Below are 57,538 nucleotides of genomic sequence, written 5' to 3'. Positions count from 1 at the left end.
CACTGCAATCAGTCGAATCAGTTATGACAGGCATGTTATACATCTTGATGTTTGGTATCGGTTCAATCATTGGTATGGCTGCACTTTCCTTCATTATTGCCATCCCATTAAGGCAGTCAGCAAAAGGAATTGCATGGCTAAACATTAGTTTACAAACCATCATTGGCCTAGTGACAATAGTTCTAGGCACAACATTAATTTATGATATTGGTGGACAGATAGTTTAATTTTCCACAACAAAAATATTTCCTGAATTCATGTCATGAGCGCATAATCCTGCATCGTTCATACACTCTCCAGAGTAAGTTTGCACATTTCTCCTTGCATGCTAACACTAAAAACTCGTACACTTGCTTATATCTGCCTAAGCAAATATAATTGTCTTATGAATACAGATATCCTAGCTAACCTTTTCAAAGCACTCTCCGAGCCTATCCGTTTACGCATCTTGGCTTTATTGCTAAAAAAAGGGGAGCTTTGTGTTTGTGATTTAGTTGATACTTTAAATTTATCTCAAAGTGTCACCTCGCGCCACTTAGCATATCTACGCAATAACAAGATTGTCACGGCTAGACGTGAAGGCGTTTGGATGTACTATCAACTAACTGGTTACGCTCAATCAGAGTTGAAACCACTCTTTAATTTTATTCACGACAATATTGCCAATAGTAAAGAAATACAATCTGACCTTGCTAATGTAGGCAAGACAAAGAACTGCTAAGGTAACGCGTTATAAATAACCAGTAAAAACCGCCTAGATACATCTGTTTATCCGTATATACGTTAAGAGAGAATTATGACTATTAAAATAGCAATCAACGGCTTTGGCCGCATGGGTAGACTGGCATTCCGTGCCGCATGGGATTGGCCGGAGTTTGAAATTGTACATATCAATGAAAATGCAGGTGATGCTGCAACTGCCGCTCATTTGCTTAATTTTGATTCTGTGCATGGCCGCTGGGAACATGTTGCTGACAGTGAAAACAACAAACTTATAATCAACGGTCAGTCAATCAGCTATAGCCAAAATACGATACTTGAAGATACTCCGTGGCATGAACTTGGCGTTGATATTGTGGTCGAATGTACCGGTAAATTTAAATCCAAAGAAGCGCTCGCCCCTTACCTTAATCAAGGCATTAAAAAAGTTGTCGTTTCCGCGCCAATTAAAGATGGCACTTTAAATATTGTGATGGGCGTTAATGATCACCTTTATGACCCTAAAGTACACCAAATTGTCACTGCAGCTTCTTGTACCACCAATTGCATTGCGCCCATCGTTAAAGTTATTCATGAGAGTTTTGGTATTAAACACGGCTCAATTACTACTATTCATGATATGACCAACACACAAAGTATTCTTGATGAATATCATAAAGATTTACGTCGCGCCAGAGCTAGTGGCTTATCGTTAATTCCGACTAGCACAGGCTCTGCCACAGCGATCACTGAGATTTTCCCTGAATTAAAAGGTAAATTAAATGGTATTGCGGTGCGAGTTCCTTTAGCAAATGCCTCTTTAACCGATTGTGTATTTGAAGTTGAACAGCCCGTTACCGTCAAAGTTGTTAATGCCGCGTTAGAGGCTGCCGCAACGGGCAAGCTAAAAGGCATTTTAGGCTATGAAAAAAAACCATTGGTATCTGCTGATTACACCAATGACACTCACTCCAGTACAGTAGATGCTTTATCAACAATGATCATTAATGGTACGCAAGTCAAAATATTAACTTGGTATGACAATGAAATTGGTTATGTGCAGCGCATGATGGAGTTAACTAAAAAGCTGGCGCAATCACTCTAAGGACCAGTTCATGAATACGCCTATACGACAATACATGGTAGTCACTGCAAGCTACTGGGTCTTTACGCTGACCGATGGCGCTCTCAGAATGCTGGTGATTTTGTATTTCCACCAGTTAGGTTACAGCCCATTTGAAGTCGCTAGTTTGTTTTTGTTATATGAGTTCTGCGGCGTTATCACTAACTTAATTGGTGGGTGGCTTGCTGCACATATAGGCCTAAATACCTCCCTTCACTTTGGCCTAGCGCTACAAATTGTTGCTTTATGCATGCTTCTAGTTGAACCTTCTCTGCTCAGTGTTGTCTATGTAATGGTCGCTCAAGCCATATCAGGCATTGCTAAAGACCTGAATAAAATGAGTGCAAAAAGCAGCATTAAACTTTTAGCGCCTAATAATGCACAAGGCAAACTATATCAATGGGTGGCTCTACTCACCGGTTCAAAAAATACCTTAAAAGGTATTGGTTTTTTTCTCGGAGCAACACTTTTAACATTGCTAGGCTTTAGAGCTGCAATTGCCATTTTGGCATTCTGCTTAATAATCGCTTTAATGGTAAGCTTTTTATTACTACAAAAAGATTTAGGAAAAACTAAGTATAAACCTAAATTTACAGATATTTTTTCTAAAAGCTCTGCTGTTAACCAGTTATCAGCCGCACGATTTTTTTTATTTGGTGCTCGTGATATTTGGTTTGTGATTGCCTTACCGGTATACCTCCAAGAGCATTTATATTGGGATTATACTGAAGTGGGCACGTTATTAGCCGCCTGGGTTATCGGTTATGGCTTTGTTCAATCCGCTTCTCCTTTAATAACCGGTATACGCCGAGGAAAAATACCTGATGGTAGGACAGCCATGCTTTGGGCAACGTTACTAGCAATAATGCCACTCGCTATAGCCGGTTTTCTACAGCAAGGCTGGCAAGCAGACAGTGTGTTAATTATTGGTTTATTAGCCTTTGGTGCAATATTCGCTGTTAATTCTGCTGTGCATTCCTATCTTATCATCGCTTACGCGAAAGAAGATGGAGTGTCTCTGGATGTAGGATTTTATTATATGGCTAATGCCTTAGGCCGCTTAGTTGGTACTCTCTTATCAGGCTGGGTTTACCAATCATATGGCCTAATTTCCTGCCTTATTGTTTCTGCTATATTTATTATGATTACCAGTCTACTTTCCATTGCATTGCCACGGCATCATGCAATTTAGAGCGGACTAAAGTTCGCCCTACCGGCATTACACAAGCTTTCATATAAGTAACTTGCTCAGAAAAAAACAACGTCGCACGCCTAGTTGTTTTATATCGATTTTCAGTTATAGTTATCACTCACGTACTGAATAAAACAGCTTAAGGGAATTAATTATGCTAATTAAGGAAAAATCAACTATTTTAAGCAGCGAAATCACCGACAAAGCTATTTTTCTAAACCGCCGGAAAATCATTAAAGCCGCTGCAGGGCTATCTATTACCTCGCTACTGCCTAACACTGCTACCGCAGAAAAAGCTAAAAAATATGCACAAGTACCTAGCGGGCCTTATTCTGCCAATCTACAAGTAACCAGCATTGAAGATGCCACTAATTACACTAATTATTACGAATTCAGCACCAACAAAAAAGACTCTACCATTTTAGCCCGGCCATTAAAAACGAGTCCTTGGACGATTACGATTGAAGGTGAAGCGGAAAAAACAGGGGAATTTAATTTAGAAGACATACTCAAAAACAACCCACTTGAAGAGCGCATTTACCGATTTCGCTGTGTCGAAGCGTGGTCTATGGTAGTTCCGTGGATAGGATTCCCTCTCGGTGCGATGCTGCAACAATTCAAACCTACAGCAAAAGCAAAATTTGCCGAATTTACTACACTATATAACCCAGAAGTCATGATCGGACAGCGCGGTAAATCTCTCGACTGGCCTTATGTTGAGGCTTTAAGAATCGATGAAGCCATGCACCCCTTAGCCTTTATAGCAACAGGCATGTATGACGAAGACCTACCCAAACAAAATGGCGCGCCATTGCGCTTAGTTGTACCATGGAAATACGGGTTTAAAAGTATTAAAGCCATTGTCAAAATTCGTTTCAGTGAAACCATGCCAGCCACTGCGTGGAATAAAATGGCAGCAGGTGAATATGGCTTTTATGCTAACGTAAATCCGCACGTACCACATCCACGCTGGAGTCAAAGCAGAGAACGCATATTAGGTGCTAGTATTTTCACACCAAAACGCAAAACCGAATTATTTAATGGCTACGGCGAACAAGTTGCCTCACTTTATACGGGTATGGATCTTAAAAAGCATTTCTAATGCATTTATCCAGAACCCATTGGGTTGTTATAAAAATTAGCATTTTCTTACTCAGCCTGACACCTTTCCTGCTCTTAGTTAACGACACACTGCGCGATCAATTAGGTGCGAATCCTGTTGAAACTTTACATTTTACATTAGGTGATTGGGCTTTACGTTTTCTCTGTATCACTCTTGCCTTAACGCCACTAAGAAAACTACTACAACAAAGCTGGCCGATACGCTTTCGGCGCATGATGGGGCTGTTTGCCTATTTTTATGCCAGCTTACATTTTTTGGTTTATATCCTTTTGGACTTATCCCTTTCTTGGACACATTTTATTGATGAAGTCCCGCAAAGCCCTTATATTCTAGTCGGACTGCTGACTTTTCTACTGCTCACGCCTCTAGCACTAAGCTCAAGCAAAACGATACAAAAACGCTTAGGTAAACATTGGCTGCAATTACATAAATTAGTCTATATAGCCGGTATCAGCGCTATCACCCATTATTTATGGTTAGTAAAATCAGATATAAGTGAGCCACTTTTTTATTCGGCCGTGATGTCGATATTATTAGGAACTCGATTAATTCTGTACTTCAAAAAAACAACGTAGGATGGAAAACGCTCGCGCTATTCCATCCTACGCCTATCTAGATTAATTATTAGGGCCTTCATTTAATGAAGATTTTTCAGCCACAAGTACGACGATCAATCCTAGCAGCATCATTATATCAGGAATAACCGAACCATCTGCCTGCACACTGGCCACCATTCCAAGAATAATAATGAGCATCCCCATAATGGCTACATAGCCCCTTACGCCTTTTGAACTCTCGCTTTCAATATTTAAACCCATTATTCTCTCCGATTTAGATTATGTCTTTACCTATTTTATACGCCAGAAAGCTTATTTAACAAGAGATAAAAGAGCAAGCATAGGGCAGAGTAAGATTTTTCAGCAGAAAGGAAGGCAATAGGTAAGTCACAGCCTTGTGAAAATTGAGGCACTAGCTGAACTCTTCATAAACAAATTGTAAATAAAATATCGACCAGATTTTAATATGATGGCTCCAAGCTAAGCTTTTGCTTGTCTTCCATACAAGGTATCTTGCATCGTAAAGTTAATCACTTGAAGTTAAGCGCTATGACCTAATACCGCCGCCTTAACCTTATCATCAGGAATATGCCTAACATCCAAGCCTTGTACGGCATAAATCACATAATCACAAACATTACCAGCATGATCACTAATTCTTTCTAGGGAGCGAATCGCGTTCATAATATTTAGTGTACGCTTAATATTACGGCTATCCTCCATCATAGATAAAGTAAGCTGACGAAAAATACTAATATACTCTTCATCAACGTCTTTATCTCGTAAAACTACGTCAACTGCGCTCTCTACATCTAATCGTGCAAAAGAATCTAGTGCGCCATTTAATATGGACCTGACTAGCTCTAACAAATGCTTTAGCTCATGAAAATCCGTATATCCTTTATTAAATTCTTCTAGTTTAATTGCCATATCAGCAATACGCTTAGCTTGATCACCAACACGTTCTAGCTCAGTAATCGCTTTAGAAATAGCAATTAATAAACGTAAATCAAAAGCAGCTGGCTGCCTTTTAGCAATAATTAACAAACAAGACTCATCAATATCATGTTCTAAATTATTAACATCAGTATCACTTTGGATCACTTTTTCAGCTAATTCAAGATTGCCTGTCACTAAGGCTTCCACAGCATCCGCTAACTGTTGCTCAACAAGACCGCCCATGATTAAAAATTGATTACGGATATCTTCTATTTCTTCATTAAATTTATGAGAAATATGCTTACCTATTTGCTGCTTTTCCATTTTTTTACTCACTCAATATCGTTTTTAGCCGTAACGACCGGTAATATAATCTTCAGTCTGCTTTTTCTCAGGATTAGTGAAGATAGTATTGGTATCTCCAAACTCAATTAAATCGCCCATATACATAAAGGCAGTGTAATCAGAAACTCGCGCTGCTTGTTGCATATTATGAGTAACGATAACAATGGTATAGGTTTCTTTCAACTCATTAATTAATTCTTCAATTTTTAATGATGAAATAGGATCCAGCGCTGACGATGGCTCATCTAGCAATAAAATTGTCGGCTCAATAGCAATTGCACGCGCAATAACCAAACGCTGCTGCTGCCCACCAGATATGCCTAGCGCATTATCTTGCAAACGATCTTTTACTTCATCCCAAATCGCTGCACCACGTAATGACTTTTCTACTACTTCATCTAAAATTCGACGATCATTAATACCTTGAATACGCAAACCATAGGCAACATTTTCATAAATAGACTTAGGAAAAGGGTTCGGTTTTTGAAAGACCATACCGACATGACGACGCAATTCAGCAACATCAACACCCGGCTGATAAATATCTTTACCTTCGATACTTATCTTACCTTCGATTCTAGCAATATCAACCAAATCATTCATACGATTAATACAACGCAATAAAGTCGATTTACCACAACCACTTGGGCCGATATAAGCCGTCACTTGCTTCTTCGGTATCTCCATATTAATTCCATGCAGAGCCTGTTTCTCTCCATAAAACAAGTTTAAGTCTTGTATTTGTATACTCGTTTCATTCTTACCTTTATTGGATTGATTTTTTTGTGCAATAGCACTCATATCAATGGCATGTGTACGTACAGGTTCTGAACTCATAAGATCACTCAGTTTATTTTTGAAATAATATTCGATATTAACGGTGTAGCCGCCATTAATTTTCTAAGGCTTTATACTTCTCGCGTAAATGGTTTCTGATATTAACCGCAAATAAATTTAAGCTAATAATCACCATGACCAATAATAATGAGGTTGCATAAACTAGTGGTCTAGCCGCTTCAACATTCGGGCTTTGAAAGCCCACATCATAAATATGAAAGCCTAGATGCATAAACTTTCTGTCCAAATGCATAAAAGGGAAATTACCATCTAAAGGTAGCGTCGGTGCTAATTTTACCACGCCGACCAACATTAAAGGGGCCACCTCCCCTGCCGCTCGTGCAACAGCCAAAATCAAGCCCGTCATCATTGCCGGGCTTGCCATAGGCAATACGGTCAACCATAACGTTTCAGCTTTTGTCGCACCTAATGCCAAACTCCCTTCACGAATTGATTTAGGGACACGCGATAAGCCTTCTTCGGTGGACACAATAACAACGGGCAAGGTCAATAGAGCTAGCGTCAATGAAGCCCAAAACATGCCAGGCGTACCATAAGTTGGTGCTGGCAACGCCTCAGGAAAAAACAAACTATCTATATTTCCCCCCAAAATATAAACGAAAAAACCCAAACCAAATACACCATAAACAATCGAAGGTACACCGGCTAAATTATTCACAGCAATTCGTATAATACGGGTCAAAATGCCTTGCTTAGCGTATTCACGCATATAAATAGCAGCAATCACACCAAATGGCGTAACAATCACCGCCATAATCATCACCATCATAATGGTTCCAAAAATAGCAGGAAAAACACCCCCTTCGGTATTTGCCTCACGTGGCTCTTCGCTTACAAATTCCCAAGCCTTCGCGCCATAATGCCCAATCTTCTGCAAAAAACTCATTGCATTAGGTTGATAGTAAAGTACAATTTTTTCTAAAGGGATTTCAACTTTCCGTCCACTCGCGACTGTTGCAGTTAAACTATCGCGCCTAATTTCCTGATTAAGATCAGCTAAATTTGCTTGTAACCCCTGATATTTTTTTTCAAATTCCAGTTTCTCAGCAGCAATTTCCTGCTTAGCCCTGGTGTTTAATTTTCCCTCTAACTCTAATTTCCGCTCTTTTAAACGCAGTCGCTCTAGTTGGTAATTAATCGCACCAATCTCCCCTTTTTCAATATCTTTAATTTGCTCAAAGATATCTAAGGTACGCACCATTCGTTCCTCTAATACTGTCCACGCCTGTTCCCCCTGGGCAACCACTTTTCCATTTTCTTTTATAGTGTCTAAATAACCATAAAAGTTACCCCATTCACGGCGCTCAAGTACCATTAAGTTTTCAGGGTAATCGGTTTTCTTAATATCTTTTCCGAGTAACCAACGAAAATCCAAACCACTAATATCTCTATTACCTGTTTTAACCAAGTACTGTGTTAAGCCTGCTGCTGCTTGTTCCGGCGTATAACCTGCTGCTTTGGCAAGCTCAGGCTTTAATACTTGCTGGTCAACTATTTCACCTGCGAGGGTGATAGGCTGCTCATTCGCTTTTTCCACATAACGAATAGAAGCAACATCGGCGGGCCAAAAATGCCCCAGCCCCCGTATTGCTATTAAAGCTAATAAGCCAAACACCATAATGAGACTTAAACTGACTGCCGCTGCATTTAGCCACACCCAAGGTGCACCCGTTTTGAACCATTCACGCATCATACCGGCACCTTTAAATCTGAAATTGTATAATTAAGTATTATCATAATGAACTATATTTTTCACGGAGACGTTGACGAATAATTTCAGCCAAGGTATTAAAAACAAAGGTAAAGGCAAACAACACTAAAGCAGCAAGAAATAATACACGGTAATGCGTACTATCAACTTCAGCCTCAGGCATTTCCACAGCAATATTCGCCGATAAGGTACGCATTCCCTGAAAGATACTTAAATCCATAACCGGCGTGTTACCCGTTGCCATTAATACAATCATTGTCTCACCTACCGCACGCCCTAAACCAATCATAACAGCGGAAAAAATACCAGGACTGGCAGTTAATAGCACAACTTTGGTCATCGTTTGCCAAGGCGTTGCGCCTAAAGCCAAAGAACCAACCGTTAAATGCTTAGGGACACTAAAAATAGCATCTTCCGTAATAGAGAAAACCGTCGGAATAACGGCAAATCCCATTGCTATACCAACCACTAAGGAGTTGCGTTGATCATAGCCTATTCCCCACTCATTGTTAAACCAAGAAATCAAGCTTCCACCAAACATCATATTTTCTATAGGGCTACTGATGCTAATCGCAAAATACGTTGCCAAAATAATAACAGGGACTAATATAAGCACTTCAGTCCCCTCCCCTATGCGTAATCGTATATTTTTAGGGATATATTGCCACATATAAGCGAACAACAGCACTGCAACAGGGAGCGCACATAAAATACTAAACACCGCCATCAAGTTCTCTTCCACAAAAGGAGCTAACCAAAGGCCAGCCAAGAAGCCTAAAATGACGGTCGGTAAAGCTTCCATAATTTCAATACTTGGCTTCACCACTCTACGCAAACTAGAGGTCATAAAATATGCAGTATAAATAGCCCCCATAATGGCTAGTGGTACAGCAAGCATCATTGCGTAAAATGCCGCCTTCAAAGTCCCAAAAACTAAGGGCGTTAAGCTATATTTAGGTTCAAAATCATTACTTGAAGAAGAAGATTGCCAAATATAATCAGGCTTAGGGTAGCTTTCATACCAAACTTCTTGCCAAATAGATTTGATTGAAACTTCTGGATGTTCATTCTCAACACCCCAGATATAAATCATACCCTGCTTATCTTGAAGCAGGAAAACATTAGCCCTCGGTGACATAGCCAACAATTCCGGTTGCGCTGAAGTAATTTTCTCTCTCAACAACTCCCTTTCAGCAGTTGAGTGATAAACCCCAACAACACCTTTAGCATCGACCACAATAAAACCTTTTCTGCGTTGCTCACCATCAATATCGGTAATCGCATAATCTGAAACTTTAAAGGCACGTAACTTTTGTAGTGATATATGGTTACTCATATCACGCACTGCGCTCCACTGCGAAACCAAGCCTGTACTGTCACCCGCCAACAAAGAAAGCTCGCCCGTCAAAAACACTAAGCTTGTTAACTTACTTCCTACATGTAATAGCTCAGTGTGCTGAATAAGCCGAGGACTTTCTTTATCACTAATATTAAACATACTTAAGCGCCCCGTACGGCTCGCTAAATATAAATTGCGCTGCTCTTTATCGAGCAAAATATATTCAAGGTCCTTAGAATCAACATCGATTTCTACATCAACACGCTCAAAACTTTCATCATCAGAAAAAAGTGACTCTTCTTTAAAAAAGTTAGTTAATAGTACTCGGTTATCTAACGTTCTTACGACTAAGGTAGTCCCTGATTCACCGACTCTAAAAGCCAGATGAGTAATTGCTTGACCTTGAGGGTCTATCTGCAATGCTTGTTCACCCTGAGGAAATTCAATCTGCGGAGTAATAAAGCGCTTATTATCAGGATAAGTTATTTGATATTTATGTCGTGCAATAATGACACCACCATTGCTTAAACCATATGCAATATATCCTCGCGATGGCGTACCAACACTAAAACTAGTTATTTTTGCATCACTAGGAACGACTGAGACTATGTTACGAACCTTACCCGTTGCTGTAGCAAAGAAAACTGCTTTACCTTGATCGGTAAAACGTGCCGCAACTTCATTTTGCTCCTCTGTTGCGAGATACAGGCTCTTACCCGCTGATTTTTCAGGTAATTCATATTGATATAAAGCATGAGCATCTGCCGAAACAAATAGCGGATAAACCACATACATTAAATAGAAGAAAATTAAGACAATGGCGACAATAACACCCAGACCACCGGCAACGACGCCATAACGGGTGAATTGGTCTTTTATCTTACGCCACTTTTGATAAGTTTCACTTATCTGAAGTTTAGATGCTGTCATAGTTTAACGAACAAAATAGTTGTATCATAAATCAATTATACAAACTTTATATGACAAAAACATGAATCAACTCTTGCTCACAAAAATAACAAGCAAAAAAAACTAGGAGCTATTAAAAATAGCACCTAGTTAAATTCAATCTCATTTCTACTTAAACAACAAGGACTATAGTAGATTTGATAATGTGGCATCCCTGCCCAATAATATCCATATCATCCATCCATCCTGAAAACTTATAACAATTCAGCCAATGACTTCTTAACTACTTTAGCTGGCAATGGGATATAACCATCTTTAATAACAATTTTCTGGCCTTCTTTAGACAAAACCATTCTGATAAACTCTCTTTCTAATGGCGCTAAAGCTTGATTAGGTTTTTTGTTAACATAAACATATAAGAAACGTGCTAATGGGTATTTACCTGACAGTGCATTTTCAGGTGTCGCCGCAATAAAAGCCCCCCTTGCTTTCTTAGTCAAAGCAACAGCCTTAACTCCCGATGTTTTATAACCAATACCTGAATAACCGATACCATTTAATGAAGTTGAAACAGACTGCACAACAGAAGCAGAACCAGGCTGCTCATTTACATTATTCTTATAATCACCCTTACATAACGCTTTTTTCTTAAAGTAGCCGTATGTACCTGATACTGAGTTACGACCATATAACTGAATACTTTTATTTTTCCAAGACCCCGTTAAACCCAGATCACCCCAAGTTGTTATATCTGTTGGATAGCCACATTTACGTGTAGATGACATAATCGCATCAACTTGCGGAATCGTCATACCTTCAATAGGGTTGTCTTTATTGACATAAACGGCTAAAGCATCAATAGCAACAGGAATCGCTGTAGGCTTATAGCCGTACTTCCTTTCAAAAGCATCTAGCTCCTTATCTTTCATTTTACGGCTCATAGGACCAATATTAGCCGTTGCTTCAGTCAATGCTGGAGGCGCAGTAGATGAACCTGCCGCTTGAATTTGAATATTTACATTTGGATAGTTACGCTTGAATGACTCAGCCCATAACGTCATTAAGTTAGCTAAAGTATCAGAACCAACGCTTGACAAATTACCCGATACACCACTTGCTTTTTGGTAGTCAGGAAGTTTAGGGTCAACTGTTTGTACTGCGTTAGCTGAAGTACTTACTAACACTGCTGTAACAAAACCAGCCGCTGCTAAAGATCGCACTTTAGACGTAATTTTCATTTTTAAACCTATCACTAAAATTAAGATACCAGCTATTATGTACAGCAAATATGACAACCATATTACAGAGCAGAGAGTATTTTTGCAGCCTGCTATTTTAACTCACTCTTTATACGCTGATAGATACCACCAAAACTACCATTGCTCATTATTAAAAAGTGACTTTGTGCGGCAACTTCTTGCTGCAATTTAGTAACAATCTCACCTATCGACATACAAATTTGAATCTTATCAGTATAAACTTGCAGCTCACTTAAATCCCAAGCTAAATTTTCCGACTGATAAATAAGCACTCTATCTGCCAACCTGAGCGCACTTGCCAATTCATTACGATGTACACCCATGCGCATAGTATTTGACCTAAGCTCAAGCACGGCAATAATTTTCTCAGAACCTACATGCTGACGTAAGCCCTCTAAAGTCATTTTAATCGCAGTGGGGTGATGGGCAAAATCATCATAAATCGTCGTACCGCGAATTTTAGCAATGACCTCCATACGCCGCTTGACATTTTTAAACTGGGCTAATGCTGCTATTGCATCAACAGGCAACACCCCTATATGCCTTGCTGCTGCAATTGCAGCTAAGCCATTATGTACGTTATGCAAACCAGTCAAACCCCACTCTACTTGCCCGTGTTTTTCATTGGCAAATAAAACCTCGAATTGACTACCATCCTCCTTAACTAATGCCGCTTGCCAGTCAGCTTGCTGTCCTATAGCTGTTTCTTGCACAGGTGTCCAGCAACCCATGGTTAACATATCCTGCACATTAGCATCTGCTTGAGGTGCAATAATTAAACCCTGCGCAGGAATAGTTCTAACTAAATGATGGAATTGTCGTTTAATTGCCGATAAATCATCAAAAATATCAGCATGATCAAATTCTAAATTATTTAAAATGACTGTTCTAGGTCGATAGTGTACAAACTTAGAGCGTTTATCAAAAAAAGCGGAATCATATTCATCCGCTTCAATAACAAAAAAATCTGTTTCTCCTGCACGAGCAGAAAGTCCAAAATTCATTGGAATACCACCAATTAAAAACCCAGGCTTAAACCCTTGGTACTCCAAGATCCAAGCCAACATACTACTTGTAGTCGTTTTACCATGCGTACCCGCTACCGCTAAAACCCACTTATCTTGCAATACATATTCAGAGAGCCACTGTGGACCTGAGGTATATTTCAAGCCTAAGTTCAAAACCGCTTCTACTTCAGGGTTACCACGCGATATAGCATTACCAATAACCACTAAATCGGGATTTATTGTCAAATTCTCAGCCTTATAACCGTGCATTAAGTGTATACCTTGCTCAGTTAGTTGAGTGCTCATAGGCGGGTAAACATTTTGGTCTGATCCACTAACGGTATAGCCTAGCTCTCTAGCTATCAAAGCCACCCCCCCCATAAATGTACCGCAAATACCTAAAATATGAATATGCACACAACCCTCCTATCTAAGGTGCGAAGATTAAATTAATGAATGTTATTGATGCCTTACTGCAGCTGCTACAAAACAGCAACCATAAGCCAAAGAAAGCTATTTACTAAGAATTTGAGGATCATATTATTCGGAGGAGGAAGAACGAAACAGCAAGGCACGCTCAGAGACACTACCATTAAGTTAAGAAATTAGCTCATTGGGGCGCAGTGCTTTAGCCTGCTTTCATAGCTGGAAATAACAGGCTAAAGCACTGCGCCCCATATTCTATTGCTCTTAACTTAATGACAGTGACGCTCAGAGAGGAAAAAAACAAGAATACAGGCTATAAACCAATATATAAGCCATTGATTTTACCAAATAAAAATATAAGTTCTCATTTTTTAATAGACGCAAAAATATCGTAGGATGTGCTGAGGAACGAAGTGCATCCTACATAATTTTAATATCTCAAATACCTGTGGATAATGAGAAGTTACAAAAAAACAGCATAACTGGTTGTGTTTAAAAATGACTAGCCGCTTATTTCAAGGCTGCTGCACTAGTGTCTTTGTACTCAGTAATATTATCTACTTTCATTGCCTTAATAATCATTTTTAACTCCCTATGCTGCTGCTTTAATGGACCTAATTCAGCAGCAAGGTTAGCAATATTTTCTTCAATACTTTCTTTCGACCCACTAATTTTACGTAACATTTGCAAACGGCTTTCAATTTGCTTTTTATGGTCTTTAATTTGATGCATCAAAGGCGAGAGCACACTATTACTCCAAGTTGTTGCATCTTTATTCGCACGCTTCAGTACTTCACGTGCTTTTGAGATAATGGTACTGTATAACTTTTTCACCACAACACTTTGCTCAGTCATGGTTGTTCTAGCACTAGAGCGAAAAAGCTCTCCTTCCTCAAAGATTTGCTCTAACTCAAATTGATATTGCTTAATTGAAAATAACTTCGGCTCAATTTCTTTAAAGCCGTACTCATCTCTAAATTTCTTATGAATCGCCTTTACTAAGCGGCGAGTTTCATTTGTTGTATCAACTGCGTCTTGTAATAAATCACGCAACTCATCAAACAACTTGCGAATATTCTGTTTCATGCCGTAAGTAGTCAGGCTTTTAGACATGTCATCTTTAGTACGACGAATAACCTCATCAATCCTCTCTTTTGCCAAAGAGTCCACTAGCATTCTAGCTTGCACACTAAAAACTCGGCGGCTGGCTTGGAAGTTTTCCACATTAACTAAATAAGCATTTTGACGGTCACGTGTTTCGGCCATCAATTTCCCCGTCATATCAGCATTTTCAAAATCTATTTTCTTAAATTCCTCCAATTGAGCCATTGCATTTTTATATTTTATCTCAGTCAGGCTTAGGGACTCCTTAACTAAGAAACCAATATTATGCGCCACGGTTTCCATTAAAATAGTGCGCCGATGCTGCAAAATGTTATCTGACAAATAGTTTTCTAATCCTGCCAAACGACTTTTCTCTAGCAAGGCATCATCAGATTTAATTTTCGCTAACAACGCCTGCTTAGCAGAGACCGGAAAGATTAACTCTTCACTGACACCTAAAATGGATGCAGAATTTTTAACCTGTGAAGCAATTGATGCGTCATAACCGGCATCTCCAGCTAAATCATCCCACATAGAATCAATTTTATTCATGACCACAGCAAGACCTTGCTTGCCAGTACCTCGAGCTATACTGATATGATTGCGCCACATTTCCAAGTCACTTTTTGTTACCCCAGTATCAGCTGCCAAAACAAAAATAATGGCTTGTGCGCTAGGCAACATATTTAAAGTCAATTCGGGCTCAGTACCCAAGGCATTTAGCCCAGGCGTATCTAAAATACACAAGCCTTCTTTTAGTAAAGGATGAGGGAAGCTAATTAAAGCATGCCGCCAACAAGGTATTTCTACCTCATTTCTATCTAGCATCCCTAATTCAGCTGCTTCACGCTCATTCCATAAACCCAATTTATCCGCATCTTCCTTAGAAACTGTTTTAACAGCCACTAATTCTTTAAAAGCTTCTTGCATTTGTGCAGGTGAATTACAATCCAGATCAATTTGCATCCATCGTTCTGGGCTTTGTTTGTATTCAACCAAAGAAATATCTTCCAAGCGACTTTCTATATTCAATAAACGAATATAACTACCCGCTTCATCATAAAATAGTTCCGTCGGGCACATCGTAGTACGTCCAGCAGATGATGGTAATAACCTGATACCTGTTTCAGCAAAAAATAAGGAATTAATAAGCTCAGTTTTACCACGAGAAAATTCAGCCGCAAACGCCAAGGTAATACGATCATGACTCAGGCCATTCAGCATATTTAACAAGGTATCTGTACTATTCGGGTCGCTTAACCCATAACGGTCACGCCACTCTCTGTACATTTCAATTGCTTGGACAATTTCTTCTCGCCATTGCGAATATTCATGTAACTGCTTTTTAAATTCCATACATCCCGTGCCTTATCGCTGATATTGATAGAAACCGCAATTTATATCATTTGAAATAACAAACCATCTAAACTCAATGCCTACACCTATAAGACGAATTGTAGCCTAAAAACAAAAAACTGCTAAAAAATAAACGATTTTTCTAAGTATTTCTTACCAATGCCTGTGCCAATTACTTCTTTCTAACAATTATGAGCATCAATTTAGGGCTAACTCCTTACAATCGTTTAAAAATCAAATCCCAAACACCATGCCCTAAACGCAAGCCACGCCGCTCAAATTTTGTTAAAGGCCGATAGTCTGGCCTTGAACAATAGTTTTGGCTGGCACTAGCATTAACAAAGTACTCTGCTCCTGACAAAATTTTCAACATATGTTCTGCATAATGCTGCCAATCTGTCGCCGCATGAAAATAACCTTCAGGCTTTATTTTTTGCGCAATAAGTTTAACAAAGCTAGGTCGCACAATACGTCGTTTATGATGCTTTCTTTTATGCCAAGGATCAGGAAAAAACAGGTGTATACCTGATAAACTAACATCTGGAATGCATTGTTCTAAAACATCGATAGCATCATGATAAAAAATTCTAACATTGCTAATTTGCTTTCTTTCCAGTTGTGCTAATAAATTACCCACTCCCGGCTTATGCACTTCAATGCCAATATAATCTTTATCTGGGTTATCTTCTGCGACTTTGGCCAAACTTTCGCCATTGCCAAAACCAATTTCCAAAATAACCGGAGCACTACGTCCAAAAATAATGGGCAAATCACAAACAACTTCTGGATTTAAACAGTATTTATCCCACAAAGTATCAACAGCATTTCTTTGCGCCCCCGTCATCCGTCCAATTCGGCGAATAAAGCTCTTAATACGTGGCGGATTTTGTACTTCTTCTTTGGACATATTTAAAACTTAAGCAATTAATCCGTCTAATGGTGAAGACGCTGAGGCAAAGCGTTTTCTTGGCATTCTTCCTGCCAAATACGCCTCCCGACCTGCCTGTATGCCTTTCTTCATTGCCGAAGCCATTAATACTGGGTTTTGAGCTGCCGCAATCGCCGTATTCATTAATACACCTGTACACCCTAATTCCATGGCAATAGCAGCATCTGATGCCGTACCCACACCCGCATCAACCAAAATAGGCACATTTGCATTTTCTACTATAGTCAAAATATTATAGGAATTTTGTACCCCTAAACCCGAACCAATAGGCGCAGCTAACGGCATAACTGCAACACATCCTATATCCTCCAAGCGTTTAGCAATTATGGGATCATCATTCGTATAAACCATAATATCAAAGCCATCTTTAACCAATAATTCTGCGGCCGACAAAGTCTCTATAATATCCGGCAATAAGGTTTTTTGATCGGCTAGAACTTCCAATTTAACCAGCTTATGGCCACCGAGTAATTCACGCGCCAAACGACATGTTCGAACTGCATCATCAGCGGTAAAACAACCTGCTGTATTAGGTAAAATAGTATATTTATCTGGTGAAATAACATCTAATAAATTTGGCTCACCTGGATTTTGACCGATATTGGTACGCCTAATAGCTACCGTCACAATCTCCGCCCCACTTGCCTCTATCGCCAAGCGTGATTCTTCTAAATCCTTATATTTTCCAGTACCAATCAATAGTCGCGACTTAAACTCTTGACCAGCAATAGTAAAGCTATCACCCTGCCCACCGCCAATCGCTTGTACAACCTCTATATAGTCGCCCTCCTGACAAGTAGTCTGTGCATACTGATTAAACGGTAAAATTTCTTTATTTAATTCAACAGCAATGCGTTTATTTTCTAAACCCAACTCGCTAACAATATCTGCGATAGTACTATTTTCTGTATATTGCTTAGTTTCGCCATTTACATAAACATTCATGCTTTTTGTTCCTGTTAATTTTTTACTGTTCTTCTACTTTGTACAGCGACGGCCAAATTATTCAATAAAGTCTCAGTATCATTCCAGCCTATACAGCCATCAGTAATGCTTTGCCCATAAACCAATGCTTGACCTGCCACAACATCCTGCCGCCCTGCGTGCAAATGACTTTCAATCATCACACCCATAATACGATGATCACCTCTCGCTACTTGCTCTGCAACATCCTCGCCAACTAATAACTGCCGTTGACACTGTTTTAGACTATTAGCATGGCTTAAATCAATCATAATATTGGCTTTTAAACCCGACTTCTCCATGCCACGAGCCACCTTATCAACACTGACCGCATCATAATTAGGGCCACCACTACCACCACGTAAAATTATATGCACATCTTCATTACCCGTAGTGGAAAAAATAGCTGAATTACCCTCTTTAGTCACAGATAAAAAATGATGTGGATTCATAGCCGCTTTAATCGCATCATTAGCAATAGCTATCGTACCATCTGTCGCATTTTTAAAGCCAACCGGACAAGATAATCCCGAGGCAAGTTCTCGGTGACACTGACTTTCAGTCGTTCTTGCGCCAATTGCCCCCCAAGCAATCAAATCAGATACATATTGAGGGGTAATTAAATCCAAATATTCAGTCGCTGCTGGTATTCCTTGGCTATTCAAATCCAACAATAGCTTCCGTGCAATACGCAAGCCTTTATTGATATTAAAACTACCATCTAGATCAGGATCATTAATTAACCCTTTCCAGCCTACTGTTGTTCTCGGCTTTTCAAAATAGACACGCATAATAATATGCAAATCTTGCTTTAATTTATCTTTAATAACTCGAAGCTTACTAGCATACTCAAGAGCCGCTTTAGGGTCATGAATAGAACATGGGCCGACAACCACAACTAAGCGATCATCCTGATCGCTTAAAATATTATGCACAGCTTGACGAGCTTGTTGAATAGTTTTAGCAACGACTTCCGTCAGTGGCAATTCATCATGAATCAGCACTGGAGCCATAACACCTCTAGTCTTACGGATTCTTAAATTATCAGTATTAATTTGATTTTGCATGGCCCATAAAAAACGATTATTACAATTAATTGCACTATTTTAACCTAAAAACAGGCATTAAGTATTGGGGTTTGTCAAAAATCATACTCTATAAATAAGAAGGCCCATTCCTGCGCACGAAATAAGGACACAAGCTAATATTATTAATTTGATATTTAATGACAAGTGCGGCATGCTCAAAATAAGCGGCAAAATAATGAAATGATTAATCAATTAAAAAACGGCTTATGCTGTTTTTTATAGTACAAATTTAAAAAATAACTGTGCTCGTGCATTTAAATCCTTACACGAAAAAAAGGTTATAATTCGACTATCATATTTCGCTATTCAGGAAAACTCATGCACCATACGCAAAACTTAGTTCATGGCACAGGCCTTGGTTTACGTCGCTCTTTTCTTGACGAAGCACTTGCTAGCCCACTAAAAAATGTTGATTTTTATGAAGTTGCACCAGAAAACTGGATGACCTTAGGCGGCAAACTAGGCAAACAATTTAAAGCCATGACTGAGCGTCACCCTTTTGTTTGTCATGGTTTATCACTCTCCATTGGTAGCACCGACCCGCTCGACGAAGACTTTGTAAAAAACTTAAAAAACTTTATGCATGAGCATAAAATCAAATTTTATAGTGAACACTTAAGTTATTGTAGCAACAACGGGCACTTATATGACCTTATGCCTATCCCCTTTACCGAAGAGGCAGTAAATCATGTTGCTCAAAGAATACGGCGCGTGCAAGATATATTAGGACAAAAAATCGCCATCGAAAATGTTTCTTACTATGCTGCACCAGGCCAAGAAATGTCCGAAATTGATTTTTTTAATGCTGTCGTTGAAGCAGCAGATTGTGATGTACTATTAGATGTTAATAACATCTATGTAAATAGTGTAAATCACAACTACGATGCTGAACAATTTTTACAATCACTCCCTGCTCAACGTATAAGTTATGTGCATATTGCCGGACATTATGTTGAAGCCGAAGATTTTCTAGTCGATACTCACGGTGCAGACATTATCGACCCTGTGTGGCAATTACTAGAAAAGGCCTATGCTTTATACGGTGTTTTTCCGACACTATTAGAAAGAGATTTCAATATCCCCAGTGTCGCAGAGCTATTAAGCGAAGTAAGCACCATCCAATCCTTACAAAATGCATGGCATACGAATAATGAACAACTCTCAGCCTAAAATCGACTTCAAAGCCAAGCAAGCTGAATTTTCAGCCTATATCCGCAACCCTGACACTAGCGCATGCCCAATCGATGTTGCCCCGCAACGCATGCAAATGTACCGCGAGCTATTCTTTAATAACGTAGAAGGCTTTCTATCCAGTAACTTTCCGGTATTACATACAATATTAGATCAAGAACAGTGGCAACAATTAGCACAAGACTTTTTTAGCCAACACCAAAGCACTACCCCTTATTTTTCAGAAATACCTGAAGAATTTATTCTATATTTACAAAATGAACGCCAGAAACAAGCAGATGACTTTCCGTTTATGCTCGAACTCGCGCATTATGAATGGGTTGAAATGGCCTTATCTATCGCACAAGATATTTTACCTGAAAAAACTGACAACCCAAGATTAACACTCGCGCATAAGATAAGCCTTTCCCCCTTAACTTATCTTTTAGCATACCAATACCCTGTGCACAAAATTTCACCCAACTATTTACCAACAGAAGCACCGAAGCAAGCAACTTATCTAGCCGTTTACCGAGACTATCAAGATGAAGTGAAATTTATCGAATTAGCACCGATGAGTTTTCGTTTACTACAGACTTTACAAGAGCCACAAACCAAACTTATTAATGACTGCCTAAAAGAAATATTGCCGGAAAACAGTTCAGAAGCTTTACAAAATGCTGCGCTTGAAGCATTACAGCAATTTTTAGATAAGCAGCTTATTTTTATTGAATAGCCTTAGAGATTATACCCGGAAACACAGCCAACCCTGACTGAACGACCTTAACCACGCAGTTAAAATGACTCCCGCAAAAAATTATACTTTATTGGGGGCTCTAAAAAATTTCTTACATGCTTGCTTTAAATTCACCGGCCTGCCGATCCTTTATGACCTTATCCCAAGCAAACACTTTGCCATTCATGGCGATATAAACACCTACCGGCAGTAATTGCACAGCAGTAAGCGCACAACCTAGATTAAATAGCGCATCAGACTGACTCACCATATAGGGAACCATCGCACCGACTAAAACGATAGTTTTATCGGTTATCGTCTTAGCTAAGTACTGTGCACTTTCAACCATAGTATCAGTGCCATGAGTGATAATAATTTGCTGCGGCCCTGTTGTGCTACACGCTTGACTTAATACCTCTCTATCCGCATCAGTCATAGCTAAACTATCTTTGAGCATTAAAAGCTGGAGGTCAATATCCAGCTTACAGCGCGACTGCTGTAACATAGCCGGCAAATGCGTTTCTGGAAAATACATTTCACCATTTAATTCGTTATAACGTTTATCAATCGTACCGCCTGTAATAATCAGCTTTATCATTGTATTTTTTGTAATCGTGCCGCTGCTGCTTTGCCTACCTCAGTTTCAGGTTCTTTATCGATAATACGTTGCACGACAGAAGCGCTAGATTGATCTAATAAAGCAATGGCGGCAAGCCGAACCGAATCATAATACGCACGCAAAGCTGCAAGCTCACGTAGGTAAGTGCTTGCCTCGCGCAACTCGTGCAACATTAGCTTTTCCGGATCACTGGTGAAAAGTTCTCGCTGCAAATCGCCATGGCGAGTTTGCTCGCGCACTAACTCTCTAGGATCTAGTTTGGATATCTCTGTAGGATCACTACAACAATTACTCATAACTCACCCTCTTCTTAAAAAAATTCAGGACTATAATATATTAGCGTCCATGATGCTCCAGTCTCCTTTCTATATTAGACCGCAATAAAAAAGTCTGAACAGCAGATAAGTCACCTTCAAAAGCAAGCCCATAATCATATATTGAATTATCTCGTTCAAAGAAAAACCAAGCTTTCTTAAGCGGTTGTAGTGCCGCTGACTTTATTTTTATTTTACTTACCACTGTACTTTTTTGCTCAAACACATGCTGTTTATCAAAACTAATTTTCGACATAATGCAATTGTTCAAATTCAAGTTTATCTGACCTCTAATTAACATGCCATTTTGACTTATATTTAATAATTCAACATACTTGAATGGTCTTCTTCCCTGACCAATATAAACGCTAATATCCTTACGTTTATAGCGTAAACTTTTACGTGCGAGGCTTTTAATATCTTTCATACCCCTCCCCCTTCACTGCTTAAAAAACTACTCAGAAAGCAGAAATTACCATGCGCTACTCTCTAAGTTTAATACGACTGACAAATACCAAAGCTGAATATTTACACGCTCAATAATACATCAACGCCACAAGCGGGACAGATATGTGTAACAGGAAGATCTTCTTGATTTTTCCATGCGGCAAGCGCCTCTTTTTTATCTCCTGAAACAACAAAAATCAGCTCTTTAGTATTGCTTAATGCTTTAGCACTCAATGAAACTCGGTCAGAGGGCGGCTTAGGCGAATTATGCACTGCATGAGTTAATTCATTAGTATTATGCACATGTCCAGGAAATAAGCTGGCCGTATGTCCATCTTCCCCCATCCCTAACAGAACCAAATCAAAAGTTCCAGCGTCAGCCACAACCTTTGCATATTTCTCAGCGCCCACTTCAGCGCCCAACTCAGCAGGAATATTATAAATTTGTGCTTTTGGAATGGCCACCAAATTTAGCCATTTCTGCTCGGCAACTAAACTATTACGCTCAGCATTATCTACTGGCAAACAGCGTTCATCACCATGATAAATATGCCATTTACTCCAGTCAGCTTGTTTAGTGGCCAACAGCTGATAAGCTTTAACTGGCGCTGTCCCTCCAGCTAAAACTAATTTAAAAACCCCTTTATCCGCAATAGCCTTATCCGCTGCGGCTAAAATACGCTGACAAACTGCTTCAGCAAGCAACTCAATTGAATCAAAGGGTTTCCAGTTTACTACTTGTGTCATTTTTCTTCCTATAAAGTATTGCGCCAACTCTGGCTTTCTTTTTCAAATAAACGGCACTCATTCGGCCCCCATGAGCCTGCTGGATAGGTTTCGATATAATCACGATTAACGGCCCACTTATTAATAATAGGATCCACAATTTTCCACGCATGCTCAACTTCATCATACCTTAAGAATAAAGAGCGATCGCCTTTAATTACATCAAGCAATAAATCCTCATAAGCATCAGAAGCCAACTCATCTTCATTACGAAAACTCGCATCAAGATTAGAAATTCGCGTACGCATTTCCAGCCCGGGCTCTTTAACGGTCATTTCCATGCGAATACATTCTTCAGGCTGTATACCTAACAATAACCAATTTTGCTTAATTTTTTCGGCTTGCGTATGAGCAAATAACTGTGAAGGTGCATGCCTAAAACAAATTGAAATCATTGACTGTGCTTTTTCCATTCGTTTCCCTGTACGCATATAAAAAGGCACACCACGCCAGCGCCAGTTATCGACATAGAGCTTCATCGCAGCATAAGTTTCTGTCACACTATTTTGTGGAATACCCTCTTCCTGTAAATACCCATTGACTTGCTTACCATCAATTTCACCTGGCGCATATTGTGCGCGAAAGGCTTGGGCATGCACTGCCTCTTCAGGAATAGGGCGTATTGATTTTAAAACTTTAACTTTTTCATCACGTAAATCTTCAGCATCCAGCGAAACAGGAGGCTCCATTGCCACTAAGGTTAGCAATTGTAACAAGTGACTTTGTAACATATCACGCATTGCGCCTGTATGATCATAATAGGGGCCTCGACTACCAATGCCTAATTGCTCCGAATGCGTAATCTGAATATGATCAATATAGTTTCGGTTCCACAAAGGCTCTAGCATTGAATTAGCAAAACGAAAGACTAAAACATTCTGCACCATGCCCTTACCCAAATAATGATCGATACGGTAAATCTGCTCTTCTTTTAAATATTGACTGATTTTATTTTGTAAAGAACGCGAACTTTCTAAATCAGTACCAAATGGCTTTTCAATAATGACGCGACGCCAAAACTGACTTTCATCCAATAACTTTGGCTTACTAAGCTGCTCGATAACATGGCTAAAATCGGATGGATTAATCGCTAGATAAAAAGCCATATTCTGCGGGAACTTAACAGAATCTGTGAGTAATTGCGCTAGACTGCTATAGCATTCTGCTTGCTGCATATCACCTTTATGATAATGCAGACGAGCAATAAAACGCTTAAATACTTGCTCATCAATACCGCCACGCGCTTTAGCTTCTAGCATAGCACGCACTTCAGACACCCACTTGTCATTATCCCAAGGACGACGGCCTATAGCGATAATTTTCGTGTCATCATGTAAACGGTTTTCAATATCCAGATGATATAAGGCGGGGATTAATTTGATGCGTGCCAAATTACCTGTTGCGCCAAAAATCACATAAGTACAGGGATCAGTTTTCACTCAGAACTCCTTTTATAGTTTTTAAAAACTCAGGGGATAAAGTCAGCTTATTTGTAGCGCTAGACAAGACCTTCAAAAATATCGGCCAAGGTAATAGAAACATCCACGCTAGGTAAGTTGCAAACGGCTGATGCTGCACAAATATGCAACAACCAATCACCTTCTGCCACGCGCCGAAAACACTCTATCCTGCGTGCCTTAATATCAACCAATACATATTCTTTAATACTCGGTAGCTGACGATAAGCCGCAAACTTAGTGCCTCGATCATAAGCTTCGGTAGAATCAGAAAGCACTTCAATAACAAGGCTAGGCGCAGTCAAAAATTGCTCCGCGTGTTGGTCTTGCTTATCACAAGAAACCATTACATCTGGATAAAAAAAGGCATCAACCTGTTCAACCCGAAGCTTCATGTCAGAAATATAGACTTGGCAGGGGGTGCCGCGTAAATGTTGTTTTAATGTAGCCGCTATATTTAGGCTGACAATAACATGTTCACGCCGTGCGCCACCCATAGCAAAAACCTCGGCATGCATATATTCATGCTTTTCTTCTTGCATCTCTTCCCAAGCAAGATAATCTTCGGCTGTAAAAACATCAGCGTTGACCATTTGCATAGTTCAACTCCTAAAAAATAGATAGCTTAACCTATCACCACTAACCCTCTGATATAGTCAAGCTATCTTATAATATTATGCTGTATAAGTCGTCGAAGCCATTTTTCCGCCTGTTCCAGTCCAGTCAGTATGAAAGAATTCACCACGAGGTTTATCTATACGTTCATAAGTATGTGCACCAAAATAATCACGTTGTGCTTGTAATAAATTAGCGGGTAATCGCGCACTGCGATACCCATCATAATAAGCCAATGCCGATGAAAATGATGGTGTAGGCACAGCTAATTGCACACCAAGAACGACGGTTTCACGCCAACCTGCATCAGACTCTTTAATCGCATTATTAAAGAAATCAGCTAATAATAAATTTTCTAATTCTGGATTATTATCATAGGCTTCTTTAATGTCATTTAAGAACTGACTACGAATAATACAACCACCACGCCACATAAGCGCAATACCGCCGTAGTTTAATTGCCAGCCATATTCTTTTTCAGCCGCACGCATTAAACCAAAGCCTTGCGCATAAGAAATGATCTTTGCTGCATAAACCGCATCGCCAATTGCTTTAATCGCTGTCTCTTTATCACCAGAAAACTTCACATTTGCTTGTGGCAAAATGTTTGCAGCGCGAACACGCTCTTCTTTTTGTGCTGATAAGCAACGAGCAAACACCGCTTCAGCAATCAAGGTTAATGGCGCCCCTAAATCTAAGGCATTAATACCAGTCCATTTACCAGTCCCCTTTTGTCCCGCTGTATCTAAAATTTTATTCACTAAAGGCTCACCATCTTCATCTTTATAGCCCAAGATATTAGTAGTGATTTCAATTAAATAAGAATTAAGTACCCCTTTATTCCATTGCGCGAATATATTTTGAATCTCGTCCGCGCTCAAACCTAGACCTTCCGATAATAATTGGTAAGCTTCACAAATAATTTGCATATCGCCATATTCGATACCATTATGTACCATTTTCACATAATGCCCAGAACCCTGCTCACCCACCCATTGACAGCATGGCTCGCCATCTACTTTAGCGGCAATACTCTGTAAAATAGGCTGTACTATTTGCCAAGCGTCTTTGCTACATCCAGGCATAATAGAAGGGCCATGACGCGCACCCTCTTCACCACCAGACACACCTGCGCCCACAAATTCAATGCCTTTTTCTGCTAATGCAATAGAACGGCGATTAGTATCTGTATATAAAGAGTTACCACCATCAATAATGATATCTCCTGGCGCTAATAAAGGCGTTAATTGCTCTATATAACTATCAACCACCTCACCCGCTTTTACCATTAGCATAACAATACGCGGGCTTTTTAAGCTATCCACCAGTTCAACTAATGAATACGCTCCAGTAACCTGAGTGCCTGCTGCTGGCCCTGCCAGAAAATCATCAATTTTATTTGCCGAACGATTATGCGCCGCGACTTTAAAACCATGGTCATTCATGTTTAAGACTAAGTTCTGCCCCATGACCGCAAGGCCAATTAATCCAATATCCGCTTTCATTATTTTGCTCACTAAAGTTTTAAAGTAAATCACAATACATTATGACCATTAAAGTCATAACCAATATACAACAAAATAGGTACTTCAGCATAGTAGGCTGCTAATAATCCAAAAAAATAGGCCGACAAATCCTTTTCAAGACCCGCCGACCTACTCTAAATAGGCCTAAATCAACTGAAAGTGATAGTGATAACGCTTATTAAAAATTACTCATTAACCCCCAACCTTTTGCGTGAAACTATAGCTGACCCCAACAACCCAAGCATAAGTAATAATACAGGTGTTGGAGCTGGTACACTTGCTGACTGACGTAAGTTAAACCCCTCCCCCCAAGCCACTAAATCTTGATGCGAAGTAGCATTTCGGTAAGGACTAATCCACAGAACATTATTAACAGATGCCATGTTAGCGCCTAATGCTACTGAATACTCATTATAAGCAGTTTCTATACGATCATCTGTAGAGGTATTCAGAGTAAATCTTGTAGCCCCATAGACTTGCTCCCAAATTAAAGCTTGCAACCCTGCCTGCTGATATTTTTCAACTGCCGTCTCAGCTATATTCAAAATTAACCACGCGATCTTAGCGCCATTTTCTTCCGTCAGTTCAGGTCTGTCAGCAAAAAAGGCTTTATTATTGTAATTAGCGTTATACACTTGATTCAGACCTATAGAGTGATATATATCAATACAATAAGCATAAATTAAACCTTTCCCATCAAGTACACTGTTAAGTATATTACCACCGCCTAAATTATTCCGGGCAGTGCCGTCTAACTCTACGTTAATACCCCTGCATAAGTACTCCCTGTTTTTAAAATACCCGTAGCATCAAATGGTACGCTTGCAGAAAATACAACACTATATAAATACACTTATTAAAATAACAAATATTAATTTATAGATTTTCATTCGATTATCCTTATAGATCACATAACTCAGCTATCTTTTACAACAAAAGACCTGAAGCTTTCCGAGCCTACTTCACAGCAGGTGTGGCAGTAAAAATTCAAATTACAAATCCTAATACTGCAATCCTGATGCCAATTGTTAAAAGCCTTGAAATGTAGCGACATTGAACTAGAATAAAGTCTATTAGACTGACACTTTGTCAGCCCACCTGACAATGCTGACATGTCAAAATGACAATCATGACAAGCACCTTAACTTAAAGATACTATGCTTGAAAATTCAATTTCACTTGAGTCTCTACTAGAATCGCACGAACGTCCCTTTATCATTATTGATAATACACTCACGATCGTAGGGCTAAATAAAGCCTGGGAACAACAATTTTCTGTTTCCAGAGCTGACGTTATTGGCAAGCCATGCTGTAATACAACACCACATTGTCGACATCAAAAATTATTTCAAACGTTAGAAACTTATGACGCGACTGAGACACAAGCAGAACAACAACTCACAATACGCGGCTACCCTCTCTTGGATAACGATGGCAAAATCTATTTAGGAGAGTCCATTACGCAAGTCACGCACACACTAACAACCAGCGACAGACAAAATATGGCTGGGAGTTGTGCAGCGTTTACCGCCTACCAACAAAAGCTCAGTCAAGCAGCCCACACTCGCGCACCCGTTTTTTTAATGGGGGAAACAGGCACAGGAAAAGAACTTGCCGCTGAATTTATTCACCAGCATTCCGCCTGTAAAGAACATGAGCTAGTCGTAGTAGACTGCACCGTACTCAGTGATGATTTATTTGAAAGCGAAGTTTTTGGCCATGAAAAAGGCGCTTTTACTGGCGCAACTAGCACCAAAAAAGGACTATTTGAATTAGCCGATAAAGGCACTTTATTTCTTGATGAAATCGGTGACCTACCCTTAGCTCAGCAACCCAAACTATTACGTGCTCTGGAGTCTGGCCAGTTTAGAAGAGTTGGCAGCACAACCGCTTTAAAATCAAATGTGCGTATTATCTGTGCAACACACAGAAATTTACCGAGCATGATAAAGGCAGGACAATTTCGTGAAGACCTATATTACCGCTTATCTGTATTTCCTATACAAGTACCGCCATTACGCGAACGAGTACATGATATTCCAGAAATAAGTCAATATTTATTGGCCCAATTAAGTCAACGCGATGAACAGCAATATAGTATTACTAAACCAGCGCTCATTAAGCTGTTAAAACATACTTGGCCAGGTAATATCAGAGAACTAAAAAACTGTTTACAACTTGCCTGTAGCCTTTGTACTGATCAGCATATTACAGAAACCGATATTACTTATATTACACAGAAAAGCCAAGAAATTGAGTATACCCAGCCCCTCAAATCACATTCACACAACAACAAAAACCCGCTAATACAAATGGAATATGAGGTCATTAATACGCTATCAACAAAATATCAAGGCAACCGTAAACTGATGGCTGCAGAAATGGATATTAGTGAACGCACTCTATATCGCAAACTAAAACGTCTCGAACTTAACTAATTAGGATATCGATATGGAACCATCGTTAATTGATTGGACATTTCAATGCATTGATAGCAAAAACGCGCCAATAAACCCACCGGCCGATTTAAGAACGGCAGTGAGTCAAATCAAACAACTGCCACCACTGCCAGGCATTGCAACACGCATTATGAAGTTAGCTGCTGACCCATTAGCAGACGCAAATAAATTAGCCGCTATTGTCGAACTAGACCCCTTACTCACCACACAAGTCATCCGTTGGGCTAGCTCCCCGCTATATGGTTATAAAGGTAAAATAACCAGCGTACATGATGCTATCAGTCGTGTACTAGGCTATCAATTTGTCTTTGATCTCGTTTTAGGCTTATCAGCATTATCCCCCCTTAAAGCTCCGATTGAAGGTATTATTGGCACACGCGCCTTCTGGACACACGCCCTAGCAAGCTCACATTTAATGAGTGATTTAAATAAAAAACAGCCTGTTGAAGATAGATTCGCCACACAAACTGTTTTTTTCGTTGCCCTGATGCATAACATTGGCTTACCATTATTGGCCGACCAATTCCCTAAAGAATTTAAAATACTTTCTCACCTAGCAGACACAAATCCTACTCTCAACTTATATTCATTAGAAAAGTTTGCTTTAGGTGTAGACCATACCGAACTAGGCAGCTGGTTATTAAAATCGTGGGACATGCCGCCTGAAGTGGTAGAAGTCGTGTACCATCACCATAACCCACATTACCGGGGCTCTCATTATCAACTCAACTTGCTCACCTACCTCAGCGACAGCTTACTTACACGCCTTAATATCGGTGAAAATCATGAAACCAACAATATAGACCAAGTCATTCAAGAGTTACAGATAAATCCAGTCGATTGCGACAATGCACTGACAAAACTACAAAATGAACTAGACAATATTAAAGCAATGGTTGGAATATGTTTAAATAGTTAAGCAACAAAATACCCTTATCATCCCAGCCAAATGAAAACCTAAACATGACAACACAAGCCAAGCACTGCCTTTGCGGCTCCGACCTCACTTATGATCAATGTTGTGGACAACTCCATTCTGGAAAGAGCTACGCGACAACAGCTAAAACCTTGATGCGTTCACGTTTTACTGCTTATGCAATGCGTAATGGAAATTATTTATTACAAACATGGGATACGGCTAGCCGTCCTGAAGCAATTGATTTTTCTAAAGAAACCGGAAAATGGACAAGCCTGGATATTATTTCCAGCAAAAAAGGCACCGAAAAAGATAATAAAGGTATCGTTGAGTTTAAAGCCTATTTTACTCAGGATGGTGAAGCAAAAGTGATGAATGAAATTAGCCGCTTTGTAAAAAAACAAGGGCACTGGTTTTATCTTGATGGCAAAGTTAAATCTGTCGGTTCGAGTAGCGGCCCGGTAAATCAGGGACTTAATGCACCATGTACCTGTGGTAGTGGCAAGAAATTCAAGCGTTGCTGCGGTAAAAACTAAATTAATAAATAGATGAAAGGCTTAGCTCTACAACTAACTATAGCGATAAAACAAAGTTATCAGGCTCATCAATCACCGGATTAACTAAAGAACCAATATGCTCAATTTCAATTTTTACCGTTTGCCCTGCTTGCATATAACCACGCGGCTTCATTTTAACACCGACACCACTGGGCGTACCGGTAGCAATAACATCGCCAGGTTCTAAAGTCATCGCTTGCGATAAATAAGCGATCATTTCATAACAGTTAAAAATCATATGCTGGGTATTCGATGATTGGCGCAGCTCATCGTCTATCCAGGTTTTTAAATTCAAATTATGCGGATCGCTGATTTCATCCGCCGTAACTATCCATGGCCCCATTGGCCCATGCGTATCAAATGACTTACCTAACGTCCAAGTTGGCGAGCGGAATTGCCAGTCACGCACTGAGACATCATTAACCAACGTGTACCCCGCAATAACTTTATGCGCATCATCTAGCAATACATGCCGACAACGCTTACCAATCACAAAAGCCAATTCCACTTCGTAATCTAACTTTTCCGATACTTTAGGCACATGAATTGCCTCACCCTGAGCAATTACACAAGTACTTTGCTTGGTAAAAAAAGTTGGGTATTCCGGCTTTTCCAGTGCTGTTTCAGCAATATGATCAGCGTAATTCAATCCCACACCTAAGAACTTACCCGGTCTTGGAACCGGCGCCATTAACTTAACCTCACTTAAAGCCAAACGCTGCCGCTGACTATCGATTAATTCTTGTAGTGCTTGTAATGCAGTCTGCCCTGCCGCCAGGAACTCCAGCATTGTCTGTGGAATATCTGCTCGCCCTAAACTATCCACTACAGCATTACCGACCACTGCACCTACTCGGCTAACACCTTGATAACTAAATGTCACTAATTTCATAAATCAATATCCCTGAATTCAAGTTATGTTTATTTTGGCATGATCACAATCAATTGTATGCGATTCCTTACGCTCTTTATTATTTTTGAAATTCAGCAATGATATTTTGTTTTATTTTAGTTGATGAATTTCGTGGGTTATATTTAATTTGCACAACCTTTTTCCCTTGTGTATCAAAATATTTTTCTACATCATGATTATGAGGCTTTCTCCCCCAATCCTCTCCAATAACAAAAATATCAGCTTTAACTTCCTCACAAACAGAAAGATAATCTAACTCATGATAGGGAAGTACAATATCCACACAACGAAGTGCTTGAAGCATTTCAATTCGTTGTTCAAGCGGAATAGCAGGAGCCTTAGGTTTGTATAGTTGAACGACTTCATCAGAAGCAACACCCACAGCTACAGTACCTCCCAATGTGGCGCAATATTCCAACAGTGCAAGATGCCCAACATGCAATAAATCAAATGTACCAACTGTATATACAACCATTGTATTATTTTACTCCTAGATTAAAATGATTTTCGTTAATAGTTTTTACCTATTTTTGTTATTTTCTATAATAGTTTCCAAGCATAGATGCCCGTTATTCCAAGCGTATAAATAGCAAGAATATAAACATTGACCACGTTACCAGAAAGTTTGGGGGTTTTGATTTGCGATACATTCAAAGCGGCAAGTCCTAAGCCACTCATATAAAGAATGATAGAAAAGACTCCCTGACTAAAAGCAGCTTCAAATAAGAATATGAAAACAAGAATTATATTGTTGTTATCAAGCGCAAGCCCTGTGTATTTTGAGCCACCAGCAAGACCAAACACGCTAAAATAGCTTAACCTGATTGCACTAGCCGCAAGCATTAGAAAAGCACCTATTAAAAAGATAGGCTCAAATTTTCCATAGCTTAGTAAAAGAATAGCTGGAGTAACACCATAGCTGACAATATCTATTAAGACATCCAGTTGTCCACCAAAAGCACGGTCGTTACCCGTTCGCCCTTTCATTCTTCGGGCTATAAGGCCATCTGCCCAGTCGAATGCAACCGCCCAGATCATACCAATCATTGTAGCGTAGTAAACACCTAATATACTGAAGTAAATAGCTAACAGTGTGCAGGCTAATCCTGCCAGTGAACACAGGTTAGGAAGATCTTTCACGTAAGAAAGAATGGTAGGTTGTAATTCTTGAGATTCTGTTTTATCTATAGTCATAGAAGCCTAAAACTAATCAGCATAACTTATATTCCAGTTATATCAAAATGATAACCCTGATTTTTTTTAAGCATAACGCTAAGCTGAACAGTAGAAACCGCTTATTTTGAAACTGTAACGATGTTTGAACGTTTACAACATAGGTTAAAAGAGTCCATGTACCACCTATACTTACGCATGGTAAATGTATACACTACTGCCTCAAGGCCTATCAGAACATACTAGTGTCACATTATATTGGTATAATTCGTGTTTAGTTATCTTACCGGTGCGCCCTTTACTGCAAAGCCCATAAGCCTAAATATTGCTTATAAGATATAATTCACACTGTTTATAGTGAAAGAGATATACTCGAAAAAAATATGAACATACTACACATCTCAGATATGCACTTTGGCCCTCGTCACTGGCACGGAAAAAGTGAATTTTTATTAGATAAATTGAACAGCTATGCGCCTGATATTGTCATCAACACAGGTGACAGTACAACCGATGCGCTTGAAAATGAATTTGCAGCCGCTGGGGATTTTTTGAAGTCAATTGAGTGCCAATACGTCGTTTCTATCCCCGGAAATCATGACAAACGAAATATGCGCAGTGCCGACTATTTCCGCCAGTATATCGAGAACATCGAAGTTATTCGCCCACTAAATCGTGATAAATGTAGAAAGAATAATATTTTTCTTGAGGGAAACACCAATGGCATAAAGGAGCATTTTACTGACATCAATTTTCTTAAAAATATTACGGTCAATGGAGAGTCCTTACTAATAGTGTGCTTAGACTCTAATGTACTCTATAAAGATAACGGTTTTGTCGATAAAGAAATATTAAAAACACTTTCTCATACCATTAACAAAGCAAGTTACGATAAAATAATTCTGCTCACTCACCACTCTATTCTGGACACTGATTCAGACCCTCTTTTCAATTCCAGAATCGTTGTCGAGTTCGTAAGAGAGCATAATATAGAACATGTTTTCTGTGGTCATACGCACCACTTATCAATAATGAGGTCAACCGACCTGTACCACAAACACAGCTTCACTCAATATAAGAATGGGTCGCTATCAAGCGGCAATACCCTCAACGACACAAATATGTTTCTGTACTATAAAGATTTTGGCACTGAAGCAATGGAAATTCATGTTGTTAGGGCCATTGTTGAAAATGATGACGTGCAATTTAAAGAAGAAATAATTTCCACCCGCTAAACCCATAATTTAAAAAAGGTAATACCTCATAAAATAAGGACCCCATTCAGTATATTTCGTGGGAGCGGCTTTAGCCACTCCCACTTAAAGTGTAAACTGAAGAATGAAAGATACCTAAAACTTATTATATTTTCAATCGTTGTTTACTTCTCTGATGTAGGAAAAAACAGTTTTGTCAGTTCCCTACCCTCACGTTTTTATAGAAATTTGATTACACTACTACAATAAGATCAAGGTAGGCTTTTATGCTTAGGAATGCATATTAAATAAAACCCGAAACTTTAGATTCTGAAGCACTGGCAGTGCTTTCGGATGTTATTGAATTTTGACTCCTTAGTGCTCGGGGACAATGAGTGCCGAAATGTTTTTTTGATTGATGCGTAAAATGATGATATTTATTTCAAATAATGATCGCTGTGACACTTCAGGAATTATCTTAATACACTACAGCCAGAAAAATACGAATAAATTCAATAAGTAATATGGTGCGCCCGAGATGATTCGAACATCCGACATCCACCTTCGGAGGGTGGCACTCTATCCAGCTGAGCTACGGGCGCGCATTTTGAACTGGTCATTTTAACTGATCAGCGTGATTTACGATAGCATCGATTTTAAATGCGCTAAATTAGCTTTGCCGCGCACCTTTTGCTCTTCTTTATCAACTGGGTTTTTGCTCGGCCATTCTAAGTCCTCTTCAGGCAACTCTTCTAAAAAACGGCTCGGGGCGCTTTCACTAATATCGCCATATCGTTTACGATGCGTGCAGTAACTAAAGGTACAAGTGTGCTGAGCACGAGTAATACCTACATACGCAAGGCGGCGTTCTTCTTCGATATTGCCAGTTTCTACGCTATTTTGATGGGGCAATATATCTTCTTCAAAACCGATTAAGAATACATGGGGAAATTCTAGCCCTTTCGCGGCATGGAAAGTCATTAAACTTACTTGGCTATCAGCTTCTTCCTCTTGGTTACGGTCTAATATATCTAGCAATTGAATTTTAGCGACAATTGCCTCTAACGTATTTTCTGAGTCTTCTGCCTTTTCCGCCAAACGCTGTAACCATTCTAACAACTCATCGACGTTTTTAATTTTACGCTCTGCAGCGGCTTGGCTGGTGCTATTTTCATGTAACCATTGATGATAATTAATTTGCTGGATAAAAGCGCGCATGACCGCAAAGGTATCGCCACTTTGAATTTCTGCCGAAGTCCTCAATGTCCATTGGCAAAATTTTTGTAAGCGGGCAAGTGCTTGCTCAGAAAGGAGTGGCTTTAAACCCATTTCTGAACAAGCACTAAATAAGCTAATATGTCGCCCACTGGCATACGCGCCCAATTTTTCTAAAGTGCTTGGTCCAATTTCACGACGCGGCGTATTAACGACGCGTAAAAAGGCGGCATCATCATCAGGATTTACAAATAATCTTAAATAGCTCAGGATATCCTTAATTTCTGCATAAGAAAAAAATGAGGCACTGCCGGTAATAAAATACGGTACATCTTGCTCTCCTAAACTACGTTCAAATAAACGCGATTGATGATTGCTACGATATAAAATCGCATAATTCCCATAACAGCCGCCCGTTTTAAATTTATGGTGCACAATTTCTGCAACGACTTGTTTGGCTTCTTCAAGATCATTCTTATGTGCTAATACGCGCAACGGATCGCCATAGCCCATATCGCTCCATAATTTCTTTTCAAACGCGTGCGGGTTATTAGCAATTAACTGATTGGCAACTTTTAAAATACGTCCATAAGAACGATAATTTTGCTCTAGTTTAATCACTTCAAGACGCATGTAATCTTTTTGCAATTGCGCAAGATTTTCTGGATGCGCCCCACGCCAGGCATAAATTGACTGATCATCATCGCCCACTACGGTAAATTTCCCCAACTTACCCACCAGTAATTTTACTAATTGATATTGCGTAATATTGGTATCTTGATATTCATCGACCAATAAATAACGGATGGTGTTTTGCCATTTTTCCAAGGTTTCTGGGAATTGCTGAAACAATAACACCGGCAATAAAATCAAGTCATCAAAATCTACCGCGTTATAGGCTTTTAAACTGCGCGTATAATCAACATAAATCTGCGCGGCTTCTTGCTCCTCAGCATTAGCTAAACTAAGTGCTTGCTCTGGTGTAACAAAGGAATTTTTCCACTGTCCGATTAAACCTGAATAAATATTGACGGCATCAATATCGTAATTTTGGCTACTATGAGTAATTAAGTTTTTGAGTAGCGTAATTTTATCTTGTTCATCAAATAAAGAGATTCCCGCTTTATATTGCAAAGTTTTATGTTCTTTACGCAGAATTTCTAAACCTAATGAGTGAAAGGTGGAAACACGTAAGCCGCGTAATTCCTTGTCATCAAGCAATTTACTGACCCGCGCTTTCATTTCTCGCGAGGCTTTATTGGTAAAGGTTAAAGCGGCAATATGCCGTGCGGGTAAACCTTGTTTAACCAAATATGCGATTTTTTCGGTAATGACGCGAGTTTTACCACTGCCGGCACCCGCTAATACCAATAAGGGGCGATCAATCGTTTTGACAGCAGTTTGCTGTTGAGGGTTTAATTTTGTGGCCATGAGTAAAAGATTATGACTGACGATCTAATTTGCGATAGCCGATGGCTTCACTTAAATGCGGGATTTCTATATTTTGTGAGCCCGCTAAGTCGGCAATAGTGCGCGCCAACTTTAAAATACGATGATAGGCACGATGCGATAAGCCAAAGCTATTCATCGCTTGTTCTAATAATTGATGACCTTGCTCTGACAAAGTGCAAATCTGCTTTACTTCTTTAGCACTTAGTAAACTATTGGCTTTACCCGAGCGCGCCACCGCCAAAGCTCGGGCTTTAATGACACGCGCACGAATAACAGCACTCGTTTCTTCGCCTTCGGCTGAGCCTTTGCGTAATACTTCGTGAGAAACACGGGGAACTTCAAGATGCATATCAATTCGATCTAATAAAGGACCAGAGATTTTAGCACGGTAGCGCGAGACTTGCTCTGAGGTGCAACGACAACGCCCTGATGGATCACCTAAATAGCCACAGGGGCAGGGGTTCATGGCTGAGATCAAAAGAAACCTAGCGGGAAAATCTGCTTGCCGCGTGGCACGAGAAATAGTGATATGCCCTGTTTCTAAAGGTTCGCGCAGAACCTCTAATACCTTTCGGTCAAATTCTGGCAATTCATCTAAAAATAAAATGCCATTATGTGCTAATGAAATTTCACCGGGTTGCGGATTACTACCGCCGCCCACTAAAGCAGGGGCAGAGGCGGTATGATGCGGGGCTCGATAGGGTGGCTTCAACCAATTAATAGCATTAAAATCTGCGCCGCAAATCGAAGCGACCGCTGCACTTTCTAGGGCCTGTACCTCTGATAACAAGGGCAAAATAGTCGGTAAACGTGAAGCTAGCATCGACTTTCCCGTACCTGGTGGGCCTAGCATTAGAATATTATGTAAACCCGTTGCCGCAATTTCTAAAGCACGTTTCACGTGGAACTGTCCTTGCACATCCGAAAAGTCAGGCGCATCTGAATCACTATGTGTGGCTTCGGGCGCGGGTATGGCTGCATCTAGCTTGTGAAAGCCATTCAAATGCGCACAAATATCCGTTAAATGTTGTGCAGGGAGGAGTTCTGCTTGCTGCACTAAGGCGGCTTCTTGAGCATTTTCTAAAGGTAAAAATAGCGGGCGCTGCGCTTCACGGGCTTGTAATGCCACGGGTAAGACGCCATTCACACTGCGTAATTCACCGCCTAATGACAGCTCACCAATACATTCGTATTTAGCCAATTCAGCGATTGGGATTTGCCCTGAAGCGGCAAGAATACCCAAGGCAATCGGCAAATCAAAGCGACCGCCTTCTTTGGGCACATCAGCAGGGGCTAGATTAATGGTGATGCGTTGCATGGGAAATTCAAAATGCGAATTGATAATCGCGCCACGTACACGATCCTTGCTTTCTTTCACTGCCGCTTCCGGCAAACCGACCAAATTTAAAACAGGTAAACCATTGGATATATGCACTTCGACGGTGACTAAAGGCGCATCAATTCCTGAGCGCCCGCGACTATAGGCAATGGCAAGTGACATAGTAAATCTCTTTTATTTTCCAATACTTAATAAAGCAATAGCGTAACTAGACATTCACGTCATAGCGTAGGATATGCTGATGATAGGAAGCGCATCGTTTATGTGATGCGCTTCGTGCCTCAGCACATCCTACAACACGCTTTAGTAACCCGTTAAAAATGAGAAGTTCGCAATTTTAGCTAAAAGCAAAGCCGTGCTAATTGAGCGTTGAGTCTATTGTACCCGTTACTCAATTATTTATTATGAAACTATCTGAAATTGAGAGCAATCAGGCATTTTAAAATTCTCATAATTCATCTTGGTGGATGCTACGTATAACTGAAAATATTCATAAGAAATATTTGGAAGTGGTGCTTTTTAATAGCGATTGTACACAAACCCTCCTCCCATAAATAATGTCATTAACACTAAACATAATGGCAAACTCATCAGGAATACAAAGATTTATTTTCTAAAAATATTTTCAATCAATAATGCATCTATCTCATCAACCGGCAAAGGCCGACTAAACAAAAACCCTTGGTACACATCACACTCCGTTTGCTTAAGAAAATCTAACTGGCTTTGTGTTTCTACTCCTTCAGCAATTATTTTTAAGCCTAAGCTCTTACCTAAAGCAACAATGGCCCGACAAATAGCAGCATCCTCTTTATTAACATCACATTCACTGACAAAGGCACGATCAATTTTTAACGTATTAATGGGGAATTTTTTAAGATAACTCATTGAAGAGTAGCCCGTACCAAAATCATCTACTGAAAATTTAATATCCATTTTCTGTAGCCTACTCATAAGACTAATACACTGCTCAGTATTCTTTGCCAGCATGGTTTCAGTGATTTCAAGCTCTAGCAAACTCCCATGAATATGATGTTTTTGTAGTGCATCACAAACTCGCTCATAACAACTGTCTAATTGAAAATCTTTCATTGAGAGGTTAACGGCTACGGGTAAAGCCATCAATCCTTTTGCTTCCCATTTATTTAATTGCCGACAAACTGAGTGTATGACAAAATTAGTCACCTCATTGATCAAGTTAGATTGCTCAAGAATAGGGATAAAAATACCAGGAGAAATAAGTCCTTTTTCTGGGTGCTGCCAACGCAATAATGCCTCAAAGCCATCAATAACTCCTGTTTGGCAATCAACTTTTGGCTGGTATTGTAGAAAAAATTCTTCATTTTTTACAGCATTACGCAATTCTGACTCTATATAAAAACGCTGGTTTATCTTTTCTTCCATTTCAGGCAGAAAGAAGCAGTAGGTATTGCGCCCTTGCTGTTTCGCTTCATACATTGCCATATCGGCGCGCTGGATCAACTGTTGGGATTCAACTTTGCCATATTGTGATATAGCAATGCCGATACTGACTTGGGCATAAAGTTCCCTACCCTCTGCGATAATAGGAAGACATAAGGCTTGCAGAATCTCTTGTGCTTTAATTGACGCAACATTATGTTTTTCTAAGCCAGGAAATAGAATTAAAAATTCATCTCCGCCCCAACGACAAACAATATCATCATTGCGTACACAGCTGCTTAAGCTTTCAGCAACATGACGTAATAGCAGATCTCCCGCATCATGCCCTAAGGTGTCGTTAACATCTTTGAAATGGTCAAGGTCTAGAAACATCAATAATAAGCTATTCCGATGACGATTGGCGAAGGCTATTTCTTGAGACAGTTTATCTTTAAAATAATGACGATTAAATAACTTCGTAAGCGGATCATAAAAGGCTAATTGATGCATTTTATTTTGCATTTCCACCTGTTTGGTTATATCTCTGATATGGAAAGTAAATTCTTTCAGCTTTTTACCTAAAAGGTCAGCTTGAGTAATACTGAGTTCAGCAGGAAACTCTATACCATGAATACGCTGTAGTGTAATTTTGTTATGCTGATTTAACGCGATGCTGCTATTTACGGAAAAAAGCCCATTTAAACTTTCAGTAAATTCTTTATGCGCTGTGGGCGGGACAAATAACTCAATAAAATTGCAATTAAAGACTCTTGGAGCACTAAGACCAAAACATTTTTCAGCCGCGAGATTAAATTCTTTAATTTGACCTTGCGTGTTAATGGTCAGGATACAATCTAAAGAGGCATTAAGAATAGCACCTTTACGGGACTCACTGTTTTTAAAATCATTTAAGACTTGATCACGTGCATTGATTTCGGTATTGACTCTTGCCAACACACGATTGTATTGTTTAGCAATTTGTCCCGCTTCAGTAAAAGGCTCAACAACAACGGCTTGCTTAAAATCCCCCTGTTGCTCTTGCCGTTGCATCGCACCGAGTAAATTATAAATTTCGCTACTCGCCATGTGCTCAGAAATATTTAGCCCTTTCATTTCAGCTTCTTCAGAGACCCTTAAAGGATAAAAGTAATTAAGTATTTTAAATAGCGTAAAACTTACCGTAAAAACATACAAACCTATTGAGCATACGCCCAATAATTGCACTTGAAATTGCTGCCAGGTATTAAGACCTGTTCCCCAGTTTTCAGATGAACTTAAGAGCGGCAAGGCGAGCGTTCCAAAAATACCAGAAAATAAATGCACCGGTACGACACCAATAGCATCGTCAATTTTATACTTGATTAATAGCTGTTCACCAGTACAAACAATAACCCCAGCAGAAGCACCAATAAAAGCTGACGCAAGCGGCGTCATCACATGGCAACAAGCAGTAATGGCGACTAAGCCTCCTAATAAGCCGTTAATACAAGCACTCACTTCAGTCGTCTTAGTTTTTAGCGTACTATAAATAGCAGCTGAAAGACAGCCAAATACCGCGGCTAAAAAGGTATTTAATAAGATGAGTGGAATGCTATCATTCGCTGCAAGCGTGCTTCCCCCATTAAAACCAAACCAGCCAAACAATAATAAGAGTGCACCTAAAACAGAGAAAGGCAAACTGCTGCCCGGAATTTTTGCATTGCTTTCAAAGCGCCCTATTCTAGGACCAATAATGATAATCGCAGCAAGTGCACACCAACCACCTACCGAGTGCACCACTGTTGAGCCAGCAAAATCAATAAAACCTAACCTACCTAACCAGCCTTGTGTTGCTCCAGTAAGCGCCCCATTCCAAGCCCAATGCCCTGTTACGGGATAGATAACGCCAGCAACCATAATACAAATAAAGCCATACCCCCAAAAACTCATTCTTTCTGCAATGGCACCCGATACAATCGTGATTGCAGTACCGCAAAACATCACTTGAAAGAGGAAAAATGCATATTGCAATGGCGTATAATCGCCCGAAAACATGAAGTCATCAGTGCCTAATAGCCCTAAAAAGCTATCACCAAACATTAGGCCAAACCCAAATAGCCAGAAAACGGCACTAGACAAGCAGAGGTCCATCAAATTCTTGATAGCAACATTAATACTATTTTTATTTCTAACGAAGCCCGTTTCTAAACAGGTAAACCCTGCTTGCATTAATAAAACTAGAGCGGCACAGATTACGATCCAAACGATGTCTAACATACTTAAAACTCCTCTTTCAGGTATTAAGGCATAAGTATGGAGGTAAATAAAGTATTAAAACGAATAGATTTATATGCCTAACGCTATATAAAATCTTACCTGATTAGAAAGATTCTTCAGCTTGTCGAAGCCAACCCGCAGGGCGAGGCTTGGTGGTGGCTGCAGCGACCAGTAGATGCAGCGGAAGCGTCTCAAGATGGAAGCGCCGGTTAAACCGATAAACAAACGCACCGAGACAGCGAGTGCCATATTTAGCGAAATCGAACGCATGGTAGGCTCCCCCTAGGCTCGTTTTAAGGTTACCTAAAACCGTGTTAATCCAGTTAAACTCTGGCAAATCCTTGGGCTTTCGGCCACCCGCGATGATAGCCTGATGCTGGCAGCCCGCATCGATTACCCCAGAAAAACAGCCCAACCCATCGGAAGTGACTATACAATCTGGTGAGAGATCTGCGTTAGCCCCACGGCTTTCTCATAAAAACTTTACTTGCCTGAGCATTGATTCTAGGTTATCAACTGAATCGGATAAATTCTCTATAACTGCCTGAAAGTTTTTGGGCGATGTCTTTCTAATCAACTCAATTGCGAGGCCACGCAGCAAAGCCATAATCTGCGCTTGGTTGCCTGCTTTTGTTTTGATGTGATCTTCATTAAAAGTGACATCACGAATCCAATTGTTGGATTCCACACCCCAGTGGAAACGGATAGCACCAGCCAATTCTTCAGTCAGTGCTTGTAGCGAGCTAGATTCAATCGCTGAATTGCTCACATAATAAGAAGTATCAAAGGTCGTTTTTTGCTTGGCAATCTCAACTGTTTCTCGCTCCATAACAATAAGTACTGACAAACCACTACTTTCCCAACGAGAATCTAAGGAGAGTGAATCCAAAGAAAATAATTGGGCTCTTCGCGTGGTCACTCGCCCATGCGCCTTTTCATGACTTATCGTTTCAGCAAGGGGCGTAGATTGTATAGGTAATGACTTACATTGTTTCAGGAATATCGCTTGATTCTCTTTAACCTGAGTTAAATAAATACCATTAGCTTGATGAATTTGAGCGGTTGTTATTGGATTAAAGTGATGGGCATCCAGAGACACTTTTTGCTTTTCTAATCCGCTATCTTTTAAGAGTTCACGTACGACTGGAATCTCACTGGACTTATCGCCAGATTGTCGGGCTTGCGCCACGATTTCTCGCGTATGGTGATCAATCGCTAGGACTATATTTTGTTTGTCGCCAGCATCCAGTGTGCCGCGCAATGCTTTACCATCGATTGCTATCCATTTTTTAGATTGAGTGTAATCAATTTTAATACCAAAACAGCGCTCAATAAGTTCGTTTAATGCAGACCAATCCAAGCCATCAAGAAAACGAGGCAGGTGCGCGCGAGAAATCGGTTTAATTTTTTGGGTTTGAGTTATTTCGTATAGCCAATTGGCTCGATTGCAAATATAACGGTGAATACTAGAAAGCTTTTGGCGACCTACCAAAGTTGCTAAAACAAAACCAACGATCACCCACACCAGCGTGTGGCGCTTACCACGATTATCTCGATGCTCTGGCAAGTTATTTTTCAACAAACCTACAAAACTAGTTATTTGTTCGTTACTGACGGGTAATTCGCTGTTCATGTATCACTTATAACGCAGTTAGCGTGCCAACCATCTAAAATAAAAATAAATAGTTATTTTTCATTAAGTTGTAACTTTCACATAAAGTTACCTTAGTTATTTTTAGCGTCTATTTTTGGACAGTGCCCAGTAAATGAACGTATATTTTTGTGAACTCCATAACATTTTATATACCCTGAATTCTTATACCTTAAAGAACACCACTCTATATACTGAGCACAAAAGCACAGACTTAAGACCTGATTTTAGCTATCGAGGCTAAAGCTGCTCCCACTTAAAGTGCAACTTGAAAAATGAAAGACACCCCCCTATTCCCATTATCATTAAAAAGTATGTCATTGCCATTCACCTAAGCACTTGATGATACTCATTTAAGTTATTGACAAAAGACAATAAATTGCCTATGATTCCAGAACTTTTATATTCAACTTTTAACGTTTAGGAATCATTAAGATGAAAAGAACTTTCCAACCAAGTAAAATCAAACGTGCCCGTACTCATGGTTTTCGTGCCAGAATGGCAACAGTAGGCGGTCGTAGAGTTATCAATGCACGTAGAGCAAAAGGTCGTCACACACTTGCTCTTTAACCGTTGAATCAGAAAGCATTTAGTTTTCCATCGTCCGTACGGTTACGAGAACCCGCTGAATTTAAACGTGTTTTTGCAAACCCGGAAAGATCAACTGATAATTATTTTACAGTGCTCGCTATTGTTAATGAGCTAAAGCACCCTCGTTTAGGGCTTGCTATTGCAAAAAAACATATTAAACGTGCTGTCGATAGAAATAAAATCAAACGATCTACCCGGGAAAGCTTTAGATTACAACAACATCAGATACCTCACCTTGATCTCGTTGTAACCGCACGCAGGAATGCGGCGACAGCTGATTCAAAAACACTACAAGATTCTTTAGCTAAGCATTGGCTCAAGGTAACAAAGCGATGCGCACCCTTCTCTTAGCCCTACTAAGATTTTATAAATATTTTATAAGTCCTCTGCTGGGAAATAATTGTCGCTTTCACCCCACTTGCTCGAGCTATGCTATGCAAGCAATATCAATGCATGGCGCACTCATCGGCTCCTATCTCACAATAAAACGATTACTACGGTGTCACCCTTTTCATAACGGTGATATTGATGATCCTGTACCCAAAAAAGTTGGTAAGTAAAAATGGAGAATATAAGATTTGTACTCATCGTAATTTTATCGATGATTTCATTAATGTTATGGGAAGCATGGCAAGTGGACTATGGCCCAAAACCTGAAACTACAGCCCAACAAACCACTATTGATAGCAATGGCAACCTTGTTCCTGTCCCAAGGTCAAATACCGAGGACTCTGAACTACCTTTCCTAGAAAGCGCAGCCAATAGCATTATTACTGTGACTACCGATGTTTATCGCCTAGAGATCGATACTAAAGGAGGCACGTTACGTAATCTTGACCTTTTAGATTACCCTGTTGAAAAAGGTGAAGATACGCCTGTACGCTTATTTGATAGCAGCCCAGAAAAACTATTTTTAGGCCAAAGTGGGCTTATTAGCAGCTCTGGCTATGTCAAATTACCCAATCACAGTATAAAATTACACGCTGAGCAATATGACTACGAGCTTAAAGCAGGTGAACAATCATTGACTGTGCCCTTAACATGGACAGATCAAAACGGCTTAAGCTATAGCAAAACTTACACATTTACACGTGGTAGTTATGTTATTCAATTGGCGCAAAAAGTAGATAATCAATCAGCACAAGACTGGATAGGCAGACCCTATACACAATTGCTTCGAGTACCTCATAGCGATGGTAAGGGTAATACTTTTATTCGCACTTTTTCTGGTGCTGTTATTTACACAGAAGAAGAAAAATTTCAGAAAATCGAATTTGATGATATGGCTGAAACTGACCTTAAAGTAACCTCAACCGGTGGCTGGTCAGGTATCATCCAACACTATTTTGCTGCAGCTTGGATCCCACCCATTGGTAATGAGCAGCACTTCTTTACTAAAGAACTAAGCAATTCACGCTATGTTATTGGTTCATACCCAAACCCAACGACAGTTGCGGCAAATAGCAATACTGTTTTTACGAGCCAATTATTTGTTGGCCCTAAAATTCAGCCTATGATGGAAGCTATAGCACCCGGCTTGGAACTAACTGTGGATTACAGCTGGTTAACGATTATTGGTAAACCTATTTACAGCTTATTGAATTTTATTCATGACTTTGTAAAAAATTGGGGTTTCTCAATTATGGGCGTAACTTTCTGTATTAAATTACTCTTTTTCCCTTTGTCAGCGGCTAGCTATAAGTCAATGGCAAAAATGCGTAAATTACAGCCTCGCTTAGCACAATTAAAAGAAAGCTACGGTGATGATAGGCAAAAGTTTAACGAAGAAATGATGAACTTGTACCGTAAGGAAAAAGTCAACCCTATGGGTGGCTGTTTACCTGTTATCGTACAAATTCCAGTCTTCATTTCTCTCTACTGGGTATTGATTGAAACGGTAGAGCTAAGACAAGCGCCTTTCCTATTATGGGTACAAGATTTATCATCTAAAGACCCATACTTTGTCTTACCTGTATTAATGGGTATTAGTATGTACATACAGCAAAGGTTAAACCCTGCTCCGGTTGATCCATTGCAGGCAAAAATCATGCGTATGTTCCCAATCGTTTTTACGGTGTTCTTCATGTTCTTCCCATCAGGTTTAGTTTTATATTGGGTAACAAACAACACTTTATCAATTATCCAGCAATGGTATATCACTAAAAAGATTGTTGGTACTGACTAACACTAAATGCTTACACGGGGCATAACTCACTATTTGTAGTAGGGTGGACTTCAGTCCGCCATTGCAAAAACACGGACTGAAGTCCGCCCTACTTTAAATTAAATCTACGCCCTAAGCCGAATCATGCACTTGCTGATTCGGCTTTTTTATTGAGGCTATTATGAACATCACGCATCAAGATACAATTGCAGCCATCGCCACCCCACCTGGAAATGGCGGTATTGGAATTATTAGAATCTCAGGCAATAACGCCCTCTCTATTGCTCAGCAATTAATCAATAAAACGCTCCAGCCACGCCATGCTCACTATGCTTCGTTTTATGAACCTGATGGCACTATTATTGATTCTGGCTTGGCCTTATTTTTCCCTAACCCCGCCTCATTTACGGGAGAGGATACAGTAGAAATTCAAGGTCATGGCGGCTCTGTTGTTCTCGATATGTTGCTTAGACGCATTTTATCTTTAGGTGCACGCCTAGCCAATCCCGGAGAATTTTCAGAGCGTGCTTTTTTAAATGGTAAATTAGATTTAGCACAAGCAGAAGCTATTGCCGACTTAATTGCCAGCAGTACAGAACAATCCGCTCGCTCAGCACAAAGGTCTATGCAAGGCATATTTTCAGAGCAAATTAATTTTTTTGTAGAAGAACTGATTGAACTCCGTATTTATGTTGAAGCCGCAATTGATTTTGTTGATGAAGAAATTGATTTCTTAAGTGATGGCATCGTTGAAAATCGTATAATTCGCTTATTGCAGTCAATTCAAGCCATTCTAGCCACCGCTCAACAAGGCCGCCTACTACGTGATGGCATGACTGTGGTACTCGCTGGCAAGCCTAATGCTGGTAAATCTAGTCTGCTCAATGCACTCGCAGGACATGATGCTGCAATAGTTACCGATATTGCTGGTACAACGCGTGACGTGCTGAAAGAGCGCATACAAATAGATGGCATGCCCCTGCATATTATTGATACCGCCGGCTTACGTGAAAGTGATAATAGCATCGAACAAGAAGGTGTGCGTCGTGCGCATGCAGAAATATTAAAGGCTGATAAGATCTTACTATTAATTGATGTAAACGACCCCGAACCAGAGACTATCTCAAAAACTTTACCGAGCAATATCAACATCACCAAAATTTATAATAAAATTGATTTACTGAAAATTCAGCCAAAAATCACCAAAAATGAAAATGGTACACAAATTTACCTCTCGGTAAAACAAGACATCGGTATGGATTTGTTAAAACAGCACTTAAAGCAAAGTGTTGGTTTTGATAGCACAACGGATAATGTCTTTATCGCTCGCCGCCGTCATATAGAAGTCCTAAGCAAAGGAAAGCAATTCGTACAAAATGCCCTGGAACAATTACAAAATAATCGAGCAGGCGAATTGGTCGCTGAAGACCTAAGGCAAGCACAAAACCATCTGTCAGAAATCACAGGTGAGTTCACGTCAGATGACCTGCTGGGTAAAATTTTTAGTTCATTTTGTATTGGAAAGTAGGCTATAGTTTATCGTGCAATTATTATTTTACTTCTTTACCTGACACAGTAAAAAATAATATATCACCAACAACCGTGACTATTCTAAATAAGATAGCAATTAAAACGCTATCCCCTCCAGGGAAAATCTTATCTAAAGACACCAGAATATAACGATGCAATTCACCATAAATTTTAATACTGTCTAATACTTCTCTTTTATAAGCTTTAAAACCACAATTAAAATCATGCAATGAAATTCCCGTTAATTTAGCGGTCATTTTATTAAATAATTTAGAGGGTAAGGTTTTTGACAAAGGATCTTGGCGATTACTTTTCCACCCCGAAACCACATCATAGCCCTCAGACATTTTATCTAAAAACTTAGGAATCTCAGTTGGGTCATCTTGTAAGTCTGCATCCATGGTAAAAACAATATCACCTTGACACTCTTGAAAACCACTTGATAATGCAAAGGATTTACCAAAATTACGACGTAATTTTATCGCCTTGACAGTCGTTGGATATTGTTCTTCCAAATGTGCCATTTCTTCCCAAGAATTATCTGCACTACCATCATCAATAAAAATTACTTCAAAATGACGGTTACTATCCATTTTGATGATAGTGTCGTTAATACCTTGATATAAGGTTGCTAGAGTTTCAGCTTCATCTTTAACAGGAATGACAAAGCTTATGAATAAAGAGCGACTATCTATTGGCTTCATGAGCAAGATTTATATTTTGTGATAATAGGGAGGCCGACCGTCAATTTGGTAGCGTCCGTTTAATTGAACCCAGAGCCCCGTTGAAGTCAGCATAAAAACTTTAATGATTTTATCATGGTTATGCACCTTTCCATATCCTTGCCAACCAATCTCATCAGATAAGACTCGAGGTATGACCTTGGCTACATCCGGTCGGTTAATACCGTAAATCGCAATACCTCTGACAATACTATCCTGATTAGTCACAACGAGACATATTGGTTGAGCACCATCACTATAGGCCCAGCCTTTAACTTCTATAACACGACCATTACGCCGCCTCATTTGGTCAAAAGAGCCAAAAAATTTCTTCTTATCAACAATTATCTGGGTGGTGCGTAGGTTTGCTATAATTTAATAAATACAAACTAACAACCGTAATACTGAGAGCTACCATTAAGGCTTGATCTCGGCGCTGTAGTTTTAATAGTACTACTGCAATAACCAGCGTGGGGAATAATGCTAAACTAGTGCTATAAGTTGCCAATGCACATAAACTTAAAACAAATGTTGCCAAATAATAGCTTAGCTTCACTGTATTTGCATAATACTGCAGGGTAAGAATAGCACCTAAAGAAAAACAATTAGCAGAAATCCAAGCGGTACCACTCATCCCTAAAATCCAATTATGAGCATGTCTTGGGCTAAAGAGAAAAATAGAAACCGCCAATAATAAAGCAACAAATAAAACAGGGTACTGTCTACTTTTGACAGGAATCAATTGATAGAGTATCAATACCTGCAATACCGCCATAAACCAAGTAAAGAGACTTAAACCGACATTACTACCTCCAGTAATAACAATATTAGCCGCATAAACCAATTTCGTTAATAATATATAATGCTCATTATTCCGTATCACCCAGTCACTAATATTTCCTGAAAACTCACCTTGAGGAGAAAGAATGTGACTAATTGAGTCCCAATAATCATTATCAGGAAGAGACCCTGCATTCAAAGCATAATAAAATATTAATGATGCCGGAATAGCAACAACAATAAACTGTAAAATAAGAAAACTGATTTTTCTGAACATAAGAGCCTCTTGCAAAACCAATAAAACCGAAGAATATTCTTAGCAAGATGAGCTAAAAAAAAGAACTTACTCATAAATGGTAAAATAGGAAGCCTAAAAACAATCTAAAAGTACCAATAAATGAGTAAGTTAAACGATACATTAGCACAAACTTGGCTTAATTTCAAACATCATTGTTTCCATGGCTATCAGAAGAATTAGGGGAATTAACCGCTAAACAGCAAGGATTAGTGACAACATTGGAAATGATACGGATAGAAGAGTTTATTCTTTCCAGTAAGGGTTACCCAGGAAGACCCATCGAAGACAGAGCGGCTATAGCGAGGGCGTTTGTTGCGAAAATGGTTTATAACATGCCGACCCCCCGCATTTTACTTGATCGATTAAAAACAGATATTTCACTCAGGCGCATCTGCGGCTGGGAACGAAAAAGTGATATTTCTGGGGAGTGGACTTTTTCGCGAGCCTTTGCTGAATTTTCTGATTCACAATTGCCCGAACGTGTACACGAAAGCCTTATAAAAAAGTCTTATAAAGCTGAAATTGTCGGTCATAATTCACGCGATTCCACCGCCATAGAGGCACGTGAAAAACCCCTTAAAAAAGAGAACGTAAAAAAAGTCGCTAAAAAACGAGGGCGACCTAAAAAAGGTGAAGAACGCATCAAAGAGCCCACACGACTTGAAAAACAAGCGGCAGGCATGGGTTTGTCGGACAGGCTTGACGACTTGTCTAGCGCCTGTGATGTCGGCACCAAGAAAAATAGCAAAGGCTATAAAACCAGTTGGATAGGCTATAAATTACATATTGATTCTGCAGATGGTGGCATTCCTATTAGTTGTGTATTAACCTCCGCATCAGTACACGACAGCCAGGTTGCTATTCCCTTGGTAAAGATCAGTCATGAACGCGTGACTAATCTCTATGATTTAATGGATTCTGCTTATGATGCCCCTCAAATTCACCAACTTAGCCGAGAACTAGGCCATATACCGCTGATTGATAAACACCCTCGTAGGGATAAAGCATTAAAAGCAGAAATCAAAGCTGAAAACAAAAGATGCCGAATTGCAGGCTATCAAACAGCTGAAACAGTAATGAGCAAAAATAAATAGGCTCATACGCGCGGCGGCCAAGCAAAAGAAAAATCTTCACGATCTAATGTTAAATTCGGGTTATAGGCAGGATCGACTAATAACCCCTCTCCCCAGCGTTTTTTCATATACTCAACCTCCTCGCTAAAGCGCGCCTTCTTCTCTGGCGTATCTTCATAACCACGCGTGGCCGATTCATAATGGTACAACTCTGCATACGGCGTCCAAACATTATAAAAACCTTGCTCTTGTATACGTAAGCAAAAATCCACATCATTAAAAGCTACTGACAAATTCTTTTCGTCTAAGCCACCGACCGCATTAAACACTTCTTTTCTAAGCACTAAACAGGCTGCCGTTACGGCAGACAAATTTTGCGCCAAAAGTAAGCGCCCACAATAACCCGGGTTATCACGCAGAAAATGTTTATGCGAATGCCCAGCCACGCCACCCAAGCCGACAATCACACCTGCATGCTGGATCGTATCATCAGGATAATATAGCTTAGCACCCACAGCCCCGACTTCTGGGTGCAAGGCGTGACTCACCATTTCATCAAGCCAGTCATCATTAATTACCTCTAAATCATTATTTAATAGCGCAACGATGTCACCTTTAGCCTGCGCGACCGCCTTATTATTTAAGGCCGAATAATTAAACGGGCTATCATCTCGAATCACAGTAACTCGTGGATCTTTCTGTAAACCTTGCAAATAACGCAAAGTAACAAAATCATCACTGCCATTATCAATAATAAGTAGTTCATAGTTCGTATACTGTGTTTTAGCAAAAATACTTTCCACGCAACGGCGTAATAAACTAAAACCATTACGCGTCGGCATGACAATACTAACAAGTGGCAATGTTTCAGGTAACAGATAACGCACTCGTAAGGCGCCTGGCAAGCGATCATGCTCCAACACCTCGGCAGCTCGTTGCTTACGCTCTAAGGCCGCCTTAACAGCTTTAGTAATTAAGGCTTCGGCATACGGTTTTTCATGCACACCCTTCGCGGTACTCCCAGGGACAGCCCGCCAGTGATAAAGAATTCGCGGGATATGTACAATTTGTTCGGGCTTTAATTCGGCGGCATAGCGGAGTGCTAAATCATAATCCTGCGCACCATCAAAGTCAGAATTAAAACCACCCAAAGCTTTAACTTGTACCGTTTTATAAATGCCTAAATGACAAATAAAATTATGCGATAACAGTAACTCAGGGTTCCAGTCGGGCTTAAAATACGGCGCATAGCGCACACCCTGTAAATCCATCTTATCTTCGTCAGAATAAATCAGTTGTACATCTGGATTTTGTTGAATGGCTTTTGCAACCCAATACAAAGCATCAACGGTTAATAAATCATCATGATCCATTAATGCAACATAATCAGCTTCCACTAATGACAATGCACTATTGGAAGCCGCAGAAATATGTCCATTTTGCTCACGAAAAATAACTTTAATGCGCGGGTCTTGCTGTTGATAGTGCTCAAGCACCTCACGCACGTAACTTTTAGTTGAAGCATCATCAGCAATACACAGCTCAAAATTATCATAAACCTGCTGTAACACTGACTCAATCGCATTTTCTAAGCAGGCTCTATCAGGATTATAAACAGGCATCAGCACTGCAATTTTTGGCCTTGTTTCCCAGCGTCCTATTTCCTCCTGCACCAATGCTTGATTATTTTGTGTCATCACCCCCTCATATTCAAGTAGCCAAGTATTGTAATCATGGTGATTCACAGGCGCAGCTAAAATAGTTTCCTCCGACTCTTTTTCAATGCGCACTACGGGCTTAAATAAATGATTGATTTTCTTAGGGCTATCTTTGATAAAGCGCACCATTCGATAACTTGCCTTACTATGCACACGCTGTAAAACTTGTTCTAAATGCAGAATACTCCCTTGATGCTGCGCAACAACCCCTTCTAAGTGAGCGATATGAGCCTGTAACTGAGCATTTTTCTCCTGCTCATGTGTAAGCGATTGCCCTCTACTTTGTACCTCTTCAGTTAAATAAAATAACTCTGCATCTAACTGTTGCTCAATAATAAAAAACTTCTCTTCAAGGCGTAAAGCATGTGCTTGATGATTTTTATTATGTGCACGTTCAGCCTCTAACTGCTGCTCCATAAGAGAGATCTTTTCCTCAAACCGGCGTACATTCTCTTGATGGTTTTTATTATGTGTACGTTCAGCATCCAACTGCTGCTCCATAAGAGAAATCCTTTCCTCAGACCGGCGCACATTCGCTTGATGATTTTTATTATGTGTACGTTCAGCATCCAACTGCTGCTCCATAAGAGAAATCCTTTCCTCAAACCGGCGCACATTCGCTTGATGGTTTTTATTATGTGTACGTTCAGCATCCAACTGCTGCTCCATAAGAGATATCTTTTCCTTAAGTTGCATAGTATGCACTTGGTGGTGCTTATTATGCTCCTGCTCTTCGGCCAACAACCTCTCTAAACGTACAATTTTTTCTTGCTTCTCACCATAAAATACACCAGAACTTACTAAGGGCTTAGGTGTTAAAGCTTTAGGTAAGTGCTGTAGTAATGCAGCCTGTGCAGGACGAGCCTCAACAATAAATTGATAAGCCACAGCATTAGGCGCATGCAATAATTCATAGGCTAGCTCAGAAGCCACTAAACCAGCATTAGCCAAATGCTGATCAATCGCTTCATCTGCTAAGTCTTGAATACTATACTGAATATCACAACAAACATAGCCCGCTTGCATTAACATCGACACGAGTCCATCACAAGTATAAAAATGCAAATGCGTGTCATCAAGCAAACCCAAGGACTCATAATCAAAATGTCCTTGCAGTAATTCTAAACGTATAGATGCATGGGCAATATTAGGTATAGAAGCTAAAAGACGGCTATCAGCATGTAAAAAAGGCTTTAAACTGGCAAGTAACGCGACAGGATCTTTTATGTGCTCTAAGACATCTGCACACAAAATCACATCAAACTTCTGTCCTTCAATTTCAGCTAACCAAGCATCGCTATCCAAGTCAGCAACAATAACCTGCTCACAAAATGCTGCAGCTTGTTGCGCTGCATGACTATCAATATCCACCCCTACCACATGACAAGCCAGTTCTTCTTTTAAAAATTTAGATATATAGCCACTAGCACAACCTAACTCCAAAATTCGTTGCTGAGACTTAATTCGAACCACTAGCCCCATATGTGAATCATTCATTTGCGTCGTATCCAGTGTAAATTTGTATTTATTTTTACTCATATTAACCATTAATCTTTAAAAGAAAACTTTTGCCAAGCCTGAAACCATACAACTATGCACCAAGACTTCCTCGATTTTTATTCATTCTTGTGAGAATTCTGGCGCTATTTTACTAGGCATTATAGCATTGCAGGCACTCGCGCCTTATTCCAACCTGCGGGTTAAAAATTAATTTTGTCTATTAGTTTAGAAAGAATCACAAAGAATCCCATCACGGTGATCAATAACATCATGTTTTTATTAAGTGCTTTTTGTATGGTGTGCTCTATCTTTGCATTAAGTAAAGAAAACTCAATTTTCAAGCTTGAAAATTCCCCTCTCAATTCGGAGAACTCTCCCTTCAATTCGGCAAACTCGCCCTTCAATCCGGCAAACTCACCTTTCAAGCTGGCGACATCCGCTGTTACTTCGTTTAATTTATCATCTAAATGGTTAATATGATTGTATTGCGACTTTAATAGCAGTGTATTTATATCTTCTTGGTTTAGCCCTTTGCCTGCGCTAAACTTCTCTTCTATCTCTTTTATTTTAGGGCTTATCATTTCAATAAGCATGTCATCAACACGAGTTTTACTCATCACCACACCCCTTTCTTTGTTCATCGTGGTTTATTTTATCACTTTTATCTTATCGCTCTATAAACTGTCGTTGTAATGGTCAAGTATTTCTGTAGGCTTTCTAAGCTACAATACCCTTATTAAGGGAGTTGAACTTTCAAAAATTAGGTTATAATTCACCTTCTAGTCCCTTACCCAGCTAAATGGATTTATGCATACCATTCCCTTTAATCAATTTGCTCTGACAGGCAACGAAATCAATTACATACAACAGGCTTTACATTCCGAGATGATCTCTGGAGACGGTCAATTCAGCCTACGTTGCCAAGCCCTACTAGAACAACAACTACAAGCTAAAAAAGTTTTACTCACTAGCTCAGGCACAGCCGCCTTAGAAATGGCCGCAATCCTCGCAAATATCAAACCTGGCGATGAAGTTATTATGCCCAGCTATACCTTTGTCTCTACTGCGAATGCCTTTGTAGCACGCGGGGCAACTTGCATTTTTGTCGATATACGCCCCGATACGCAAAATATCAATGAGCAACTCATTGAACAAGCCATTAACGCTAAAACAGTAGCAATTGTTCCTGTCCATTATGCAGGTATCAGCTGTGCAATGGATACCATTCTTGAGCTCGCTACAAAATACAACTTATTAGTTATTGAAGATGCCGCACATGGCCTATACGCCACCTACAAAGGTCAGGCTCTAGGTACAATAGGAGACATAGGGTGCTTTAGCTTTCATGAAACAAAAAATTACAGCTGCGGTGAAGGCGGAGCAATTGTCATTAACAACACAAAATTTAGTGAACGTGCCGAAATTATTCGTGAGAAAGGCACGGATCGGAGTAAATTTTTCCGGGGTGAAGTTGATAAATATACTTGGCAAGATATCGGCTCTAGCTATTTGATGAGTGATTTGCAAGCGGCTTTTTTATTGGCTAATTTAGAAAAAGCGGAAATAATTAATACGCAACGCTGCGCCATTTGGAATCATTATTACCAAGAGCTTGAGGGACTTCAGGCTATAGAACTACCATATATTCCTGAGAACTGTGAACATAATGGTCATTTATTTTATATAAAAACCCCATCGACTCGCCTGAGAAAACAGCTAATTGATTTTTTAAAAGCTAAAAAAATACACACCGTTTTCCATTATTTACCTTTACACGATACACCGATGGGTTATAAACACGGTCGTTTTATAGGCTCTGATAAAGAGACCCTAAGAACCAGCGAGCAACTTTTAAGATTGCCTTTATTTTATTCTTTAAGCATTGAGTCCGCTCATTATGTGACAGAGGCAATTCATGCTTTTTTTACTCATGATGACAGCGCGTCTTAACAAGCCATAATCATTAGAAAAGGCAATACCTCACGTTTGCACCAGAAAAATAAAAGCTGCTGTATTAAGGTGATGACTGCTGTAAAACATACAAACCTTGAGAGCTAGAACGCTTAAGAGCAAGTAAACGCTGAATTTCTTGTGCGATCAAAGCATTATCTTGTGGCTTGCCTATTTTCTGATTGACCGCTAAATGAAAAGATAAAAACGCTATCCCATTTTGATAAGCGCCGATATTCAACCTATCCCACCCCGCCCAAAGAATAGCTAATGCCTTAGGGTATTGCCTATAAGCAAGTAAATATTTAGCGTAATCGTAACGTAATCTCAGCATGCCAGGGTTTAATTTTAGTGCCTGTTCGTAGGCCGCCGATGTTTCCCTAAAATCTCCCTGAGTGATGCGAAGAACCTCTGCTTTTAAAGCGTAATTTTTCGCATCAACTGCCATTTTTTCAATGGCCATATCAATTCGTTGCAATGCCAGCTTCTTTATTTCATTACGTTTTTTAAGTGACTTTGTCTCGTTTAATTGCTTAACCAAGTCAACAGCACTAAAAAATTCATAACGGTTTAAGCTGGGGAAAAACTCGCCCGCTTTACGATAAAACTTTAAGCTCTGCCCTAAGTCACTTACCTCCGTCGCTTTGTTCAAATTATAATAAGCAAGTCCCAGCACCCCTGAACTCAAAACAACTAAAACACAGCCACCTATATAAATACTTTTAAATCTCTCTGCTATCACAGGTGAAATAGACACCGTTGGTATAGCGTATTCAGTATGTAAAATTTTAGCCGCACGGCCTAAATAAAACCCAAAAATGATTTGGATTGTTAATTGATATAAATGAAACGTAAAAAACGTATGCGCTAAAAGACCAACACAAGTCACTAACAAAGCAAACGCTTCAATTTTATACTCTGAAAAAACACCCGGCGAAAAAACTAACTGCCATAACCGCTTAGTAATGATAAAAACAAAAATAGTCAGCAGAATTAAACCAATAGGCCCTAGCTCAACAAGTACTTGCAAATAATCATTATGCGCAAAAAAGCCAGATTCATTAGTCAAAGGGGCTTTATACTGAGGATAAATTAAATAAAATACCCCCAACCCCCAACCCAAAAAAGGGCGATCCAAAAACATTTGCCAAGCAGGCTGCCATAACAAATGCCGCCCTGAGCCGAGAGCAGTGATTGACGATGGTGTTAATTCAGTGTTTACATTTAAGCCGGGTATGACGGATTCCGAAGCCAAAAAGATTTGTAATATATAGCCTGCCACTAAAATAATGAGAACTATCGCACCCTGTTTAAAATAAGGTTTTTTTCGCCAAGCGATGATGACTGAAAGTAAAATAGCGCAGGCGAAAATAATAAAAAGGCCACGACTCGCAGAATTTATATTGATACGGGATATAACCGAATCTGCAGTCAAAAAACTTTGTAATATATAAGCAAGCACTAGAGCCGATAAAAATATAACACCCTGTTTAAAAAAAAGCTGTTTTCGCCAAGCCAGTATCACTGAAAATAAAATAGCACAAGCAAAAATAATTAAAACACCACGACTTAAAGTCAAGCTGATCGCGAAAGCAAATAAGCCAAGCAAAATAGTCTGCATGCTTAACACTAAAGTCGGCACTTTTTTGGTCAAGGCTTTCAGTATAATGGTAGGTAAAAGAATAATAGCTAACAATGCCGCATGCGTATTCCAATTGCCCAGCATGCCAGTAGGCCGACTTATTTGTAAAATAAACGCTTGATAATAAGTATAAAAGCAAAGCAATAAGCCAAAACCTAACAAAAGAACGTAAAAAAGACGTGCCGAGCGGTGGCTACTTGCATAGCCAATAAAATACGTTAACAAGCCTCCCAAAAAAGTAAAAACACTGAAGAGACTGATAGCTTCTGCCGTTGACCAAAATAAACTATGGAAAAATGCCCAGAGAATAAATAGAAAATAAGCTAAGAATGCTTTATCTTTTAATATTAAAAGATAATCATTTGGTTTTCTTGCATACCATAGAGCCAATCCCCATAATATGCAAAGAGCCACCCACTGTGAAATAA

The 57,538-nt window shown here is 39.7% G+C and carries 50 protein-coding genes, 1 tRNA gene, 2 pseudogenes and 1 riboswitch; of the genes and pseudogenes, 19 read left to right on the top strand and 34 right to left on the bottom strand.

Annotation, left to right across the window (positions count from 1 at the left end; all coding sequences use genetic code 11):
- The 6 genes and pseudogenes from BQ7314_RS07250 to BQ7314_RS07225 all read left to right on the top strand — a co-directional run.
- Positions 1-227, top strand: a pseudogene (locus tag BQ7314_RS07250) (urease accessory protein); the annotation flags it as partial.
- Between the two features lie 158 nt (positions 228-385).
- The gene (locus BQ7314_RS07245; protein WP_174483032.1) at positions 386-721 is read left to right on the top strand and encodes an ArsR/SmtB family transcription factor; all 336 of its coding nucleotides are present in this window, start codon (positions 386-388) and stop codon (positions 719-721) included.
- A 75-nt stretch (positions 722-796) separates the two neighbouring features.
- Positions 797-1,804: an ArsJ-associated glyceraldehyde-3-phosphate dehydrogenase gene (locus tag BQ7314_RS07240; protein ID WP_174483031.1), complete on the top strand. Its 1,008-nt coding sequence runs from the start codon at positions 797-799 to the stop codon at positions 1,802-1,804.
- A gap of 10 nt (positions 1,805-1,814) precedes the next feature.
- Positions 1,815-3,014: an organoarsenical effux MFS transporter ArsJ gene (gene arsJ / locus BQ7314_RS07235; protein WP_174483030.1), complete on the top strand. Its 1,200-nt coding sequence runs from the start codon at positions 1,815-1,817 to the stop codon at positions 3,012-3,014.
- Between the two features lie 154 nt (positions 3,015-3,168).
- Positions 3,169-4,116, top strand: a complete 948-nt coding sequence (msrP, locus tag BQ7314_RS07230) for a protein-methionine-sulfoxide reductase catalytic subunit MsrP (protein ID WP_174483029.1) — start codon at positions 3,169-3,171, stop codon at positions 4,114-4,116.
- The gene (locus BQ7314_RS07225) at positions 4,116-4,712 is read left to right on the top strand and encodes a protein-methionine-sulfoxide reductase heme-binding subunit MsrQ (protein WP_174483028.1); all 597 of its coding nucleotides are present in this window, start codon (positions 4,116-4,118) and stop codon (positions 4,710-4,712) included. Before msrP ends, BQ7314_RS07225 begins: the two co-directional genes overlap by 1 nt.
- Before the next feature lie 42 nt (positions 4,713-4,754).
- On the opposite strand, the gene BQ7314_RS07220 is transcribed toward BQ7314_RS07225, so the two are convergent.
- From BQ7314_RS07220 to aroG, 11 genes are all read right to left on the bottom strand, one after another.
- Complete coding sequence (locus BQ7314_RS07220) at positions 4,755-4,955, bottom strand: hypothetical protein (RefSeq protein ID WP_174483027.1); 201 nt, start codon at positions 4,953-4,955, stop codon at positions 4,755-4,757.
- A gap of 279 nt (positions 4,956-5,234) precedes the next feature.
- A complete protein-coding gene (gene phoU, locus BQ7314_RS07215; protein ID WP_342590399.1) occupies positions 5,235-5,969 on the bottom strand; it encodes a phosphate signaling complex protein PhoU in 735 nt (244 codons plus the stop codon).
- Between the two features lie 12 nt (positions 5,970-5,981).
- Positions 5,982-6,815, bottom strand: a complete 834-nt coding sequence (gene pstB, locus BQ7314_RS07210; RefSeq protein ID WP_174483026.1) for a phosphate ABC transporter ATP-binding protein PstB — start codon at positions 6,813-6,815, stop codon at positions 5,982-5,984.
- A gap of 55 nt (positions 6,816-6,870) precedes the next feature.
- Positions 6,871-8,529, bottom strand: a complete 1,659-nt coding sequence (gene pstA / locus BQ7314_RS07205) for a phosphate ABC transporter permease PstA (RefSeq protein ID WP_174483025.1) — start codon at positions 8,527-8,529, stop codon at positions 6,871-6,873.
- A gap of 40 nt (positions 8,530-8,569) precedes the next feature.
- The gene (locus tag BQ7314_RS07200; protein WP_174483024.1) at positions 8,570-10,816 is read right to left on the bottom strand and encodes an ABC transporter permease subunit; all 2,247 of its coding nucleotides are present in this window, start codon (positions 10,814-10,816) and stop codon (positions 8,570-8,572) included.
- A 233-nt stretch (positions 10,817-11,049) separates the two neighbouring features.
- Positions 11,050-12,033 carry a PstS family phosphate ABC transporter substrate-binding protein gene (locus BQ7314_RS07195; protein WP_174483023.1) on the bottom strand — a complete coding sequence of 328 codons (984 nt, stop codon included), beginning with the start codon at positions 12,031-12,033 and terminating at the stop codon, positions 11,050-11,052.
- A gap of 92 nt (positions 12,034-12,125) precedes the next feature.
- Positions 12,126-13,478 carry a UDP-N-acetylmuramate:L-alanyl-gamma-D-glutamyl-meso-diaminopimelate ligase gene (gene mpl, locus BQ7314_RS07190; protein WP_174483022.1) on the bottom strand — a complete coding sequence of 451 codons (1,353 nt, stop codon included), beginning with the start codon at positions 13,476-13,478 and terminating at the stop codon, positions 12,126-12,128.
- Positions 13,479-13,997: 519 nt separating this feature from the next.
- Positions 13,998-15,947, bottom strand: coding sequence for a dynamin family protein (locus tag BQ7314_RS07185; protein ID WP_245394939.1), 1,950 nt, complete (start codon positions 15,945-15,947; stop codon positions 13,998-14,000).
- Between the two features lie 217 nt (positions 15,948-16,164).
- The gene (trmB, locus tag BQ7314_RS07180) at positions 16,165-16,854 is read right to left on the bottom strand and encodes a tRNA (guanosine(46)-N7)-methyltransferase TrmB (protein WP_174483021.1); all 690 of its coding nucleotides are present in this window, start codon (positions 16,852-16,854) and stop codon (positions 16,165-16,167) included.
- A gap of 9 nt (positions 16,855-16,863) precedes the next feature.
- Positions 16,864-17,841, bottom strand: a complete 978-nt coding sequence (gene thiS / locus BQ7314_RS07175) for a sulfur carrier protein ThiS (RefSeq protein ID WP_174483020.1) — start codon at positions 17,839-17,841, stop codon at positions 16,864-16,866.
- 14 nt (positions 17,842-17,855) lie between these two features.
- A complete protein-coding gene (gene aroG, locus BQ7314_RS07170; RefSeq protein ID WP_174483019.1) occupies positions 17,856-18,926 on the bottom strand; it encodes a 3-deoxy-7-phosphoheptulonate synthase AroG in 1,071 nt (356 codons plus the stop codon).
- Between the two features lie 339 nt (positions 18,927-19,265).
- Here aroG and BQ7314_RS07165 point away from each other — a divergent pair, with 339 nt between their 5' ends.
- Positions 19,266-20,117: an HvfB family MNIO-type RiPP peptide maturase gene (locus BQ7314_RS07165; RefSeq protein WP_174483018.1), complete on the top strand. Its 852-nt coding sequence runs from the start codon at positions 19,266-19,268 to the stop codon at positions 20,115-20,117.
- A complete protein-coding gene (locus BQ7314_RS07160; RefSeq protein ID WP_174483017.1) occupies positions 20,098-20,853 on the top strand; it encodes an HvfC family RiPP maturation protein in 756 nt (251 codons plus the stop codon). Before BQ7314_RS07165 ends, BQ7314_RS07160 begins: the two co-directional genes overlap by 20 nt.
- A 112-nt stretch (positions 20,854-20,965) precedes the next feature.
- Here the strand turns inward: BQ7314_RS07160 and BQ7314_RS07155 are convergent, their stop codons facing one another.
- The 8 genes from BQ7314_RS07155 to BQ7314_RS07120 form a co-directional block, all read right to left on the bottom strand.
- Positions 20,966-21,451 (bottom strand): asparaginase domain-containing protein, encoded by a 486-nt coding sequence (locus BQ7314_RS07155; RefSeq protein ID WP_174483016.1) that lies wholly within the window; start codon positions 21,449-21,451, stop codon positions 20,966-20,968.
- Entirely contained in the window at positions 21,448-21,768 is a 321-nt protein-coding gene (locus BQ7314_RS07150; protein ID WP_174483015.1) for a hypothetical protein, read from the bottom strand. The genes BQ7314_RS07155 and BQ7314_RS07150 overlap by 4 nt, the downstream gene beginning before the upstream one ends.
- A gap of 40 nt (positions 21,769-21,808) precedes the next feature.
- Complete coding sequence (locus BQ7314_RS07145) at positions 21,809-22,213, bottom strand: hypothetical protein (RefSeq protein ID WP_174483014.1); 405 nt, start codon at positions 22,211-22,213, stop codon at positions 21,809-21,811.
- A 101-nt stretch (positions 22,214-22,314) separates the two neighbouring features.
- On the bottom strand, positions 22,315-22,980 hold the full coding sequence (gene pgl / locus BQ7314_RS07140; RefSeq protein ID WP_174483013.1) for a 6-phosphogluconolactonase: 666 nt from the start codon (positions 22,978-22,980) through the stop codon (positions 22,315-22,317).
- A gap of 8 nt (positions 22,981-22,988) precedes the next feature.
- A complete protein-coding gene (zwf, locus tag BQ7314_RS07135) occupies positions 22,989-24,458 on the bottom strand; it encodes a glucose-6-phosphate dehydrogenase (RefSeq protein ID WP_174483012.1) in 1,470 nt (489 codons plus the stop codon).
- 59 nt (positions 24,459-24,517) lie between these two features.
- Positions 24,518-25,075 (bottom strand): Uma2 family endonuclease, encoded by a 558-nt coding sequence (locus BQ7314_RS07130; protein ID WP_174483011.1) that lies wholly within the window; start codon positions 25,073-25,075, stop codon positions 24,518-24,520.
- Between the two features lie 75 nt (positions 25,076-25,150).
- Complete coding sequence (gene gnd, locus BQ7314_RS07125; RefSeq protein WP_174483010.1) at positions 25,151-26,596, bottom strand: decarboxylating NADP(+)-dependent phosphogluconate dehydrogenase; 1,446 nt, start codon at positions 26,594-26,596, stop codon at positions 25,151-25,153.
- Between the two features lie 206 nt (positions 26,597-26,802).
- The gene (locus tag BQ7314_RS07120) at positions 26,803-27,252 is read right to left on the bottom strand and encodes a hypothetical protein (protein ID WP_245394938.1); all 450 of its coding nucleotides are present in this window, start codon (positions 27,250-27,252) and stop codon (positions 26,803-26,805) included.
- A gap of 272 nt (positions 27,253-27,524) precedes the next feature.
- Positions 27,525-27,605, bottom strand: a riboswitch (cyclic di-GMP riboswitch).
- 169 nt (positions 27,606-27,774) lie between these two features.
- Between BQ7314_RS07120 and BQ7314_RS07115 the strand changes: the two genes are divergently transcribed.
- The 3 genes from BQ7314_RS07115 to BQ7314_RS07105 are packed head-to-tail and all read left to right on the top strand — an operon-like array spanning position 27,775 to position 30,528.
- Positions 27,775-29,055: a sigma-54 interaction domain-containing protein gene (locus BQ7314_RS07115; RefSeq protein WP_174483009.1), complete on the top strand. Its 1,281-nt coding sequence runs from the start codon at positions 27,775-27,777 to the stop codon at positions 29,053-29,055.
- A 13-nt stretch (positions 29,056-29,068) separates the two neighbouring features.
- Positions 29,069-29,995 carry an HDOD domain-containing protein gene (locus BQ7314_RS07110; protein ID WP_174483008.1) on the top strand — a complete coding sequence of 309 codons (927 nt, stop codon included), beginning with the start codon at positions 29,069-29,071 and terminating at the stop codon, positions 29,993-29,995.
- Positions 29,996-30,039: 44 nt separating this feature from the next.
- On the top strand, positions 30,040-30,528 hold the full coding sequence (locus BQ7314_RS07105; protein ID WP_174483007.1) for a YchJ family protein: 489 nt from the start codon (positions 30,040-30,042) through the stop codon (positions 30,526-30,528).
- A gap of 37 nt (positions 30,529-30,565) precedes the next feature.
- Here BQ7314_RS07105 and BQ7314_RS07100 read toward each other — a convergent pair whose 3' ends face one another.
- The 3 genes from BQ7314_RS07100 to BQ7314_RS07090 all read right to left on the bottom strand — a co-directional run bounded on the left by BQ7314_RS07100 (position 30,566) and on the right by BQ7314_RS07090 (position 32,656).
- A complete protein-coding gene (locus tag BQ7314_RS07100) occupies positions 30,566-31,441 on the bottom strand; it encodes a fumarylacetoacetate hydrolase family protein (RefSeq protein WP_174483006.1) in 876 nt (291 codons plus the stop codon).
- Between the two features lie 79 nt (positions 31,442-31,520).
- The gene (locus BQ7314_RS07095) at positions 31,521-31,937 is read right to left on the bottom strand and encodes an FAD synthase family protein (protein ID WP_174483005.1); all 417 of its coding nucleotides are present in this window, start codon (positions 31,935-31,937) and stop codon (positions 31,521-31,523) included.
- 65 nt (positions 31,938-32,002) lie between these two features.
- The gene (locus tag BQ7314_RS07090; RefSeq protein ID WP_174483004.1) at positions 32,003-32,656 is read right to left on the bottom strand and encodes a CDP-alcohol phosphatidyltransferase family protein; all 654 of its coding nucleotides are present in this window, start codon (positions 32,654-32,656) and stop codon (positions 32,003-32,005) included.
- Positions 32,657-33,018: 362 nt separating this feature from the next.
- Here BQ7314_RS07090 and BQ7314_RS07085 point away from each other — a divergent pair, with 362 nt between their 5' ends.
- A complete protein-coding gene (locus BQ7314_RS07085) occupies positions 33,019-33,870 on the top strand; it encodes a metallophosphoesterase family protein (RefSeq protein WP_174483003.1) in 852 nt (283 codons plus the stop codon).
- 483 nt (positions 33,871-34,353) lie between these two features.
- On the opposite strand, the gene BQ7314_RS07080 is transcribed toward BQ7314_RS07085, so the two are convergent.
- From BQ7314_RS07080 to BQ7314_RS07055, 6 genes and pseudogenes are all read right to left on the bottom strand, one after another.
- A tRNA-Arg gene (locus BQ7314_RS07080) sits at positions 34,354-34,430 on the bottom strand.
- Positions 34,431-34,467: 37 nt separating this feature from the next.
- A complete protein-coding gene (locus BQ7314_RS07075; protein WP_174483002.1) occupies positions 34,468-36,474 on the bottom strand; it encodes a UvrD-helicase domain-containing protein in 2,007 nt (668 codons plus the stop codon).
- Positions 36,475-36,484: 10 nt separating this feature from the next.
- A complete protein-coding gene (locus BQ7314_RS07070; RefSeq protein WP_174483001.1) occupies positions 36,485-37,996 on the bottom strand; it encodes a YifB family Mg chelatase-like AAA ATPase in 1,512 nt (503 codons plus the stop codon).
- A 444-nt stretch (positions 37,997-38,440) separates the two neighbouring features.
- Positions 38,441-41,491, bottom strand: a complete 3,051-nt coding sequence (amt, locus tag BQ7314_RS07065; protein WP_174483000.1) for an ammonium transporter — start codon at positions 41,489-41,491, stop codon at positions 38,441-38,443.
- 103 nt (positions 41,492-41,594) lie between these two features.
- A pseudogene (locus BQ7314_RS07060) lies at positions 41,595-41,951 on the bottom strand (transposase); the annotation flags it as partial.
- 12 nt (positions 41,952-41,963) lie between these two features.
- Positions 41,964-43,124, bottom strand: a complete 1,161-nt coding sequence (locus BQ7314_RS07055) for an ISAs1 family transposase (RefSeq protein WP_174482999.1) — start codon at positions 43,122-43,124, stop codon at positions 41,964-41,966.
- Positions 43,125-43,577: 453 nt separating this feature from the next.
- Between BQ7314_RS07055 and rpmH the strand changes: the two genes are divergently transcribed.
- The 5 genes from rpmH to mnmE all read left to right on the top strand — a co-directional run bounded on the left by rpmH (position 43,578) and on the right by mnmE (position 47,425).
- Entirely contained in the window at positions 43,578-43,712 is a 135-nt protein-coding gene (gene rpmH, locus BQ7314_RS07050) for a 50S ribosomal protein L34 (RefSeq protein ID WP_174482998.1), read from the top strand.
- A 3-nt stretch (positions 43,713-43,715) separates the two neighbouring features.
- Positions 43,716-44,084, top strand: a complete 369-nt coding sequence (rnpA, locus tag BQ7314_RS07045; RefSeq protein ID WP_174482997.1) for a ribonuclease P protein component — start codon at positions 43,716-43,718, stop codon at positions 44,082-44,084.
- Positions 44,066-44,293 (top strand): membrane protein insertion efficiency factor YidD, encoded by a 228-nt coding sequence (gene yidD, locus BQ7314_RS07040; protein ID WP_174482996.1) that lies wholly within the window; start codon positions 44,066-44,068, stop codon positions 44,291-44,293. The genes rnpA and yidD overlap by 19 nt, the downstream gene beginning before the upstream one ends.
- 2 nt (positions 44,294-44,295) lie before the next feature.
- A complete protein-coding gene (yidC, locus tag BQ7314_RS07035; protein WP_174482995.1) occupies positions 44,296-45,918 on the top strand; it encodes a membrane protein insertase YidC in 1,623 nt (540 codons plus the stop codon).
- Between the two features lie 160 nt (positions 45,919-46,078).
- Positions 46,079-47,425 (top strand): tRNA uridine-5-carboxymethylaminomethyl(34) synthesis GTPase MnmE, encoded by a 1,347-nt coding sequence (gene mnmE, locus BQ7314_RS07030; protein ID WP_174482994.1) that lies wholly within the window; start codon positions 46,079-46,081, stop codon positions 47,423-47,425.
- 22 nt (positions 47,426-47,447) lie between these two features.
- Here mnmE and BQ7314_RS07025 read toward each other — a convergent pair whose 3' ends face one another.
- The 3 genes from BQ7314_RS07025 to BQ7314_RS07015 are packed head-to-tail and all read right to left on the bottom strand — an operon-like array spanning position 47,448 to position 49,206.
- Entirely contained in the window at positions 47,448-48,131 is a 684-nt protein-coding gene (locus BQ7314_RS07025; protein WP_174482993.1) for a glycosyltransferase family 2 protein, read from the bottom strand.
- Between the two features lie 9 nt (positions 48,132-48,140).
- A complete protein-coding gene (locus BQ7314_RS07020; RefSeq protein ID WP_174482992.1) occupies positions 48,141-48,455 on the bottom strand; it encodes a hypothetical protein in 315 nt (104 codons plus the stop codon).
- A gap of 31 nt (positions 48,456-48,486) precedes the next feature.
- Positions 48,487-49,206, bottom strand: coding sequence for a hypothetical protein (locus BQ7314_RS07015; RefSeq protein WP_174482991.1), 720 nt, complete (start codon positions 49,204-49,206; stop codon positions 48,487-48,489).
- Between the two features lie 173 nt (positions 49,207-49,379).
- On the opposite strand from BQ7314_RS07015, the gene BQ7314_RS07010 reads away from it, so the two are divergent.
- Entirely contained in the window at positions 49,380-50,321 is a 942-nt protein-coding gene (locus tag BQ7314_RS07010; RefSeq protein ID WP_174482990.1) for a transposase, read from the top strand.
- Positions 50,322-50,323: 2 nt separating this feature from the next.
- Here BQ7314_RS07010 and BQ7314_RS07005 read toward each other — a convergent pair whose 3' ends face one another.
- Both BQ7314_RS07005 and BQ7314_RS07000 read right to left on the bottom strand, forming a co-directional pair.
- Positions 50,324-53,557, bottom strand: a complete 3,234-nt coding sequence (locus BQ7314_RS07005; protein WP_174482989.1) for a glycosyltransferase — start codon at positions 53,555-53,557, stop codon at positions 50,324-50,326.
- Positions 53,558-53,718: 161 nt separating this feature from the next.
- Positions 53,719-54,159 (bottom strand): hypothetical protein, encoded by a 441-nt coding sequence (locus BQ7314_RS07000; RefSeq protein ID WP_217423833.1) that lies wholly within the window; start codon positions 54,157-54,159, stop codon positions 53,719-53,721.
- Positions 54,160-54,325: 166 nt separating this feature from the next.
- On the opposite strand from BQ7314_RS07000, the gene rffA reads away from it, so the two are divergent.
- Positions 54,326-55,468 carry a dTDP-4-amino-4,6-dideoxygalactose transaminase gene (rffA, locus tag BQ7314_RS06995; protein ID WP_174482987.1) on the top strand — a complete coding sequence of 381 codons (1,143 nt, stop codon included), beginning with the start codon at positions 54,326-54,328 and terminating at the stop codon, positions 55,466-55,468.
- Positions 55,469-55,532: 64 nt separating this feature from the next.
- On the opposite strand, the gene BQ7314_RS06990 is transcribed toward rffA, so the two are convergent.
- A partial coding sequence (locus BQ7314_RS06990) for an O-antigen ligase family protein (RefSeq protein ID WP_217423832.1) occupies positions 55,533-57,538 on the bottom strand: 2,006 nt, incomplete at its 5' end.

The sequence above is a fragment of the methanotrophic endosymbiont of Bathymodiolus puteoserpentis (Logatchev) genome (assembly GCF_900128525.1).
Lineage (GTDB): Bacteria > Pseudomonadota > Gammaproteobacteria > Methylococcales > Methylomonadaceae > Methyloprofundus.
The sequence above is the reverse complement of the archived record's forward strand: the minus strand, read 5'-3'. Positions and strand labels throughout refer to the sequence as shown.

Excerpts from the sequence above, each read along its gene's own strand:
- amt (WP_174483000.1), bottom strand. The coding sequence starts at position 41,491 with ATGTTAGACATCGTTTGGATCGTAATCTGTGCCGCTCTAGTTTTATTA.
- aroG (WP_174483019.1), bottom strand. The coding sequence starts at position 18,926 with ATGCAAAATCAAATTAATACTGATAATTTAAGAATCCGTAAGACTAGA.
- BQ7314_RS07090 (WP_174483004.1), bottom strand. The coding sequence starts at position 32,656 with ATGACTATAGATAAAACAGAATCTCAAGAATTACAACCTACCATTCTT.
- thiS (WP_174483020.1), bottom strand. The coding sequence starts at position 17,841 with ATGAATGTTTATGTAAATGGCGAAACTAAGCAATATACAGAAAATAGT.
- rffA (WP_174482987.1), top strand. The coding sequence starts at position 54,326 with ATGCATACCATTCCCTTTAATCAATTTGCTCTGACAGGCAACGAAATC.
- BQ7314_RS07195 (WP_174483023.1), bottom strand. The coding sequence starts at position 12,033 with ATGAAAATTACGTCTAAAGTGCGATCTTTAGCAGCGGCTGGTTTTGTT.
- yidC (WP_174482995.1), top strand. The coding sequence starts at position 44,296 with ATGGAGAATATAAGATTTGTACTCATCGTAATTTTATCGATGATTTCA.
- arsJ (WP_174483030.1), top strand. The coding sequence starts at position 1,815 with ATGAATACGCCTATACGACAATACATGGTAGTCACTGCAAGCTACTGG.
- msrP (WP_174483029.1), top strand. The coding sequence starts at position 3,169 with ATGCTAATTAAGGAAAAATCAACTATTTTAAGCAGCGAAATCACCGAC.
- rpmH (WP_174482998.1), top strand. The coding sequence starts at position 43,578 with ATGAAAAGAACTTTCCAACCAAGTAAAATCAAACGTGCCCGTACTCAT.
- BQ7314_RS07095 (WP_174483005.1), bottom strand. The coding sequence starts at position 31,937 with ATGGTTGTATATACAGTTGGTACATTTGATTTATTGCATGTTGGGCAT.
- BQ7314_RS07105 (WP_174483007.1), top strand. The coding sequence starts at position 30,040 with ATGACAACACAAGCCAAGCACTGCCTTTGCGGCTCCGACCTCACTTAT.
- BQ7314_RS07100 (WP_174483006.1), bottom strand. The coding sequence starts at position 31,441 with ATGAAATTAGTGACATTTAGTTATCAAGGTGTTAGCCGAGTAGGTGCA.
- trmB (WP_174483021.1), bottom strand. The coding sequence starts at position 16,854 with ATGTCCAAAGAAGAAGTACAAAATCCGCCACGTATTAAGAGCTTTATT.
- BQ7314_RS07110 (WP_174483008.1), top strand. The coding sequence starts at position 29,069 with ATGGAACCATCGTTAATTGATTGGACATTTCAATGCATTGATAGCAAA.
- mnmE (WP_174482994.1), top strand. The coding sequence starts at position 46,079 with ATGAACATCACGCATCAAGATACAATTGCAGCCATCGCCACCCCACCT.
- BQ7314_RS07225 (WP_174483028.1), top strand. The coding sequence starts at position 4,116 with ATGCATTTATCCAGAACCCATTGGGTTGTTATAAAAATTAGCATTTTC.
- BQ7314_RS07000 (WP_217423833.1), bottom strand. The coding sequence starts at position 54,159 with ATGAACAAAGAAAGGGGTGTGGTGATGAGTAAAACTCGTGTTGATGAC.
- BQ7314_RS07055 (WP_174482999.1), bottom strand. The coding sequence starts at position 43,124 with ATGAACAGCGAATTACCCGTCAGTAACGAACAAATAACTAGTTTTGTA.
- BQ7314_RS07200 (WP_174483024.1), bottom strand. The coding sequence starts at position 10,816 with ATGACAGCATCTAAACTTCAGATAAGTGAAACTTATCAAAAGTGGCGT.
- BQ7314_RS07150 (WP_174483015.1), bottom strand. The coding sequence starts at position 21,768 with ATGAGTAATTGTTGTAGTGATCCTACAGAGATATCCAAACTAGATCCT.
- BQ7314_RS07025 (WP_174482993.1), bottom strand. The coding sequence starts at position 48,131 with ATGAAGCCAATAGATAGTCGCTCTTTATTCATAAGCTTTGTCATTCCT.
- BQ7314_RS07220 (WP_174483027.1), bottom strand. The coding sequence starts at position 4,955 with ATGGGTTTAAATATTGAAAGCGAGAGTTCAAAAGGCGTAAGGGGCTAT.
- pstA (WP_174483025.1), bottom strand. The coding sequence starts at position 8,529 with ATGATGCGTGAATGGTTCAAAACGGGTGCACCTTGGGTGTGGCTAAAT.
- BQ7314_RS07165 (WP_174483018.1), top strand. The coding sequence starts at position 19,266 with ATGCACCATACGCAAAACTTAGTTCATGGCACAGGCCTTGGTTTACGT.
- BQ7314_RS07245 (WP_174483032.1), top strand. The coding sequence starts at position 386 with ATGAATACAGATATCCTAGCTAACCTTTTCAAAGCACTCTCCGAGCCT.
- pstB (WP_174483026.1), bottom strand. The coding sequence starts at position 6,815 with ATGAGTTCAGAACCTGTACGTACACATGCCATTGATATGAGTGCTATT.
- BQ7314_RS07130 (WP_174483011.1), bottom strand. The coding sequence starts at position 25,075 with ATGCAAATGGTCAACGCTGATGTTTTTACAGCCGAAGATTATCTTGCT.
- BQ7314_RS07155 (WP_174483016.1), bottom strand. The coding sequence starts at position 21,451 with ATGATAAAGCTGATTATTACAGGCGGTACGATTGATAAACGTTATAAC.
- pgl (WP_174483013.1), bottom strand. The coding sequence starts at position 22,980 with ATGACACAAGTAGTAAACTGGAAACCCTTTGATTCAATTGAGTTGCTT.
- BQ7314_RS07145 (WP_174483014.1), bottom strand. The coding sequence starts at position 22,213 with ATGAAAGATATTAAAAGCCTCGCACGTAAAAGTTTACGCTATAAACGT.
- BQ7314_RS07005 (WP_174482989.1), bottom strand. The coding sequence starts at position 53,557 with ATGAGTAAAAATAAATACAAATTTACACTGGATACGACGCAAATGAAT.
- BQ7314_RS07115 (WP_174483009.1), top strand. The coding sequence starts at position 27,775 with ATGCTTGAAAATTCAATTTCACTTGAGTCTCTACTAGAATCGCACGAA.
- BQ7314_RS07085 (WP_174483003.1), top strand. The coding sequence starts at position 33,019 with ATGAACATACTACACATCTCAGATATGCACTTTGGCCCTCGTCACTGG.
- BQ7314_RS07185 (WP_245394939.1), bottom strand. The coding sequence starts at position 15,947 with ATGGAATTTAAAAAGCAGTTACATGAATATTCGCAATGGCGAGAAGAA.
- yidD (WP_174482996.1), top strand. The coding sequence starts at position 44,066 with ATGCGCACCCTTCTCTTAGCCCTACTAAGATTTTATAAATATTTTATA.
- BQ7314_RS07020 (WP_174482992.1), bottom strand. The coding sequence starts at position 48,455 with ATGAGGCGGCGTAATGGTCGTGTTATAGAAGTTAAAGGCTGGGCCTAT.
- BQ7314_RS07240 (WP_174483031.1), top strand. The coding sequence starts at position 797 with ATGACTATTAAAATAGCAATCAACGGCTTTGGCCGCATGGGTAGACTG.
- BQ7314_RS07075 (WP_174483002.1), bottom strand. The coding sequence starts at position 36,474 with ATGGCCACAAAATTAAACCCTCAACAGCAAACTGCTGTCAAAACGATT.
- BQ7314_RS07070 (WP_174483001.1), bottom strand. The coding sequence starts at position 37,996 with ATGTCACTTGCCATTGCCTATAGTCGCGGGCGCTCAGGAATTGATGCG.
- gnd (WP_174483010.1), bottom strand. The coding sequence starts at position 26,596 with ATGAAAGCGGATATTGGATTAATTGGCCTTGCGGTCATGGGGCAGAAC.
- BQ7314_RS07015 (WP_174482991.1), bottom strand. The coding sequence starts at position 49,206 with ATGTTCAGAAAAATCAGTTTTCTTATTTTACAGTTTATTGTTGTTGCT.
- BQ7314_RS07160 (WP_174483017.1), top strand. The coding sequence starts at position 20,098 with ATGAACAACTCTCAGCCTAAAATCGACTTCAAAGCCAAGCAAGCTGAA.